Origin of the sequence: Streptomyces uncialis (genome assembly GCF_036250755.1) — a bacterium.
In the GTDB taxonomy this organism is placed as follows: Bacteria; Actinomycetota; Actinomycetes; order Streptomycetales; family Streptomycetaceae; genus Streptomyces; species Streptomyces uncialis.
Map to the genome: position 1 here is coordinate 691149 of NZ_CP109583.1, position 57671 is coordinate 748819.

The window sequence follows — 57671 nt, forward strand, 5'->3', positions numbered from 1 at the left end:
AGCACCCCCGGTGAGGTAACCCGTTCCACCAGTGCCCGAATAGACGTACAGATTCCCGTTACCGTTGTTACGGGCGACCACATCAGGGTGACCATCACCCGTGTAATCGGCGACACCGACGAAGGTGAAGTTCTGCCAGCCGATGCCGATCGGGGCACGTGTCCGAGTGCTGTGGCCGGCGCCCGCGCCGGGGAAGAGGTAGAGGATTCCGGTGGCATCGTCTCGCGCGATGGTGTCGAAGTGGCTGTCGCCGTCGTAGTCGGCGGTCCCCGCGAAGGTCCATCCGGTACCGGGGGTGTAGGGAGGTACCGCCCTGCCGACGTCGAGACGCGGCGTGCTCGCCCCGGTGTAGACGATCGGGGTGCCGCTGGTGGCGAGGCGCGAGACCAGGCCGTCGATGCCCTCGGTGGGGTAGGCGTGCTTCAGCACGGCGAGGGCGCCGGCCACGTGCGGGGCGGCCATCGAGGTGCCGTTCTTGCCGGCGTAGGTGTTGCCGGGCACGGACGAGACGATGGAGGTGCCCGGTGCCAGCAGGTCGAGCAGCGGGCCGCGGTTGCTGAATGTGGAGAGCTGGTCGTCGTCGGTACTGGACCCCACCGTGACGGCCGAGGAAACGCACCCGGGGGCGTTGACCGCGTCGGGATAACCGTTGTTCCCCGCCGCGACGACCGTGGCGACGCCTGCGGTGAGCAGGCTGTCAATGATCATCTTGCGGGGGTCCGCAGCACAGGCGGTGGTCCAACGTCCGCTGCCGAGGGACATGTTCGCGGCGATGACGTCGGTTCCGGCCTGTTTCAGCGCCAAGACCTTCTCCAGTGCCTTGATCTGCGAGCTGGTGAAGCTCAGCACGCACGGGCCGGCCCCGGGTCCGCAGTACTCGTCGGAGTTGAACTTGGAGAACACCTGGATGGCGATGATGTCCGCCCCGGGGGCGACGCCGCGCGCGGGGGCTCCACTGATGCCGGTTCCGTTGCCCGCGGCGATGCCGGCGACATGGGTTCCGTGGGAGCAGGCGCCGTTCAGTGTGGCGCATGTGCCTGTGTCGGCGTCGGCGCTGCCGGGGCCGTCCTGCTGGGCGGTGCCGTTGGGGCAGAGGCTGGTGGAACCGTACGTGTTGTCGTTGACGGAGAAGCACGACTCGGTCTTGACGCGGTTGGTGAGGAACGGGTGGTTGGTGGCGACGCCGGTGTCGAGGATGGCGATCGCGGTACCGGCGCCGGTCTTCCCTGCCGCGGCAGCCCTGCTGCTGCCGATCTTGACGGTGGATTCGTCCAGCGTCGCCGGGACCGGGATGTCTTCGCTGACACCGATCACCCCCGGCTTGGAGTTCAGCTGCTGCAAGCCCGCGTGGTTCGTGCGGAGGGTGACCATCGGCACGGTGTCGTAGGAGACGAGGGTCTCGCCTGCTGCGGAGGCGGAGGCCAGGTCCGCGCGCCGGTTGGTGACGACGTTGACGCGGACGGTGCCCCCGCCTTGGGTCTTGTCGAACAGCGGCGGGTCGACCGGACCGTTCACCGCGGCGAAGGCCGGGCCGACGCCGAGCAGGGGGTCGGTATCCAGCGGTATCGCGGTGAACAGCATGGCCGCTGCCATGGCGGCGATCATGACCCGTACAGGTCTCTTCACGTATTGCTCCATCGAAAGGTATTGCGCGGGAGGTCGGCACAGGTGTTTCGGGTGGGAAAGGGGATCGGCAGCGGACGACCCAGTGGCCGGTGGGCAGTTTCTTCCAGCTCGGGGCGCGCGCCGGGAGTGGCGGCGAATGCCCCTGTCGGCTGCAAGGGGAGCAGCGCAATGGTCAAGTCGGCGGCGATGGGGATCGTCCCTCTACGTAAGACTCTCCAATGGGGTAACGGGAGTTGGATCACGTGGACGATAGATCAATGGGCCTTGCTCCACAAGAGAGATTTTCGGCGTCGCCTCGCCCATCAGAATCGGAACCCGGCTATCCGCTTGCGGGGTGAGCGCGAATGGACGTCCGCCTTTGATTCAAACATTTCTGACGGCCCATCCGGCTTCCGCCGTGAGAAATCACGGTGAGTGGTGCGCGGCAGGGTGTTTCCGCACAACTATTGATCAGGAACTCCAAAGGCTCTCGTTGATCATCGAGGTGGAAATCACCGCCGCTGCCGGAAGCATCGCCTGAGACTCCAGCTCGCGGAGCCGGCAGTCGGATGCCCGCCCCTGCGACACGCCTGCCTCAGCTCTCGCCGAGCCCTGCGTACCGGCTCAGCGGGGGTTCGTCCTACCCGAAGCAGCTACGCCACACGGCTGAGCGGAGGAGCGCCGAGCAGGAGGGTTGCGGCTACGGTTCACGCGTCGGCGTGGTGATGCGGTGAGGCGCCGACGAGTGTCGGGAAGGCACACGCAGCACGGCGGCCTCAGCGCTGACGCCGCAGCACATTCATCGCCCCAGCGGTATGGAGGAGAACACATGCGGTCGGTCATTCCCGACTATCTGACCGAGGCTCTCGGAGATGTCGAGCCGGACACTGCTGGACAGCTGGCGGACTACATCCCTGAGCTTGCGGCAGCGGACCCTGAGCGCCTCGGCGCGGTCTTCGCCACGCCTGACGGGGAGGTCTACGGTGCCGGCGACATCGATACCGAGTTCACGATCCAATCGATCTCCAAGCCGTTCGCGTACGCGCTGGCACTGGCTGATCGCGACTTCGGCCCTGTGCTCGCCAAAGTCGGTGTCGAGCCGTCGGGAGAGGCGTTCAACCAGATCTCCCTCGAAAGTGATACCGGGCGCCCTTTCAATCCGATGATCAACGCCGGTGCGATCACCACCCACTCGCTGGCCGGTTCGGAGGGCATGAATCCGGCGGAGCGCGTGGAGCGCGTGGTCCGCGGCCTTTCGGCATTCGCCGGTCGTCCGCTGAGGATCGATGAGGCGGTGTGCGTGTCGGAGATGGAGCACGCGCACCGCAACCTCGCCATCGCGTACATGCTCCGTGGCTACGGCATCCTCACCGAGGACCCCAGGGCCGTTGTCGAGGGCTACATCCGTCAGTGCTCCGTGCTGGTCACCGCGCGAGATCTGGCCATGATGGCCGCCACTTTGGCCAATCGCGGCGTCAATCCCCTCTCGGGTGAGCGAGTGGTACGCGAACCGGTGGTGCGTCAGGTGCTGAGTGTCATGTCCACCTGTGGGATGTATGACGCGGCCGGTGACTGGGCGACCCAGGTCGGCATTCCGGCGAAGAGTGGCGTGGCCGGGGGCCTGATCGGGGCGCTCCCCGGCCAGATCGGCATCGCCACGTTCTCACCACGACTGGACGCCCACGGGAACAGCGTTCGCGGGGTTTCGCTGTTCGAGCGGTTCTCCTCCGACATGGGTCTGCATGTGATGGAGGTGCCGGCCGCCGCGCGTGCCATCGTGCGGTCCAACCACGTCACCGGCATCGGACCGAATGCGGTCCGGGTCCTCCAACTGCAAGGCGGGATCGGCTTCGCCGGAGCCGAGAGAGTCGTCCGGGAAGCCGTGAGCACCGCCCCCGCGGAAGTCAGGGTGGTTCTGGACCTCACGATGGTCTATTCGATCGATGACGTGGCACGGCGCATGTTGCTGGAGGTCGTGCGTCGGCTCACGCTGGACGGTCACGAGGTCTACCTCGTCGACCCGGAATCGATCATGCCCGATCCCGACCCCGGCGACGGCGGCAAGGTCACCGTCGTAGGAGATATGGGGCAAGCCATGATCTGACCGCACCAGGCGGTCCGGCGCGGGAGCCGTCCGTCGAACCGTCCAGCCCCGTCCGGACAGACCCTGAGGGCCCTACCGCTTGGTCAAGTTCCCGCGATCCGTCGTGTCCCCCAGCGGAGACGAGGTCATCGGCTCCTGGGGGGTGAAGGTGACCGGGAGGGCCTGGGGGCCGCGGAAGGTCGGGGCGTAGCCCCAGTCGACCTCGTCGCCCGGGATGTCCAGGGTCAGGTCCGGCAGGCGGTCGAAGAGCGTGGTGATCGCGATCTCCGTCTCCAGCTTCACCAGATGGCTGCCCAGGCAGGTGTGCACGCCGTGGCCGAACGCCAGGTGCGGGCGGGCATCGCGGGTGAGGTCCAGGGCGTCGGGGTCGGGGAACCGGTCCGGGTCGCGGTTCGCCGCCGCCAGCGACAGCAGCACCACGTCGCCCTCTCCCACGCGGGCGTCCGCGATCGTCATGTCCTCGCCCGCGTACCGGTACTCCGCCACGTGCGACGGCGAGTCCAGGCGCAGCAGCTCGTTGATCGCCTGGGACCAGTCGATGTCGCCGCCGAGCAGGGCGGCTCGCCGGCCGGGGTGGCCGAGCAGGCGCAGGACGGTGGTGCCGAGGAACTGGATCGTGGTGATGTGACCGGCGCCGATCAGCGTCATGACCATCACCTCCAGCTCGTCCCCGGTCAGCGCGCCCGACTCGATCAACCGGGTCGGCAGGTCGTCCCCCGGGTGCGCTCGTTTGTAGGCCACCAGCTTCCGGACGTAGCCGAGCAGCTCGGCCAGCTTCGCCTCGTCACGCGGCTGCTGGAACTTCGCGCGGTACCACATGTCGAGCACGTCGGCGGCGGGCGCGCGCTCGGCTTCCGGGACGCCGAGCAGGTCGTGCATGACGGCGACCGGGATCTGCCGGGTGTACTCGGCGACGAGGTCCGCGTGCCCCCGCCCGGCGAACGACTCGACGGCGTGCGCGCAGGTCCGGGCGGTGCGATCACGCAGGCGGGACACCGCGGCGGGGGTGAACGCCGCGGCGATGAGCCGGCGCAGCCTGGCGTGTCCGGGTTCGTCCAGATTGGACAGACCGGGCGGGTGCGGGTCGGGGTTGACCGGGGCGCCGCTGCCCAGGCGGCGGTCCGCCAGGCAGGCGCGGACGTCGTCGTACCGGGTCACCAGCCACATCCGGCCCTGGACGTGCGGGCCGTCGACGGGGCAGACCGGGTCGTGCTCGCGCAACCAGTCGTAGCCCGGGTACGGGTCGGCGGTCACGACGGCCGACCGGCGATCAGCAGTTTCTCCAGCGGGGACGCGGCGAGCGGCACGACCCGCGACTCGGTGAGCCCTGCCTCGCCCAGCCATGCCGCGAGGTCGGTGTAGCGGTGCACGCCGCCGCCGTGGCCCTGCCACAGGGTCAGGTCGAACATGGCGAGGAACCCGGCCGCGGCCGGACCCAGCCCGGCCGGTGGTTCCCGGTCGTGGTCGAGGATGACGATGCTTCCCGTGGGGGACAACGATTTCGCCGCGCGCTGGAACAGCTCGCGGCATTCCTCGGGGCGGTGGCCGTGCAGGACGTTGAACAGCAGCACCAGGTCGTGCCCGGAACCCAGGTCGTCGGTGAGGTAGTCCCCTGCCTGCGCCGTCACCCGGTCCCGCGGGGCGTCTTCGCGCAGGGCGGTGATCGTCTCGGGCAGGTCGAACACGGTGACCCGGACGTCCGGACGACGGCGGCACAGTTCGACGGTGTGGTCGCCGTGGCCGCCCCCGATGTCCAGGACGGTCGCCGCGGGAGGCAGCGCGGCGGCGATGTCATCGGCAAGGGCCACGGCGGCGCCGGCGAGCATCCGGCGCAGGCGGCCCGCGAGGGCGGGGCGCTCGCTCAGCCAGGTGTAGAAGCCGCGGCGGGGTGTGCCGGTGCGGATGGTGTCCTCGATGTCGGCCCACTGCTCGAACAGGGTCTCGTACCAGAACAGTTCGGCGTCCTCCGAGCCGGGCTTCGCGGCGGTCGTGACCCCGGCCTCGTCGTGGCGCAGGTAGCCGAAGGCCACCAGGATGTTCACCAGGCTGCGCGTCCCGGCCGGGGTCCCGCCGATCCTGGTGGCCAGCTCCTCGACGGACAGCGGGCCGGTTTCCAGCGCGGTGAACACCCCGAGCCGGACACCGGCGATCATGGCCCGGTACCCGGCCGCGCCGAGCCGGTCCAGTACCGGAGCCGGGACACCAGAGGATTGTTCGGGCAATGGCATGATCATCCACTTCCGGAAAGCGCGCCGGCACCGGTGAGGAAGTCCAGGTGCCTGCGCAGCATTCGCTCGTTGGCCGGGGGGAACCCCACCCCCGCCCCGGCCGCGGCGGCCCAGGTGCGGGAGCAGTCGAACCGCGGGTGCGGGCGGGGGCGTTCGGGCAGGGAGAAGGCGAGCGGGGCGAAGGGCCCGGCCGGGTCGGCGAGCATCCGCTCCCGCCATCGGTGGTACGGCACCACCTCGGTCGGGTGACCGGCCGAGGTGAGGGTGGCGGCGAGGGCGGCACGGGTGAGGCCGCCGTCGCCGTGGTAGTGGTGGTCCCGACCGAGGTGGTCCGGGACCTGTGAGAGCGCGACGACCGCCGCGGCCACCGTGTCCACGGGGACCATGTCCAGCACCTCGGCGGTGTCCGGGACGGCGCCCGCGGCGACGCATCCGGTGATCCAGCGGCTGAACGCGGAGCGCGGGTCGGCGGCGCCGGTGGCGGTGTCGCCGACGATGGCCGCGATGCGGTGGATCGAGACGGACAGGCCGTGGCCGCGGGCGGCGGCGGCCATGGCGTCGGCCACCCATTTGCTGAGGTCGTAGCCGCTGGTGAGACCGCTCGGGTCGGTGGGGGCGTCGTCCTCGGTGACGACACGGCCGTCGTAGGCGTCCCCGAGGAAGACACCGAGGGTGGAGATCAGGTGCAGCGGGGCGCCGCTGTCACCGGCCAGGCGCAGGATCGCGGCGGTGGCGTCGACGTGGGCGGGTTTGAGGGCGTTGTAGGGCGCGGCGAAGTGCGGCACGGCGGCGTTGTGGTAGATCGCGTCCACGGTCGTGAGGGTGTCGTGGTCCTCCGTGGACAGGCCGAGGCCGGGTTCGGACAGGTCGCCGGGGACCGGGATCACGCGGTCGGTGACCGGCAGCCGGCCGATCGAGCCCTGGCGGACGAGGCAGTGGATCCGGGCGTCGGTCCGGGCCAGGAGCTGGCCGAGGAGGTGGCGGCCGAGGAAGCCGGTGGCGCCGGTGAGCAGGATCCGGCGCGGCGTGCCGGCCGAGGGGGCGCCGGGTGGTTGGACGGCGCGGAGACGGATCTCGGGTGGGGGGACGGCGTCGGCGCGCAACCGGTCGAGCGTGGGCAGGTCCGCCGAGGCACCGTCGTCGATGGCTGCCGCGAACGCCGCCACGGTGGGGGCGGTGAACAGTGTGCGCATCGGCACCGTGACGCCGAGGCGTTCGCGGACGGCGGCGAGGACGTGGGCGGCGATGAGCGAGTGCCCGCCGATGGCGAAGAAATCCGCGGTGCGGTCCACGTCGGGCCGGTCGAGGACGGTGGCCCAGATGGCGGCGACGGCCCGCTCGGTGGCGGTCCGGGGCGGATCCGCCGGGGCGGAGGGGGTGGTGGGGGGGTCGGGGAGGGCGGTGTTGTCGACCTTGCCGGTGCTTGTGGTGGGCAGGGCGTCGAGGACGACGACGGTGTCCGGCACGAGATGCGCGGGCAGGCGGTCGGCGCAGAAGGCGCGCAGGCCGGAAGCGTCCGGGACGGCGACCCGCGCGTCGGGGGTGGTCGGATCGGGTGCGTTCCGGGTGGGTGCGGTCGAGGCCGGGGCGCCGACGTAGCCGATGAGGCGGTCGCCCCTGGCCACCACCACGGCCTCCGCGACGGCCGGGTGCGCGGCGAGCACGGCCGCCACCTCCCCCGGCTCCACCCGGTTGCCGCGGATCTTGACCTGGTCGTCGGCCCGGCCGACGAACTCGAACGTGCCGTGCGGGTTCAGCCTCGCGAGGTCGCCGGTCCGGTACATGCGGGCGCCGGGGTGGGCGCCGTACGGGTCGGCGAAGAACGCCGCGGCGGTCGCGGCCGGGCTTCCCCGGTACCCCCGGGCGGGCGCCAGCCCTCCGATGTAGACCTCACCGACCACGCCGACGGGCACCCGGCGCAGAGCCCGGTCGAGAAGGTGGACGCGGACGTGTCGCAGCGGGCGGCCGATCGGCAGCCGGGTAGGGTGCTCGCTGCCGTCGACGGTGCGGTGGCTGGTCGCGCAGACGGTGGCTTCCGTCGGGCCGTAGTGGTTGTGGAGGGGAATGCCGTGCTTCGCCCACGCGCGGACGGTCGCCGCCGGGACGATGTCGCCGCCGACCATCATGAGCTCCAACGGGAGGCGTTTCCCGGCGAGATCGGCCACCCAGCGCTGCCAGAGGGGAGCCGCCGTGTCCACCGCGGTCAGTCGGTGCTCGACGCAGAGGCCGAGGAGGTCCGGTCCGGTGAGGCTCCCTGGGTCGGGGTGGATGACCAGGGTGGCCCCGGCCGCGAGGACCGGGAAGATGTCGCCGAACGCGGCGTCGAAGTGCGGGGGCGGGACCATGAGGAGGCGGTGCGCGGCGGTGAGGCCGTGTTCGGCGATGAACGCGGTGGTGAGGTTGAGGAGGGTGTCGTGCTGTACTTCGACGCCCTTGGGTTCGCCGGTGGAGCCGGAGGTGTGGACGACGTAGGCGAGTTGGGACGGGTGGATGGGCGTGGGTTCGTGGTGGCCGGTGGCGGGGAGCGCGTCGCGGGTCAGCACGGTCCTCGCGCCGCTGGCGGTGATCAGGGCCTGTCGGCGGGAGAGCGGCTGGGCGGGGTCGACGGGGACGAAGCATCCGCCCGCCTTGAGCACGCCGAGGATCGCGACGATCGCGTCGGCGCTGGACGGGATGGCGACCGCGACCGGGTCCTCGCTCCGGATGCCTGCCTCGCGCAGGTGGCGGGCGACGGCTGAGGATCGGCGGTCCAGGTCGCGGTAGGTGAGGGGCGCGGCGGCGAGGTCGAGGACGGCGGTGGCGTCAGGGGTCCGGGCGGTGCGGGCCGCGATCAGGTCCACCACGGTCGTGGCGGCCGGTCGGGTGCGGACGGCCGGGCCGGTGGACGGTGTGTCCGGTCCGCCGGGGGAGGCGGGATCGGACCGGGTGTCGAGGGCGGTGTGGACGGCGTTGTCAGCCGGGGACAACAGGTCCAGCTGCGCCAGCGGAAGGCCGGGGTGGCGGACCACGGCCTCCATGACCGCCAGCAGCTGGTCGGCGATCCTGGTGATCGTGTCCGCCTCGTACCGGTCGGTGCGGTAGTCGATGAGGGCGGGCCAGTCGTCCTCGCGTTCCCTGATGTGCAGGGTGAGGTCGAAACGGCTGGTGGCGCGGTCGATCGGCACCGGGGTGGCGGTCAGACCGGTGAAGGTGACGGGCGCCGTCTCGCGGTTGAGGACCAGCATCGTCCGGAACAGGGGGTGGTCCTGCCGTGGGGTGGGGACCGTGGTGAGGATGTCGGCCAGCGAGATGTCGGCGTGGTCCATCGCGTCGGCCACCACCCCGGTGGCGTCGGCGAGCAGGTCGCGGGGGGTGGCTCCACGGTTCGTGCGGAGCCGGAGCGGGAGGGTCGTGACGAACATGCCGATCACGTCGTCCCACCCGGGCGGACGGGTGCTGACCGGAGCCCCGACGACGAGGTCGTCACCACCGTCCCGGGTGGAGGAGACGAGGGCGAGGACGGCGAGGAGACCGGCGAAGGTGGTGGCCCGCTCGCCCCGGCACCAGGTGGCGAAGCGGCGGGCGAGCCCGGCCGGGACGGTGAACCGGTGGGTGGCACCGGGGGCGGCGCCCGCGTGGCGGGGGTGCGCCGGGGCCGGGCCGGATTCCGGGTGCGGCGAACTGTCCGACGCGGGGGTCCGGGCCGCGCCGTACGGGTGGTCCGGCGAGGGTCCGGAGACAGCCGGGGCGTCGCGGAGTGTCTCGGCCCAGAACGCGGTGGTGCGCTGCCGTGGACCCACGGCCGCCGGCGTGGGGATCAGTGGTCCCGGTGCGCCGGGCCTCGTGCTGGGCGCCGTCTTCGTCCCCTGGACGTCCGTGGCACCGGACAGGGGCGCGGAGTTCGGATCCACGGTGGTCAGGGTCTTCAGCAGGATCGACATCGAGGTGTCGTCGCAGATGAGGTGGTGAGCGGTGATCGTCAAGAGATGGGTCGTGGGAGAGGTTCTGATCAGGTGGGCCCGCACCAACGGACGCCGGGTCAGGTCGAAGGGGTGGTCGGCGTCCTGGGCGGCCAGGCGTTCGGCCTCCGGCCACGGGTCCGCGTGAGCGCTCAGGTCGGTGGTGCGCCAGGCCCTCGCCGCCAACTCGTCCGCGTAAGGCGCCGCGTTCAGCCAAGGGGTGTCGTCATGGACGACGATCGCCGATCGCAGGACGGGTTGGGTGGCCAGGGTGCGGGCGAACCTGGCGCGCAGGTCCGCCTCGTCGAGCGCACCCTCCAACCGGAGCGCGGCGTGCACGACGTAGGCGCCGTCGTCCTGGCCCGCCTGGTGGATGATCCACAGTCCGCGCTGCGGGCCGGACAGCTGCCCTGGTGGAGCGGGCGCCGACGCGGGGATGTGCGGGATCTCCGGAGTACCGAGGTCGGCCTGGCCCGGATCGATCGCGGCGGCCAGGGTGGCGACGGTGGGGTGGGCGAACAGGGTTCTGATCGTCACCTCCACGCCGAGGGACGCCCGGATCTTGGCGACGGCCTTCACCGCCGCCAGGGAATGGCCGCCGGACAGGAAGAAGTCGTCGTCGCGGTTGACCGGGCGGGCCAGCAGGCCCGCGAAGATCTCCGCGATCGTGGTCTCCGGACCCGGGTGGGGGGCAGCGGCGACGGCGTCCTCCGACGGCGGGGGCAGGGCGCGTACGTTCAGCTTTCCGGAGCTGGTCAGCGGGAACGCGTCCACGGACACCATCGCCGAGGGCACCAGGTAGGCGGGAAGGACACGGCTCAGCCGCTCCCGCACCCTCGGCCAGCGGGGCCGCCCGGCGGCCGGGATCACATAGGCCACCAGGCGGTCACCGTCACCGGCCACGCGGGCGTCGGCGACCTCCGGGTCCGCCCGCAGCGCGGCCTCCACCTCGGCCGGTTCCACCCGGTGGCCGCGCACCTTGAGCTGCGCGTCCACCCGCCCGACGAACTCCACGACGCCGTCCGGGCGGCGCCGCGCCAGGTCGCCCGTCGCGTACATACGCGCGCCGGGGACCGGCGAGAAGGGGTCGGCGACGAACCTCGTGGCCGTCCGGCCGGGCGCCCCGAGATAGCCGCGCGCCAGCGGGAATCCGCCCAGGTACACCTCGCCGACCACGTCGTCGTCGACCGGTCGCAGGCCCGCGTTCAGCAGACGCAGGGCCACGCCGTCGAGGGGGTCGCCGATGCCGAACCGGCTGTCTTGGCGCACCCGCTCGGCGGTCGACCAGATCGTCGTCTCGGTCGGGCCGTACGTGTTCCACAGCTCGGCCCCGCCCAGCGACCCGGCCAGCTCCGGCGTCAGCACCTCCCCGATCGACACCCGGACGCGCACGCACTCCGGCACGCCTCCGGCCGCCACCAGCACCGCCCACACCGACGGGGTGACCTGGACGACCGTGACCCCCTCGGCCGTCAGACGCCGCGCCAGCGCGGGCCCGTCCACCACGATCTCCGGCGGTACCGGCGCCACCCGGGCGCCCACCGTCAGCGGCGCCACCAGTTCCCACACCGAGATGTCGAACGCCGGGGAGATCATGGCCGCCACCACGTCCCCGGCGCCCAGCCCCACCAGCGCCGTCGACCGGGCCAGCATCCCGGCCACCGCGCGGTGCGGCACGCCCACGGCCTTCGGGCGGCCGGTCGACCCGGACGTGTGGAACACATACGCCAGTGACTCGGGGCCGATTCCGGGATCGACGCGCTCGAACTCCTCCGGCAGGTCAGGGATCTCGGTCAGCACGACACGGGCGGCCCCGGTGACGGCCCGGCGCCTCGGCTCGGGCCACGACGGTTCCACCGGCACGTACACCGCGCCCGCCCGCCAGATCCCGAGGACGGCCACCACCAGGTCCGTGCCGCGCGGCAGGTCCACCGCGACCCACGCCTCCGGCCCGGCGCCCTTCGCCCGCAGCACCGAGGCCAGCGCCGCCGAACGGCGCTCCAGCTCGGCGTAGGACAACTCACCCACCGCGAGGCCGTCCGCGCCGAACCGGATCAGCTCCAGCACGGTCGACGGCGCCGGAGCACCGGCGGGCCCGGCCACCGGCGCGGCCATCACCGAGGACCCCGCCGTCAACGCCGACAACCGGCGGTCGGGGTCGGCGCACGCGCGGTCCAGCAAGGCCAGCAGCCGCCCGGCGACACCGTCGACCGTCGCACCGTCGAACAGGTCCGTGTCGTGCTCGGTGACCACCGCCATCTCCGCGCCGCCGGACTCCACCATCACGGTGAGGTCGACGTCGGCCGTGCCCGTGTCCGGCGGCATCCGGTCGGCCCGCACTCCGGGGAACACCACCTCGGGTGGGTCCTGCATCACGAGGTGTGCCTGGCACAGCGGCGCGTGGCTCGGGTCGCGGGAGGCGCCGACCGCCTCGACGATCCGGTCGAACGGGACCGCCGCACCGCCCAGTCCCGCCGCGACCGCGCGGCGGGCCCTGGCCACCAGCTCACGGAACGTCGGATCGCCGCCGATCCCCATCCGCAACGGCACCGGGTTCACGAACATTCCGACGACGCCGGCGAACTCCGGTCCCGGCCGCCCGGACACCAGGGTGGCGACCACCACGTCGTCCTGACCGGCCGTCGTGCCCAATGTGGCGGCGTACGCGGCCTGCAACACGACGAACCGGGTGGCGCGCGTGGCGCGGGCGAGCGCGTCGACCCGCGCGGTGAGACCCTCCGGGACGGTGTGGCGGCGCAGCTCCCCCCGGAAGGCGCGCATCCTCGGGCGGGGCCGGTCGGTGGGCAGGGTGAGCAGGTCCGGCACACCGTCGAGCTCGGACACCCGGCGGGACGGGTCGTGGTCGACGGTGTCCGGCGGCGCCCCGGGATCCGGCAGTGGCCGGGCCGGGTCGGCGTACAGGGCGCTGATCTCCTCGCACAGCACCGACAGTGACCTACCGTCGACGGCCGCGTGATGCGTGTTGATCACCAGTACGTGGTCGGTCGGTGTGATCCGGCCCAGCCGGATCCGGAACAACGGCCCGGTGCGCAGGTCGAACGGCTCCCGTGCGGCCTGCGCCGCGAACGCCTCCGCGTCCGGCACCGTCCGCACCACGACGTCCGCGGCGCCCACCGGACCCACCCGTCCGACCGGCTCGCCGTCGACCTCGTCGAAGGTGGTGCGCAGCACCGGGTGCCGGGCCACCACCAGATCCGCCGCGCGCTGGAGCGCGTCCACCGACACGGGGCCGGCCAGCCGGAACACCGCCGGGTTGTTGTGCAGGGGTGCCCCTTCGGCGAACGCCTCAAGGAACCACAGTCGTCTGGCCCCGGGCGGGAGCGGGACCGTCATCGGTACGCTCCCCGGTCCCCGAACCGGCGCCGGTACGCCGCCAGATGCTCCGGGTCCGCCCGCAGGAACGGCGCGTCGGCGGCCACCATGTGCCGCACCGCCAGCAGCGGCAGCGGGCTGCGCAGCGGCCGGAAGTCCGGGTTCCACAGACCGGGCGCGGACGGCGGTCCCGGGTGGAACTCACCGATCATCAGACCGCGTTCCACGAATCCGGGCTTCAGCTCTCGCTGTATGCGGTCGATCTCGCCGGGCGTGATGTCCGGCAGCACCACCAGGACCGTCCGGTATCTGGCCTGCGGCCCGTCACGCGGCGGCAGGTCCGGGAACCAGTCGCGGTAGGCGGTCATCACCGCCCGCAGGTCCGGCCGTCCGGGGTGTTCGGCGAGGAAGAGCCCGCCCCGTTCCAGCGAGACGGCCGTGTACGGGCAGACGTCGCCGCTCCGCCCCAGATCGGGGTGCGGCCGGCACAGGTAGGACCGTGCCCAGGCCAGCACCACCTCGGCGGCGGCAGGCAGGTCCGGGTGGTCCGGCTCGAACAGCGCGACGTCACCCGACGGGTGGCTCAGCATCTCCCGCTCCGCTTCCGCCGTGCCGCAGCGAGCAACGTGACCGCGCCGAGCCCGGCGAGTCCGCCGAGGAGGCGGTCCTGGCGGCGGGCCCGGGCGAGCGCGTCGCCGTACGGGAGGCTGCTGTGGCTGATCATCGCGTACAGCGTCCGCCACCCCGGTAACAGGCGGCCGAGCGTGAAGTCGATCCGTTTGCGGGCCAGGAACACCGGTGACCGCACCCGGTCGCGCAGCTCCACGAAGTTGCGGGCGGACAGCTCGGCGAGCACATCGGTGTGCGGACGGCGGCGGGCCTCGAACGCGGCGAGCGCGTCGCCCGGGGCGTGCTCGGCGAGACAGGCGTCGAGCACCGCGCAGTCCTCGAACGCGGCGTTCATCCCCTGGCCGTAGAACGGGTACACGGCGTGCGCGGCGTCGCCGACGAGGACGACACGGTCGTGCTGCCACGGCGCGGTGCGCACCGTCACCAGGCTGCCCGGCTCGTGCGCGAGGAACTGGGTGACCAGGTCCGGCACCAGTTCGGTCAGGTCGCCGAACTCCTCGGCCAGGAACGCCCCGGCCCGCGCCTTGTCGCGCAGCCCCGCGAATCCGGTGTCGCCGTCGAACGGCAGGAACACGGTGCCGGTCAGCGATCCGTCCGGGTTGGGGTGTGCCACCACCAGTCCCCGCCTGCCCGGCCACACGTGCAGCGCCTCCGGCCGGTCGACGGCCGGGATGGTGAACTCCCGGTAGCCCCAGTCCAGATGCGTCTGGTGGAACTCGGCGCGCACCTGGCGGTGCAGGTGCGCGCGCACGGTCGAGTACGCGCCGTCCGCGCCGACGACGAGATCCGCCGGGAACGTCCGGGCCGCGGTCCGCACCTCGGTTCCGGCCAGGCCGGTGACGCGGTGCCCGAACCACAGCCGCACCCGGGGGACCGCTTCGGCGGCGTCGAGCAGGGCGATGTTGAGGTCGTGGCGGCGGACCGAGTGCAGCACCTCGGTGTCGTCAGAGCCGTAGGGCTGGTAGGTGGTCCGGCCGCTGTGGTGGACGATCCGCCCGCGCATGGGAACCGCTTTGGCCAGGGCCTCCTCCAGGAGGCCGATGTCGCGCAACGCCGCCCGCCCGCGTTCGGACAGCCCGACGCTGATCGACGCGGCGTCCGGGCCGTTGGTGCCGCGCGGGTCGCCGCGCCGCTCCACCACGTCCACCCGGTGGCCGCGGCGGGCCAGCCGGATCGCCAGCATGGTTCCGGCCATCCCCGCCCCGACGATGACGACGTTCATGTCCGGCCCCCGGCCGGGTCGACCGGGTCCATCGCGACCAGGGCTTCGACGAGATCTGCGGGTGTGGAGGCGTCGAACACGGTGGCCACGGACGCGTCCACGGCCAGTTCGACCCGGATCCGGCTGACCAGCGCGGTGGCCATGAGCGAGGTGCCACCGAGGGCGAAGAAGTCGTCGTCCGGCGCGACCGCGTCCACCGACAGCACCTCGGCGAACAATCGGGCGAGGTCGTCGGCGAGCGAGCCCGACGCCCGCGGCGCGGGCTCGGCGAACGCGGCCCGGTCCAGTTTTCCGTTGGGGGTCAACGGGAAGTGCCCGACCACCTCGATCATGTCCGGGACGAGGTGGGCCGGCAGCCGCTCGGCGAGGTGCGCGCGCAGGTCCGGCACGCTCGCGCCGCGCGGCAGCACGTAGCCCACCAGGTAGGCGCCGAGCGGTCCGGAGCGGGCGACGACGGCGGCCCGCGCCACCGCCGGGTGAGCGCCGAGCGCGGCCTCCACCTCGGCCGGTTCGACCCGGTGACCGCGGATCTTCACCTGATCGTCGGCCCGGCCGAGGAACAGCAGGTCACCGTTCGGCAGCACGCGGACCAGGTCGCCGGTGCGGAACATGCGCGACCCGGGCGGACCCCACGGATCGGCGACGAACCGCTGCGCGGTCGTCCCGGGGCAGCCCAGATAGCCGCGCGCGACCCCGGCGCCGCCGATGTACAGTTCGCCCTCGTCGACCGGGGCGCACTTCTCGTCCAGCACCCGCAGTTCGGTGCCGGGGATCGCCGCCCCGATAGGCACCACCGGGCCGCCGGTGAGCGGCGCGCTCATGGTGGCGCACGCGGTCGTCTCGGTCGGGCCGTAGGCATTGATCATCCGGCGGCCGGCGGACCACCGGGCGACGAGGTCCGGGCCCAGCGCCTCCCCCGCGACGATCAGGCAGGCGACCGAGGGCAGCGCCATGTCCGGCTGGGTGGCGAGCGCGCTCGGTGGCATGCACACATGGGTGACGCCGTGCTCGGCGACGAACCGGGCGAACGGTTCGCCGGGCGGAAGTCCCTCGGGCGGCGCGAGAACGAGCGCGGCCCCGGTGAGCAGCGCCATGCACAGGTCGGCGACGGCCACGTCGAAGCCGACCGACGCGTACTGCAACACCCGGGCACCCGGTCCGGCACCGAAGCGTTCCCGTTGCGCCGCGACGAGTCGAGCGATCCCCGTATGGGGAACGACCACGCCCTTGGGCCGTCCGGTCGAGCCGGAGGTGTAGATGACGTAGGCGGCGCTCGCCGGATCGGGATCCGTCACCGGGGCGGCGGACACCGGCGCGGCCTCCAGCGCCCGCAGCTCCCCCGGCGTCAACACCAGGGCGGGACGGGCGTCGGCGAGCACGGCGGCCACCCGGTCCGGCGGTTGGGCGGGGTCGACCGGCAGATACGCGGCTCCCGCGGCGAGGACGGCGACGACGGCGACGACCATGTCCGCGCCGCGTGGGATCGCGACGGCGACGATGTCGTCCGGCCCGACTCCGCGGTCCCGCAGCCCGCCCGCCACCGCGAAGGCGCGGGCGTCGAGCTCACCGTAGGAGAGCGTGCCGCCGGCGGCGACAACCGCGATCGACTCCGGGCTCCGGGCGACCTGGCGCCGGAACATCCCCAGCATCGTCTCGGCCGGTATGGAATTCACCGTATCTATTCGCGCGTCCACTGCGGTTTCACACTCCGTGTTCCACGGAAATCCATTAGGGGAACGAGGGGAACTCTGTCTTATGACGCGGATCGGTGTCAACGAGGTCGACGAGGTGCTTAGTTCGGCGCTCACCCGATGCGCTGACCACGATGGCAATGATGAGAACTTGCTCATGGAAAGCTTGTCCCGCCGGTCTGTTCGGCGCCATAACCTGGCCAGTATCTTGTAGCCGCTTCCCCGAGACCTGATCAGTTGCGCGCTGCCGAGCGTGACCGAGTCGTACTCGGAAATGGGTTGGCCCATCTGGAGGGGTTCGGATGAGCGGGACATCGCTGGATACGCAACCAAGGGACACGCCGCCTACGTCCGTGCCGGTCGACCAGTTGACGGAAACGGGTCTCGTGCGGGTCGCCGGCTCCAGTCCGGACCACGTCAGCGCGCTCGCGCAGTGTCCGGACGACCTCCCGCCGATCCTCGTGCACCGGCCGACCATGCGGGTGATCGACGGCGTGCACCGCTTGCGCGCGGCCAAGCTGCGCGGGGACGCCACCATCGGCGTGCGGTTCGTCGACGGCACCGAGGAGGACGCGTTCGTCCTGGCCGTGAGCGCCAACGTGAACCAGGGTTTACCGCTGACGCTGGCCGACCGAACCGCCGCCGCCTCCCGGATCCTCTCGTCGCATCCGCACCTGTCGGACCGGCTGATCGCGTCGACAGCCGGTTTGTCCACCAAGACGGTGGCCGCGATCCGGCAGCGTGCAACCGGCGAAATGACTCAGTTGCACACCCGCCTCGGCCGCGACGGGAAAGTGCGGCCACTCGACGCCTCCCGTGGACGCACGATTGCGAGTCAGGCAATTTCGAACAATCCAGATCTTTCGTTGCGGGCGATCGCCCGAATCGCCGGAATATCGGTCGGCACCGCCCGGGATGTCCGGGAAAGAATGCGGCGCGGCGAGAATCCTATTCCGCCGCGGCATCGCCTTTCCGCCGAAAACTGTACGGATAACGACGCACCGGAGAACAACGCACCGGGCAACAGCACCGGCGGTGGCAACGGCACGCCGCGCGCCGAGCGGGACCGGTTGCTGCGCTCGCTGCGCACCGATCCGTCGTTGCGGTTCTGCGAGACCGGCCGCGCGCTCCTGCGGCTGCTCGACGCCAACACCCTCGACGCCGCGCAGTGGGACCGCCTCGCGGCGGCCGTCCCCCCGCACTGGTCACCGGTGGTCGCCGACCTCGCCTTGGACTGCGCGGCCGACTGGTCGGCGTTCGCCTGCCGGATCCGCGGCCAGGTCCGCGTCAGCGCGTGAGTCCGGCGCGCACGCCACGGCGATCGCCGCCGCGAGCTGGACCACCGCGAACAGCGCGACCACCGGGAGCAGCGCCGACGCGTCGCCGACGATCGCGACCGCGACCAGCGGCCAGAAGCTGGAGATCGTGACGCCCACCTGGTAGGTCACGGCGATCGCGGAGAACCGCACCATCGTCGGGAACAGGTCCACCAGGAACGCGGCCAGGCCACCGTAGATGGCGCCGTGCGCGAGGGTCAGCGCGGGGATGAACACCAGGGCGACCAGTGTCGGATCGCCGGAGGACAGCCAGGCGCCCGCCGGGATCAGCGCCGCCACCGAGACCACGTAGCCGAAGATCATGACCGGCCGGCGGCCGAACCGGTCGGACAGCGCGCCGAACAGCGGCAGTGTCACGCACTCCCCGAGGGCCGCGATCATCAGCCAGGTCAGCACGGTCGACCGCACCTCCGGCCCGGACTTCGCCGCGTGCGCCACCAGGAACACGGTGAACATCGCGATCACCGACCCGGTGCCGAGCGAGGCGAGGATGCCGATCACCACGCGGCGCGGCCACCGCCGCAGCACCATGATCACCGGTACCCGGGCGGGGCGGCTCTCCGCCCGGCCACGCACGAACTCCGGTGTCTCCTCGATCCCCAGCCGGACCCAGATACCGATGCCGACCAGGACGATCGACGCCAGGAACGGCAGCCGCCACCCCCAGGTCAGGAAGTCCTCCTCGGGCAGCTGGGAGAGCAGTACGAAGGTCAGGTTGCTGGCGAACAACGCCAGCGCGAAGCCCATCGCGGGCCAGCTGCTGAAGAAGCCCCGGCGTCCGGGCGGGCCGTGTTCGGTGCTGAGCAGCACCGCGCTTCCCCATTCGCCGCCGATGCCGATGCCCTGCGCGACACGCAACGTCACCAGCAGGACCGGCGCGAGGACACCGGCCGTGTCATAGGTGGGCAGCAGGCCGACGCCGAACGTGGCGATGCCCATGACGAGCAACGTCCACACCATCATCGACTTGCGGCCCACCCGGTCGCCGAAGTGGCCGAACAGCAGGCCGCCCAGCGGGCGCGCGACGAACCCGGCCGCGTAGGTGGCGAACGACGCGAGCACACCGCCGGCGGTCGACGACCCCGGGAAGAACAGCGGGCCGAACACCAGCGCGGACGCCGTCGCGTACAGATAGAAGTCGTACCACTCGATGGCGGTGCCGATCGTGCTCGCGATCAGCACCCGGCGGACCGAACGAGGATCCGAGGTCGCCCCGGGTTTCACGCGTCCTCATCGGACACGAGGGCCCGCCCGCCGAGCTCGTGGGGATCGGCGGCGAGGTCGTAGGCCCACACCTGCTGCCCGTCCGCCTCCCAGATCACCTTCCGCCCGTCCGCCCGCACCGAGTGCAGCGCCTTCAGGTCCGGGTAGTCGTCCGAGGCGGCGGCCCGCTCCTGCGGGAAGTAGGTCTCCGAGTAGGCCTCGCGGGACGCCCCGGTGCCGGCCGCGAAGAACTCGGTCAGCGAGGCACCGTCCGACGACCGCGGGTCCAGACCGAGCTGGTCGAGCACCGTCGGCATGATGTCGACCAGCCGCACCTGACTGTCCACGCTCATCCCCGCCGGCACCCCGGGGCCGCTGATGATCAGCGGCACGTGCTGGGTCGCGTCGAACAGCAGGCAGCCGTGGCCCTCCTCGTACGGGTGACCGAGGTCGCCGGCGTGGTCGTTGGGGTACCACCCGGCCAGGTCCTCGCCGTGATCGGAGAAGCACACCACCAGCATCGATTCGATGTCGTGGCCCATCTCGGCGATGCGGCGCAGCAGGAGCTGGACGTAGTGGTCGGTGTAGGCGACCTCGCCTTCGTACGGGTTCGCCACCTCGACGCCGACATCCTCCGGCGGCTCGTACGGCCAGTGCGCGTCGAAGAAGTGCGCGAACAGGAAGAACGGGCCGTCGCCTTCCAGCGACTCAAGCCAGCGGGTGGCGCGGTCGACCACCACCGGGGCGCGCTTGAGCGCCAGCCCACGCAGCTTCACGTCGCCGACCGACAGCGGGTCCCGGCCGTCCGGCAGCAGCGGGATCTCGTCGTCGTAGAAGTCGAACCCGCGGTCGATCCCGTACCACTTGTTCAGGCCGGGGCAGGACACCACCGCGCCGCTCGTGTACCCGGCCGCCGACAGGCATTCCGCGAGCGTCGGCACCCGCTTGTCGAGCGATTCGCGGAACAGATGCCTGACCCCGTGGCGGGGCGGCTGGAGCCCGGTGAACACCGTGGCGTGGCTGACCGGCGTGAGGGGGCACGACGAGATCGCCTGCGTGAAGCTGACCCCGTTCGCGCGCAGCCGTTCCACGCCGGGGTACTTCCCCGAATAGGCCACGTCGGCGCGCACGGTGTCCAAGGAGATGAACAGGATGTTCGGCTGTGTGGTCACCGGGGTTCCTCTGTATTCCTCTGTCGACGGCCAGCGGCCCCGAAGGCTAGCAACGGGCTCCCCGCGTACGACAACGGCGAACAGCGCGGCATGAACACCTGTGCCGAACAGCACATCCCGCCCCTACAGTTGGCCAGCGGAGCGTCCACGACATCGACGCGAGGGAGAATTCATATGGCGCGCAAGTTGTCCCTGGCCCTGGAGCTGTATGCCGACGCGAACGGCAGCGTCGACCAGCGCTATATCGATCAGATGCGCAACCAGGACGCCGAACCGGTGCCTGTCGATCCCACGCTGCCGAGGTTCACCCTCGTCGTGGGGCCCTCGCCCTTCACCATGCCGCGCGGGTGGGAGTTCTTCCTCACCTCACCCTACGAGGGTGCGACGTACATCTCGACCGTGCTGCACAACGCCGGGTACCCGGTGCGCATCATCGACGTCCGCTACACCCCGAACCCCCTCCAGGCGGCGTACGACCAGATCGTCGAAGGCACCGACGTGCTCGGTGTGTGCACGTTCGAGGACAACTTCCCGTTCTGTCGCGAGCTGATGGCGATGGTCCGTGAGTCGCACCCGGAGATACCGATCATCTGCGGCGGCTCGCTGGTCACTTCCGTTCCGGCAATATTCATGTCGGACACCGACTGCGACGTCGCGGTGATCAGCGAGGGCGAGATCACCATCCTGGAGCTGATGGAGAGTTACTCCCGCGGCGCGTGGAAGCAGGATCTCCCGACCATCAAGGGCATCTGCTACCGGGACGAGAAGGGCAAGGCGCGCCGCACGCCACCGCGCGGCCAGATGATGGATCTCGACGCGCTGCCCAGGATGCGGCTCGACCTGTGGCCTCAGGCGCGCTCGCCGCTCGGCATGCAGCCGCAGGTCATCTCGTCCTACAGCCGCGGCTGCAAGATGGACTGCTCGTTCTGCTATCGCACCACCCCGCAGGTGCGGGCGAAGTCGCCGGAGAAGATGGACCGGGACCTCGACTGGCTGAAAACCCAGTACGGCGTGGACTTCTGCTTCTTCGTCGACCTCACGTTCAGCTCGCACCGCGGCCAGACCATCGAGATGTGCGACGTGATCTCCCAGCACGATCTGCGGTGGACCTGTCTGACCCGGTGCGCCGACATGGACGTACCGCGCATCGACGCGATGCGGGAGGCGGGCGCGGACATCATCCTGTACGGCGTCGAGTCGCTGGGCCGCGAGGTGTTGCGCGAGGCCCGCAAGGGCAGCAGCGAGAACCTGACCGTCCGCGCGATGCGCACCACGTTCGACGGCGGCGTGCGGTTCGGCTCGCTGCTCATCGTCGGTCTGCCGAACGAGACCGAGGAGTCACTGTCGGACATGGTGCAGTTCGCCGAGCAGTACAACCATGTGACCCGGGTGAAGTATCTGTCGGCCATGCCCGGTACGACGGTGTACCAGAACGCGCGGCAGAACAAGATGATTCGCTCCGAGATCGACCACCTGAACTGGCTGTCGGTCGAACAGGCGCTGCACGAGGACGAGTTCCTCAACGTGAGCGGGCTGCCCGAGCAGGTCTGCCGGGACGCGTACAAGCGTGTGTACGACGCCTATCAGCCCGGCCCGGTGATGGACTTCCAGCACTGGCCGGAGCACTTCCAGTACTTCCACCCGCAGCCGGCCGACGGCACCGAGCGGTCGACGTCGTATGCCGGGAACGGCTGGCGCACGGAGTGGAGTTCCGCCGCCGCGCCACTGGTCCCCGGTTCCGAGCTGTACACATTGGACAAGGTGGCCGACCCGGAGGTGGCCGCGGTCGGGAGCACCCTGATGGACTGCGGCGCGAAGAAGCTCGCGGTCGGGGGCTGACGGGTGCCCACTCAGGACGGCCCGATCCTGATCATCGGGACCGAGCGCTCCGGGTCGAACCTGCTGCGGCTGGTGCTCGACGCGCACTCGCGGATCGCGGTACCGCATCCTCCGCACTTCATGCGGTACCTGTCCGGCATCCCGTACCACGGTGATGTCGACGCGATGGTGGGCGACGCGATGTGGTTGCTGCGCGACCACATCCACCCGTGGCCGCACGTGATCGACCGGGGCGCGGTGGCCGGGGCGGCCGGCCCGTCGCTGTTCGGGGTGGTGTCGGCGATCTACGACCAGTACCGCGTCGCGGAGGGCGCGGCCCGGTGGGGGTGCAAGAGCACGTTCATGGTCGAGCACGTCGACGAGGTGCTCGCCGAACTCCCGGACGCGCGGTTCCTGTGGCTGGTGCGCGATCCCCGCGATGTGGCCGCGTCCGCGAAGCGGGCCGTGTTCGGCTACTGCCACCCGTACCGGATGGCGCAGCGGTGGGCGGCCGAGCAGGAGCTCGCCCGCGCGGCCCTGGAGCGGTGGGGGCCGGCCGTGGTGCACCTGGTGCGGTACGAGGACCTGGTGTCCGCGCCCGACCGGGAGATCCGGGCGATCTGCGACTTCATCGGTGAGGCGTTCGAGCCCGCGATGCTGGCGCACCACCTCGGTGGCAACGCCCGGGTGACCGCGTCGCTGTCGGCGTCCTGGCGCACGGCGGGCGACCCGATCACCACGGCCCGGATCGGCGCCCACCGGCGGGAGCTGTCCGACCGGGAGCGGCGTCAGGTGGAGAGCGTGGCCGCGCGGGCGATGGAGACGCTTCGCTACCCGTTCGACGGGGCCTCGCTGGGCGAACCGGCTCCCGGGCCCTTCGGCGTCGCGCTGCGCGGCTTCGCGGTGCGGCTGGCGGTGGAGGCGCGATCGCTGCGCACCGACCGCAACCACTTCCGGCGCTGGCGGCGCGACGCCACCGTCCGCCGGCTGCGCCGCCGCGCGAGGCCGGGCCGTCCCCTGGTTCCGGCAGGAGAGAGCAGATGAACGAGACAGGAAGCGTCCGCACGCACTTCGCGGACCGCGCGAGCACCTACGACCGGTCCAGTTCGTGGTGCACCGACGACACGCTCGGCGAGCTGATGCTGTCCACGGCGGCGCCCCGGCCGGGCGACGCGGTCCTGGACGTGGCGTGCGGCACCGGCCTGGTGTCAAGGCTGTTCGCCGGGCGGGTACGGCGGCTGGTCGGCGTGGACATCACGCCGGAGATGGCCGAGCAGACGGGCGACGTGCTCGACGAACTGGTCATCGCCCCGGCCGAGGAACTGCCGTTCGAGGACGGCACGTTCGACATCGTGGTGTGCCGTCAGGGGATCCAGTTCATGAGCCTGCCGGACGCGGTGCGGGAGATGGTGCGGGTGACCCGGCCGGGCGGGCGGGTCGTGCTGACCCACCTGTGCGCCTACGGGGACGACGACCGCGACGAGTACTTCGAGATCCTGCGGCTGCGCAACCCGGCCCGGCGGCACTTCTTCCGGCCCGGCGATGTCGAGGCCCTGCTCACCGGCGCCGGGTGCGATCCGGTGAGCTCGCAGCGGTACGTGTCGGTGGAGGACGTGGACGTGTGGTCGGACAACGGCGCGATCGGCGAAGACGCGCGGGAGGCCATCCGGGACCGCTACCGGAAGGCGTCACCCGCGTTCCGCGCACGGCACGCGGTGGCCGAGGCGGACGGGCGGATCACCGATCACATGCTGTTCGTCGTCGCCTCGGGAACGAGGGTCTGATCATGGAACCGGACCAGTCCCTTGCCGACGGCGTGCGGGCCGCGTTCCTCGCCGAGGCGGCCACCGCGGCGCGGTACACCTACTTCGCACAGGTCGCCGGGATCGAGGGCCACACCGAGGCGGCCCGGGTGTTCGGCGAGCTCGCCGAGAGTGTGGCCTGCGCCGCCCACGGGCACCTGGACGTGCTGCGCGACCTGTTGGGCGGCGGCGATCCGGGCACCGGCCTCGCCCTCGGCGACACCCGCCGCAACCTCGCCGCGGCGATCAGCGGCGACCTCGGGGAGGCCACCGAACGCTACCCCGGCCTGGCGGCGCGGGCGCACACGGAGGGCGTGGCCGATCTGGCGAGCTGGCTGGAGACACTGTGCACATTGAAGAAGTCGCACGTGGACCGGCTGGAGCAGGCCCTCACCGGGCTGACCGAGCCGCGGTTCGCCGGGAACGGAGCGCCATGACCACCGACTACAACGCCGAGGCGATCACCGTCTACTCCGGGCTGGAGGCGGTGCGCCGCAACCCGTCGATGTACGTCGGGTCGACCGGCTCGGACGGCGCCCACCACCTGGTGCTCGAACTGGTCGACAACGCCGTGGACGAGGCCGCCGCCGGGCACTGCGGCGCGATCTCGGTGGAGCTGCACGACGACGGCTCCTGCTCGGTCACCGACGACGGCCGGGGCATCCCCACCGACCCGCACCCGGAGGCCGGGATCCCGGCGTGCGAGCTCGTGCTCACCACGCTGCACTCGGGGGGCAAGTTCGACCACTCCTCGTACGCGACCTCGGCCGGGCTGCACGGCGTCGGCCTGGCCTGCGTGAACGCGTTGTCGCAGTGGTTGCGGCTGGATGTATGGCGCGACGGCGCGCACCACAGCGAGTCGTTCGCCCGAGGCTCCATCGAGACCCCGCTCAAGCGGGTCGGCGACAGCGACCGCCGCGGCACCCGGGTGTGGTTCCGCCCGGACCCGGAGATCTTCTCCTCGTGCGAGCTCGACGCGGAGCTGCTGCACGCCCGGCTGCTCGACATCGCGTATCTGCACCCGGGCCTGCGGGTCGATCTCATCGACCACCGCACCGGGCGGCACGAGTCGCTGTGCGAGATGACCGGGGTGCGGGGCCTGCTCGCGTACCGCGCCCGCGACGCCGAGAAGGTGCACGCCGAGCCGACGACCATCACCTGGGCCGGGGACGGGTGCGTGATCGACGCCGCCGTCCAGTGGACCGAGGGGTACGCGGAGCAGATCTTCAGCTACGTCAACACCATCCGCACCGACCTGGGCGGGTCGCACGTGGACGCGCTGCGCGGCGCGCTGGCCGGGGTGGTGGCCGAGCACCTCGGCCCGGCCGCGGACAAGATGACCGTGGTCGACATCCTGGAGGGGCTGACCGCGGTGATCGCGATCCGGATCCCGGACGCGCGGTTCGACGGCCAGACCAAACGCACCCTGCGCAACGACGACGCGGGCGCCCGCGTGTTCGACGTCGTCACCGAGCAGGCGCGGCGCGCGCTGGCGGCCGACCCGGAGCTGGCCCGCCGCATCGCCGAACGGGCCGTCGACGCGAGCCGGGCGCGGCTCGCCGCGCGGCTGGCCGGGCGGACGGCCCGTTCCCGGACCAAGGCCGTCGAGGTCGACTACGCGGTCTACCAGCGGCAGTTCGGGATCCGTTCGAAGGACTGGCACGACTCGTGCGCCTGGCTCACCGACGACGACCTGCTCGGCAAGCACGCGGAGCTGTGCGCGGTTCCGCAGGACGCCCGGATGCTGGACGTGTGCTGCGGCAGCGGCGTCGTCGGCGGCGCGTTCCGCGGCCGGGTCGGCGAGATGGTCGGGCTGGACCTCACCCCGGAGATGGCCGCGCTCGCCGCCACCCGGCTGGACGTCGTGCACCAGGGCACCGTCTACGACCTGCCCTTCCCTGACGCCAGTTTCGACCTGGTGGTCACCCGGGAGGTACTGCATCTGCTGCCCCAGCCGGAGCGCCCGGTGTCGGAGATCTTCCGTGTGCTGCGGCCGGGCGGGCAGTTCATCGTCGGGCAGATCGTGCCGTACTCGGACGTGGACGCGTTCTGGATGTTCCGCGTGTTCAAGAAGAAGCAGCCACTGCTGTACCAGATGTTCCGCGAGGAGGACTTCCGGGGGTTGCTCACCGGCGGCGGGTTCACCGACGTGCGGATGGAGGAGTACTTCCTGTGGGAGTCGATCGACCGGTGGATCGACACCCACGAGACGACACCGGCGAGCCGGCAGGAGATCTACCGCCTCTACTACGACGCGCCGCGCGAGGTACGCGCCGTACACCCGTTCGAGGTACTGCCGGACGGCTCGGTGCGTGACCGGTGGCGGTGGTGTGTGTACTCGGTGCGGAAACCCGACCATGCCTAGCCGCACCGTGGTTCGCCCGGTCGCCGAGGTCGTGCGCGGGCTGGAGGCGCTGCGGCCGCTGCGGGGCACGCCGGTGCCGCACTTCCGCGCGAAGGTGCGCGATCTCGTCGTCGTCGCGTCGAGTTCGCGGGGCGGGTCGAGCATGCTCGCCGAACTGCTCCGGTCCTCGCCGCACCTGCTGCACCTGCGCGCCGAACTGAATCCGCTGCTGCGGCTGGTCGGCCTCGACCACCCGCACAACGGCACCGGATCCGACGTGCTGGACGCGGCGCACTGGCACGGGCTCCCGCCGCGGTCCCGGGCGTTGTTCGAGGCGGAACTGGCACTGGACGCGGGTTCTCCCGGCACCGGCGTGGAGAACCTGGCGGTGGACGCGGCGTGGCGCCTGGTCATGCAGTGGCCGGGGCTGGACCTCGATCCCGTCGACCTGGTGCGGACCGCCGAGGGGGTACTGGACCGTGATCTCCCCCGGTTCGCGCGGGCGCTGATCGACATGGCCGGCGTGAACCCCTGGTACTACGACCTTCCCGGGCGGTCACCGGGACCACGGCCGGCCGGGCCGCCCGGTGACGTGCTGCTCGAAGAGCCGCCCTTCGTCCTCCCCCGCCCGTGGCGGCCCGCGGACGAACACGAGGTCGCCACGAAGCCACTGGTGATCAAGACGCCCGGCAACGCCTACCGGCTCGGCTTCCTGCGGGCGGCGTTCCCCAACGCCCGCCTGCGGGTGCTGCACCTGACCAGGAACCCGGCCGCGTCGGTCAACGGCCTGGTCGACGGATGGCTGCACCACGGATTCCACGCGTACCGGCTGGACGAGCCGCTGCGCATCACCGGATACGCAGACGTGCGGCCGGCCGACCGGCACTGGTGGAAGTTCGACCTGCCACCCAGCTGGCCCGAGTACACCGCCGCCCCCCTGCCCCGGGTCTGCGCCCACCAGTGGCTGTCGAGCCACCGTGCGGTGCTCGCGCACGGGGCGGATCACACGGTGCGGTTCGAGGACATGATCAGCGGTCCGCACGCCCGCACGGACGCCGTCGAACGGATCGCGGACTGGCTGGGGATCCCGTTCGACGGGCCGCTGAAACGGGCCGCGACCGACGGCATCGCCGCCACTGTGGCCACCGCCGCACCACGCCCCGGCCGGTGGCGGGCGCGGGAGGAGGAGATCCGGTCCGCGCTCGGTCCCGACGTACTCGCGATGGCGGAAAGGCTTGGCTATGCCCGTGACGACCACTGGATCTGAGCTGAGCACCCACGGCGGCCAGGGGTGGGTCCCCCGGACGGCGTCGCACATGGACGAGGTCGCGGCCGGGGAGGTGTGGGCGCCGTGCGGGTACCGGTCGGAGACGGCCGCGCTGCGGTCGGTGCTGCTGGTCCGCCCGCCGGACAGCCTCGCCGAGGTGCGACGGCCCGGGGCCTCGCTCATGCTCGGGCCGGTGGACCTCCCGGCGATGCGGGCGCAGTGCGACGCGCTGGCGGACCGCCTGCGGGAGCACGGCGTCGAGGTACACCTGACGTCCCCCGCGGCGACGCCGAACGTGGTGTTCGCGCGGGACCTGTTCTGGATGACCCCGGCCGGGGCGGTGCTGGCGCGGATGGCGTCGGCGCAGCGGGCCGGCGAGGAACGGCATGCCGCGCTCGCCCTGGCCGAGGCCGGGTTCCCGATCCTGCGCACGGTGTCCGGCACCGCCGTGTTCGAGGGCGCCGACGCGCTGTGGATCGACCCGTCGACGGTGCTCGTCGGTACCGGGTTCCGCACGAACGCGGCCGGCGCGGCCGAGGTCGCCTCGGCGGTCGCGGGACTGGGGGCGCGGGTGGTGACGGTACCGCTGGCGCCGGGCGTACAGCACCTGCTGGGGACGGTGGTGTTCCTCGACCCGTCCACCGCCGTCGTCCACCGGGCGGCGAGCCCACCGGAGTTGACGGCGCTGCTCGCCGAGTACGGCTACCGGGTGATCGCGCTGCCGCCGGACGAGGAACTGCTGGTGCGGCGCGGGATGAACCTGCTGGTGCTCGCGCCGGGGCGGGTGCTGATGCCCGCGGGCTGCCCGGGAATCCGGCGGACGCTGGAGCGGGCGGGTGTGGCCGTCGACGAGATCGACATCGGCGAGTACCTGCGGGCGGCCGGCGGGATCGGCTGTGTGACCGGGGTGGTGCGCCGTGAGCACTGAGAGCCGGGCACGTGGCCGATCACTGGGGCGGGTACACCGTGGGGTCGTCCAGCGGCACCTTCAGCCAGGAGATCATCTGCCGGAGCTGGTGGTACGCCGCGAGCCGCTGCTCGTCGGAATCGGCCTCCTCCGCGGCCGCGATCGGCTCCCACATGCGCGGCACCATCACCGGCCCGAGTTCGAGCAGGCCGCCGCTGCCGCCGGTGGCCCACTTGGCCAGCACGTACCGGACGATCGCACCGACCGGGATGTCCAGGTTCCGGGACATGCCGCGCACGGTCTCCAGCGGATCGAGGAGCCCGTAGTCGACCACCTCGGCCTTGAAGTTGGCATGCGGGTCGTCCGGTGGCCAGCACCGCTCCCACTGGCGCAGCCGAACCGCCGGCGTACCGGTCGCGTCGTAGGCCAGGTCGTCCATGTCACCATCCATGCCGCCACCCTAAGGGCGGCACCGAGCTTGTCCGACCGGACAGGATGAACACCGAAGCAGGGGAAGGAGAACCAGTGAACGAGAACCTTCGTGAGGAGCAAGTCGCCCTCGTGCGGACCGACTCGGGCGCCGCGATCAGCGGCACCGCCACGGCCGACGACGAGGCGATCCGTCAGCAGCTGCGCAGCCTCGGCTACCGCATCTGACCCAACCGCCCCGGCCCGCCCGCTCGGGCGGGCCGGGGCAACCCCGCGAAGGAGACCGAGCAGGCCCGCCGCGCACTCACCGAGGCCGTGGCGGCCGTACGCAGCCGCAGCCGCAGCCGGGGTGCCTCGGCCGGCTCGTACGGGTCGTCCTCCGCCCCAGCCTTCCCGGCCGTCCCGGCCCTTCCGGTCGTCCCGGTTGTCCCGGTGCTCCGACGGGCGTTCGCGTTGGCGTCCGGTCCACCGGGTGTCCCGGTGCTCCGACCGGCGTTCGCCTTGGCCTGCGGTCCCTTCGCGCCGCGCCGCACGCACACCTCCAGCGGCGGCCCACCCAGACTTCCCGGGAGCCGATCCCGGCCGCCGCGCGGGCGGCGCACCACTCGTCGCGGGCTGCCCGGTACGGCCGCGATCACCGGTACCGGCACGAGGATTGCCGTGCCGGGCCGCATCATCTCCGACGCCCCGGCCCGCCGGACGTTCCCGCTCCGGTCGTGTGCGCCGGAACACGGGGCCGGGAACAGATCGCGTCGCGGAGCATCCCCGTCCAGGCAGTGTCCGACCATTCACTCCCGGTCGGCCCGCGGCGTCCGGTGCCTGCCGCGGACCTACCCGGGCTGGGCAGACCGGTGAACCGGACGGTCCTCCCCCACGCGGATGGCCCGGCACCCGGACCCCTTTCGTCGGGGGTCAACGTGCTGAGAGGGCGGGAGTGTTGACCACCCGGCGGCGCGTTGTAGGGTGCGGCGACCGGGAGGCGAAATGGCTGAGACGACCAACCCGTTCGACGACGAGAACGGGGTGTTCTGGGTGCTGCGCAACGACGAGGAACAGCACTCGCTGTGGCCGGAGTTCGCTCCGGTGCCCGCCGGGTGGCAAGTGGCGCACGGCCCGGACGGCCGGGCGGCGTGCCTGGCCTACGTCGAGGAGAACTGGACCGACCTGCGTCCGGCCTCCCTGCGCCGCGCCATGGACAACTCGACCGGTTGAGCCACCGGATCGACGCACGGTCCTCACACTGGCGCGGCGGTGGACCGCTTCGTCACCTTCATCGCACTCCACGTCCGCCCGCCGTCGAGGGACGACTCGACGGTGAGCGCGCGCCGCGCTGATCCCCGCGGTGGAACGTCGGAGCCGGTCGGACAACCACAACGCACACGATGCACGGCGTGAATCGCCCGCGGGAACCTGGCGGCCTGGCGGCATAGGGGCAGAACAGTGAGTCGGTCCACACTTCCGTTCCCACGACCACGACCACGTTCACGGGAAAAGCGCGGGTGCGCGCTGATCGTGCAACAGGGCGCCTGGGACATGCCCAAGGAGTCGATGCCGCTCGCCGCCGGCTACCTCACAGCCGCGGCACAGGCCGATCCCGTGGTGGGACCCGAGTTCGACGTGGGAATACAGAACTTCCGCGGTGGAGAATCGCTCGGCTCGATGGCGCGCACGATCTTCTCCGGGGTCGTGCCGGACGTGCTGGCGTTCTCGGTCCTCGGCTGGAACCTCAACCAGTTCGGCGCACTCGCCGAGACCTACAAGTCGGTGCGCCCGGACGGCTGGGTCGTCTTCGGCGGAACGCACGTCGCCCACCAAGCGGAACGCGTCTTCCGACGCTTCCCCGAGGTCGACGTGGTCGCCAACGGCGAGGGCGAGTTCACCTTCCGCGATCTGCTGCTCGCCGTTCTTGAGGAGAAGTCGCCGCACGACCTCGCGCAGGTGCCGGGAATCTCCTACCGCGACGAGGAAGGCACGATCCACACCACAGCCGAGGCACCGCGCATCGACGACCTGGACATCATTCCGTCGCCGTTCCTCACCGGGGCCATCCCGCTGCTCGACCACAACGGCCGGTTCCCCTACGACGTCGCGCTGATGGAGACCAACCGCGGCTGTCCGTACAAGTGCTCGTTCTGCTACTGGGGTGGCGCGGTCGGCCAGCGGATGCGCGACTTCTCCCGTGAGCGGCTGCGCGCGGAACTCGACCTCTTCGGCTATCACCAGATTCCGACGGTGGTGTTGTGCGACTCGAACTTCGGCATGCGGCAGCCGGACGCGGAGTTCGTCGAGGACCTCGTCAGAACGCGCGAGAAATACGGGTTCCCGCGATCGTTGGAGACGTCGTGGGCGAAGAACAAGTCCAAGACGTTCCACAACATCATCCGCCGGATGAAGGCCGAGGGGTTCCAGAGCTCGTTCACCGTGGCGCTTCAGACCCTGGACGACACGGCGTTGCGTGACATGGGCAGAAGCAATATGCGGCTGAACCAGTGGAAGGATCTGGCGGCATGGCTCGCGGCGGAGGGGCTCGACGCCTATGCCGAGCTGATCTGGGGCGCGCCGGGTGAGACGGTCGACTCGTTCCTGACGGGCTACGACCGGCTGTCCGAACATGTGTCCCGTATCGCCGTCTACCCCCTGTTGCTGCTGCCCAACACGAACTACACGGAGAACCGCGAGGAGCACGGCTTCGTCACCGTGCGCGGCGACAACGACGACTTCGAGTACGTTCTCGCCAACCGCACCGTCACGGTCGCGGAGAACACGATGATGCAGCGGTTCATGTTCTGGGCCCGGATGATGAGCGAGAACATGTACTTCCGGCACATCTGGGTGCCGCTGCGGGAGCTCGCCGGGCTCACCCAGAGCGCCGCACTGCTGATGCTGTCGGACTGGTTCCAGGACTCGGCCGATCCGGCCGTCGCCGAGTTACTGGGCCACGGCCGCGAGTTCACCGACTCCGGCCTGGTCGTCGAGTCGCTGCACAAGCTCTACGCCGACCCGCGGTTCGCGCCGATCTTCCAGCGGTGGTGGGACGAGGCGATCCTGCCGAAGGTTCCCGAGCGGCACAGACCGCTGCTGAACGAGATCTTCCGCTACGACAACACGACCCGTCCGATCTACGCCGGAGCGGGTGCCGAGGACGCCGAGGTGCGCAGCATCGACGGCCTGCCGCACTACGTCCGCAGCGGCCTGCGGTTCCAGTACGCGATGCCGCAGGTCCTCGACGCCATCCGCGCGAGCCGGCCGTTCGACGACAAACCCTCGCCGGTCGAACTGACGCTCGCGTACCGCATCGGGTTCGACGACTACCTCGACAACCACGAACTCGCGACCTACTACGCCGGTCGTTGCCTCGATATCCGGTAGCTGACAGCACGGCGGGCGAACACTCCGTATCGACACCGGGCCCCGTGGTCCGGGAGGAGTCGCCGCTGGACGGGTCGGCCCACGGCGGAGCGCGGTTCGCACGCGGGAGCCGTCCGGCACAGGAGCGGCAGGCTCCGGGAACCGTCCGGCAGGCGGGCCGCGGGCTCAGTCCCGCGGGCCGCCGGTGCCGGTCCGCGAGTCGATCCGGTGGGCCAGTCCGTCGAGATAGATGCCGAGCTTGTCGGTGAACCAGCCGCGCCCGTGCCAGGTGTCCTCGGCGGTGAACACCTCCAGGAACGGGGTGTCGACCGACCAGCTGCTGCGGTACTCCTCCCGTACGGTCCGGCCGCCTCCGGCCGCCGTCTCCCCGTCGAGATGGCGCATCGCGATCCAGGAGGTGAGGGTCAGTTCGGCGACGAAGTCCACCGACACCACCGCGTCACGGTCACTGAGCCCGGCCGCCACCAGCGAACGGCCGTAGCGCACCAGTCGCTCGATGATGGCCGGCGGGGTGCCCGGGGTGGTGAGCACGGCCTGGGCGATACCCGGATGGGTGTCGCAGAGCTCCCAGAGCCGGTCGGCGAGCCGCCCCAGCAGCTCGCGCCAGGGCAGCTCCTCGGACGGCCACTCGACCCGGTCCACGGCCACCCCGATCGCGGTGCGCAGCAGATCGTCGCGGTCCTGCACATAGCGGTAGAGCGTGGAGTGGCTGACGCCGAGCCGGGCCGCGACGCTGGGCATGCTGAACGTCGCCAGCCCCTCGGCGAGCGCGGCCTCGGCGACGGCCCGGGTGGTGAGCGACCGCGACGGGCCGGGGCGGCGGCCCGGCCGGACCCCGCGGGGGGTCCGGCCGGGAGTGCCGTCGGTCATGAGCCCGCCGCGGTGATCCGCCACCCGGCCGCCCGGCTCCGCTCGTGCCAGAACCGTGCGTAATGCCCGTCGAGGGCGAGGAGCTCGGTATGGGTGCCGCGTTCCGCCACCCGTCCTTCGTGGAGCACCACGATCTGGTCCGCTGTTGTCACGGTGCTCAGCCTATGGGCGATGACCAGCAGGGTGCTGTTTCTGCGCAGTTCCTCCATGGAGCGCCGCACCGCCGCCTCGTTCTCCGGGTCGAGTGCGGCGGTGGCCTCGTCGAGCAGCACCACGGGCGCGTTCTTGAGCAGGGCGCGGGCGACCGACACCCGCTGGCGCTCGCCGCCCGAGAGCGCACTGCCGCCCTCGCCGACCCGGGCCTCCCAGCCGTCCGGGAGCCGGGCGACGATCTCGTCCACCCCGGCGAGCGAGGCCGCGCGGCGGATCTCGTCGTCGCCGGCGTCCGGACGGCCGATCCGGATGTTGCCGATCAGCGTGTCGTCGAAGAGATACACATCCTGGAAGACCAGGGCCAGCTGAGCCATCAGATCCTCGGTGCGCTGTTCCCGGACGTCCACCCCGCCGACCCGTACGGTGCCCTCGCGGACGTCGAAGAAACGGGCGATCAGCCGGGTCAGGGTGGTCTTGCCGGAGCCGGAGGCCCCGACCAGGGCGGTCATGGTGCGCGGCGGCACGGTGAAGCCGACTCCGTCGAGCACGGCCGGGCCGTCCCCGTACCTGAACCGCACCCCGGTCAGCTCGATCTCGCCCGGGGCGCGCACCGGGGCGGAGCGCTCGGGGGCGGGCAGCGACCGTTCGTCCAGCACCGCGCGTACCCGGCGCAGGTCGTTGCCGGCCATCCGCAGCACCCCGGCGAGCTCGCCCACCTCCGCCAGCGGTCCGGTGAAGCGGGCCACCAGGGCGAGCAGTGTGACGAGTTCGACCGGGTCGACGCTGTCCCGGAGCGCGAGCAGGGCGCCCACCGCGATCAGCGCGGAGAAGCAGAACTGTACGGCGAAACCGCTCAGCAGCATGCCGGGCATCGAGAGCAGCACCTGCCTGCGGGAGGCGGTCCGCTGCTCCTCCAAGGCGTCCTCCAGCGGCCGGTAGTTGCCGGTGGTGCGCCCGAAGGCGCGCAGCACGGCCTGGTTGCGGGCGAATTCGAGGACCCGGTTGGCGGCCTCCACCCCGGCCCGGTCGTTCTCCTCGTCGGCCCGCCCGAGCAGCCGTATCGAGAGCCGCGCGGCCAGCAGGATCAGTGGCGAGCAGACCAGCACGGCGAGTCCGAGCCGCCACTCGTGCCAGAACATCACCACGACCACGGTGGCCGGGGCGAGGACTCCGGTGACCAGCGGCTGGAGCAGATGGGCGCAGCTGCCCGCGATCGACAGCACCGACTTGGTGCCGATGCGGCTCAGCCGTCCCACCGTGGTGCTGTCGAACCAGCCCAGCGGCAGGGTCACCGCATGGTCGCCGAGCCGGTGGTGGAGCGTGGTCAGGATGACCAGGGCGAGCCGGAATCCCAGCATGGCCTGGGCGTAGTGGGTGACGAGCGAGAGCGCCACCGCTCCCGCCATCCAGGGGAGCCAGGCGGCGGCGCCGTCGGTGTCGCCCGCCAGCAGCCGTCCCACCACGGGCACGAGGAAGGCGACCGCCGCGCCCTGCGCGACGCCGTTGAGGGTGAGGGTGCCCAGATAGCGGCCGAGGTCCCGGCGGTGGTCCGGGCCGAGGGTGGCCGCGAGGTCGCGGATCATGCGCTGGTCCTCTCATGGGTCGCCCACAGCCGGGCGTAGCGGCCGTCGGCGGCCAGCAGTGCGTCATGGGTCCCGCTCTCCACCAGCCGCCCGTGATCGAGTACGGCGATGGTGTCGGCGGTGACGGTGGTGGAGAGCCGGTGGGCGATGACCAGTACGGTCCGGCCCGCGACCAGGGGCGCTATCGCGTCCTGGATCTCGGCCTCCGACCCGGGGTCGGCGAAGGCGGTGGCCTCGTCGAGGACGAGTACGGGGGTGTCCGCGAGGAGCGCGCGGGCGATGGAGATCCGCTGTGCCTCGCCGCCGGAGAGGGCGAGCCCCTCGCCGACCACCGTGTCGTAGCCGTCCGGCAGCGCCAGTATCCGCTCATGGACCCGGGCCGCCTCGGCCGCCGCCCGGACCTCGTCGTCACCGGCCTCCGGTCTGCCGAGCCGGATGTTGTCGCGGAGCGTGCCGCGGACCAGTTGGACGTCCTGGAGCACGAAGCCGACATTGCGGTAGAGCTCGGCGGTGCTCAGCTCGCGGACGTCCACCCCGCCCACGGTGACCCGGCCGGCCGTCACGTCGTGGAAGCGGGTGACGAGGGAGGCGAGGGTGGATTTCCCGGCGCCGGACGGGCCGACCAGCGCGGTCAGGGTGCCGGGGGCCAGCCGCAGGCTCACCCCGTCCAGGATCCGCCGTTCGCCGTCATAGCTGAAGGCGACGTCCTCCAGCGCGACCTCGTGCCCCTCGGGGACACGCGGGTGTTCGGGTTCGGGCAGTACGGGGAGGGTGAGCACGGAGTCGATGCGCAGCGCCGCCGCTTCCGCCTCCCGCCGGGCCTGCGCGCCGAAGCCGAGGGTGACCAGGAAGGAGGGGAGGATCATCGCGACCAGCGAGGCGGTCAGGACATCGACCGGCGCCACCCAGCCGTGCGAGACGAACCAGACGCCGCCGCCGAGATTGATGAGCAGTACCACCGGCGGCGAGATCGCCATCGAGGCCAGTGCCTCCAGCTTGAGCATCGGCCGCACCCAGTCGCTGTAGTTCCGGCCGAAGCCGGTCGCCGCCTCCCGGTAGCTCGTATGGGCCCGGCCGGTGCGGCCGAAGGTCTTGACCACCGCGATGCCCTGGACGAACTCCACGATGCTGCGGTTGACCGCCGCGATCCCGGCGTCCATCGCGGCCATCTGCGGGCCGAAGTCCCGCATCATCCAGCCGTATGCGCCGGCGTAGACGGGGATCGTGGCGACGGCGAGCAGCGCGAGCCGCCAGTCCAGCCAGAGCAGATAGCCGAAACCGGCGACCGGGACGGTGATCGCGCCGACCGTCTCGACCGCGCTGTGCGCGACGAGATGGTGCAGATCGTGGACGTCGTTCTGGGCCGCCTTCCGCACCGAGGCGGAGGAGTTGGTGTCGAACCAGCCGAGCGGGGCCCGGCCCAGCCTGGCCACGATCCGGCGCCGCAGTGACGCCTGGAGTCCGACATCGGCGAAGTGGGTGACGGCCAGGGCCGCCGCGCCGAAGAGGCCGCGCGCGGACAGTCCGATCAGGGCGATCATCACGGCCCGGCGCACCGAGTCCTCGTCCGTCGGGCCTGCCGCGAGCAGGGTGCGGGCGAGTTCGGCGAGGGCGATGAAGGGGACGACCGCGGCGGCGGCACCGATCATCTGGAGCGCCATGCCGATCCGGATGCGGACGCGGACGGGGGCGAGCAGTCCCTTCAGGACGGCACGGGCCCGTTCCGCGCCGTTCTCCGGCGTGATCCGTCCGGCGGGAGCGGGCGGGTCGCCGGTCTCCTGTCGGGGTGCCGCCGGGGTATCGGTCAGGGCCATGCCGCCTCCTTCACAGACAGACTGTCTGAATTAAGTGAGGCTAACCTAAGTAAGGAGGTGGGTAAAGGCTCAGGGTGGGACGGAGGCGATCAGCCTCGGCGGGCTCCAGCGCGGCTTCGTGCCGTACGCGGGTGCGTCGGGCGCGACATCCAGGCGGCCGTTGTCCGCGTCGAAACCCACGGCCGTCACATGCCCGGCGAGTGCGCGCGGCCGCAGCGAGGATGTCGTCGAACCGGGCGAGGGTGCCGCCGACGGCCGCCGGGACGGCCATTGCCACGCTCGGGCATCATCCGGCTGATCGCCGCGCCGGACAGTCAGAAGCTGCTCAGCCCACTGCTCAGGGCCGGGATGTCGGCGTCGCCCACCATGACGCGCGGTCCGGCTCGGCCGACGGTTGGGTAGGTCGACACGGATATACGTGGGGGCATCGGCGATCCGCCCGCGCGGGCGAGGCCGACGTCGGCCCCACCCGCGCGACCAGGGCTGACGCCGCGATTCCCCCACCGGCGGGCGGAGCCGAGGAGCTACCCCGGCGCGGGCGGGGACGGCGAAGCGCTCGATCGCGCCGTGCGGCCGATGAGCTTCCCCGGGCTCCGCTCCGGACAGGTGGGTCAGCGCAGTCCGGCGAAGAGATCGTTCTCGGGTACGGCCGTGCCGGTGGCGTCCTGGACGCGTACGAAGGTCTCCATGCCCATCAACTCGCCGAACCTCTCCTTGCCCATCTTGAGGAAGAAGATGTTCTCGCCCTGACTGGCGTGCGCGGCCAGCGCGTCGAACTTCTGGCCGCTGAACGCGGTGGTGTCCACCCACGTGGTGATCTCATCGTCGGGCAGGCCGATCTCGGCCATCGCGGCGGCCTCGGCGGGATCCGGCTCCGGCATGTCCGGATGGAACTCGCGCATGAGCTCCCCGAACCGCCGCATCCCCGAGCGGGGCATCGTGGTCCAGTACACCTTCGGCGCCTGCTCGGTCATCTTCAGCGCCGCCATCGTGATGCGGTGGGCCTGGATGTGATCGGGGTGGCCGTAGAAGCCGTTCTCGTCGTAGGTGACGACCACGTCAGGCCGGTAGTGCCGCATGAGTTCCGCGAGCCGGGCCGCGCCTTCCTCCACGGGGGTCCGCCAGAAGGATCCCGGGGCGTCGTTGGTCGGCCAGCCCATCATCCCGGAGTCGGCGTAGTCCAGCATCTCCAGATCGCTGACCTTCAGCACCTCACAGCTCGCCTCAAGTTCTTCACGGCGCATCAAGGCGACCGCCGCCGGATCGTGCCCGGGATCGCCCGGCTTGACACCCCCCGGTCCGTCACCGCAACCGCCGTCGGTACATGTCACGAGAACCGTGCGGATGCCTTCCGCCGCGTACCGCGCGAGGACCCCTCCGGTTCCGGTGGCCTCGTCGTCGGGATGGGCGTGCACTGCCATCAGCGTCAAAGGTCGGTCAGTCGTCATGAAAAGTCCTCCTGCGAAATCAACGTCTTGGTCCGACCGCGCGACGGGCGTACCGCGATCCTGGGGCCCGGACCCTGGTGAGGCGGACAACCCCTCTGGCCTCCGTGTTCCCCGCCCGTGCGGCACCGGTCCCCCGGTCGGTACAACCGTGCCGGCCGGACCCCCTGTTCCCAGCGCGGCCGTCTGGCCTTCCGAACGTCGGCGTTCCCACGCGAACGAGGTACCAGCGCGACCCGCACCATCCTGTCGCACCAGGTAAGGGGAGTGTGGTCGGTACTCCGGAGAGCGATGCGCCCACCTCCGCGGTGGTGATGCCGGAGGAGCGGGCGCTTGTGCCGGGGGCTCAGCCCTGAAGCTTCATGCCCTTGGGCGAGGTGAGGCCCTTCTCCGGGTGGGCTCGGAACGTCGCCGTCCAAGCACTGGGCGAGCAGGACGCGCCGTTGGGGTGCTGCTCTGTCAGCCTGGCCCGGACGCTGTCCTTGACGATCATGTCCCCGCTCCTGGCTGACGTGACGGTGAGCCGGACTGGCACGGTGGACGCACCGATGCCGTCGGGGAGCCGGACCGAGATCGTGGCGAACGGGTCGTCGGCACCTCCCGATGTCCGCTCCTTGCAGGCGCCATCCACGCACAGCCGGATCCGCGCCGCGTCACGGCCGCCGAAGTCGGCGGGCCGCCACATGGCGGAGACCTGCGAGTCCGCGTCGGCCTGGGTGCACAAGGTTTCCTGACCGAGGAGCGAGCATCCGGTCAGGGCAGCCATCAGCAAGGGGGTGAGAAGGATGTATCGCATGCCAGTACCTCGCCACTGTCCGGGGCAAGGCGCTGTTGACCAGCCCGATGTCAGCAAAATACAGCCAGCAGGGGTCCAGCTCGGCCGCGGCCAGGGACCGTCGGGTCCGCTGATAGGTTCGCAACGGTGAGCGAGCAACTGCCGAGCGGTGGCGTCGAGCTGTCACCCGACGAGATCGAAGCCCTCCACGGCAGATGGGCGTCCTGCTGGACCCCGAGTGAGGTCGCGCGGCGGCTGGCCGGGATCGGCTCGCCCTGGTACGTGGCCGCGGGCTGGGCGCTGGACTTGTTCCTCGGCAGACAGACGCGCTCCCATGGGGACATCGAGATCGCCATTCCGGCCGCGAGCTTTCCCGAGATCCGCCACCGCTTTCCCGGTCATGTCTTCGACGCGGCGGGCAGCGGCCGGATCTGGGAGGACGCCACACCGGAGGTGCTGGCCGCCGTACATCAGACATGGCTCCGCGATCCGGCCACCGGGGACTACCTGCTCGACGTGTTCCGCGAACCGCACGACGGTGACACCTGGATCTGCCGACGCGACGAGGGAATCCGGCTTCCCTACAGCGACATCGTCCATCGCACCCAGGACGGCATCCCGTATCTGGCACCCGAACTGGTGCTGCTGTTCAAGGCCAAGCACACCCGCCGCAAGGACCGGAGGGACTTCGACGTGACCGTCCCGCACATGACCCGGGCCCAGCGCGAGACCCTGGCCGGGCTGCTCGTCCGCGTACACCCGGGACATCCCTGGCTCGCGGACCTGTAGTCGGTGCCTCAGGACCACACGTGGGATCGGCGGTTCCGATCCGCGAGGAGCGCGCCCGGTGACCGCCGTCCCGCCGGCCTGCCGTCCGCCCGTACCCCCACCGGTCTGCCGCCGGTCCGGCGGCCGACCGGATCACGGGGTGTCGGTCTGTGTGACGGCTCAGTCCTCCCGCTTCCGTGCGGCATCGGCGCGGTGTGCTGCCCCGCCGGGGTGCGTGGGCGGCGGTGCGGTGAACTTGGCGGGTGTGTAGCCGCGGTGGTGCCGGCGGAACGAGTCGGCGAGGTGGTGCTGGAGTCGGCTGTGGCGGAACTGGTAGACGGCGCCGGTCTGGCGCAGGACTCCTCGCCGGTAGGCGTCGTCGAGGAAGGCGGCGGTGTTCCAGGGGAGTTCGCCGGTCAGCGGTAGCCAGACGCGGGTGAGGACGATCCACTGGCCCCAGGCGGTGAACGCGAGGGCGTAGGAGAACGCGCCGCCGAGTCCGCCCACGGCTCCGATGAAGAGCCCTGCGGACGGGGTCCAGTTCAGCGGTCCGAGAATGTTCCGCAGCAGACCGGTGACGACGTGCCCGCCGAGCGCGATCGTGAGAGTGAGCGCCGGTACGAGTACAAGGACCTGTCGGCCCACCGCCTCGCGGTTGACGGCGAGCAGACCGGCCGGTGTGGCCGCGGTGGCGATGTCCAGGGGCGTCTCAAGCGCGGCGATGAGTCCGAAGACGAGTGCGGTGGCCGAGCCGAAGATCAGCCCGAAGGCCAGCATGTTGACGAGCGTGCCTTCGATCACCGTACCGCTGGTGAGCGGGGTCCCTTTGACCAGTGCGTGTTCCAGTGCGACGGCGAGCGCGAATCCGGCGCCCATCACGGATCCGCCCAGCAGCACGGGCCCGAACCGGGAGGTGAAGGTGCGCATCGGTCGGCCGCCGACGCGGGCGCGGGTGCGGCGGACACCGGGCAGTCGCAGCCGTACGTGGGCCGGGGTGAAGGCCGTTGTGCCGAATCTCGACATGAGCCAGTACACGGACCCGAAGGCGAGGCCGGCGGCCGGTCCGAACAGTGCCCCTTCCAGGATGACCGTGCCGATTCCCGCCGCGCTGTCGCCCGACCCGAGTCCGAGGGCGATCACGGCGATGAGCCAGAGGGGCACCGTGACGGACAGCGTGCAGGTCAGCACGACGGCGATGATGCGGGTCGAGCGCCGCAGCGCGTCGCCGATCCGCCACCAGGCGAGGTCCCGCTGATCGAGGTCCTCCAGCCGGGCCATGTGGTGGGCCAGGTAGCCGAGCCAGTACTGGACCCGGTCGGGGTCGTGATCGTCCCGTCGGCCACGGCCGCCGCTGACGGCCCGTACGGGGGTGCGGCGGTAGACCGTCGGCACGAAGGATGCCAGCAGGTGTTCCTCAAGGGCGTGTTCGGTGGGGAAGCGGGTGGTGTTCAGCAGTTCTTTCGGACTTGTGCCGGATGTCTCGCTGTAGATCGTCCGCGCGAGGACGACCATCAGGGGGGTGTTCAGGACTCTGGTGAGGTTCCTGCTCGCCACGGTGTCCTGGGTGCGCAGCGTCTCCAGAACAAGGTCCCATACGTTGGCGTTCCGGTCCCGGCTGCTCCCCCGGGCGGTGACGGGCCGGGAGGTGCGGGGCAGGTAGTCGGTGAGGTCGCCGGGGGTGAGGTCGGCGAGTTCGACACCGGCGGCCCAGGTCAGGGGGGTACCTGCCGCCCGGACCGCTTCGGCGTACTCCCGGCGGCGGCTGGTCAGCACGAGCGGCAGCGAGGTGGTGTTGAGCGCCGCGAGTGCGGTGGGCCGCAGGGCTTCCGCGATCTCGTCGAATCCGTCCAGTACGGGCAGGATGAGGCCGGCGTCGAGGAGCGCGGCGGCCAGTGTCGCTCCGCTCGGGACCCGCTGGACCAGGTGGGGGTGGTCGCGCAGCAGCCGGTCGGTCAGCCAGTCGTGCAGCACGGTGGCCGTCGGGTCCCAGGAGCCGAGGCTGAAGATCACGGGGACCCGCTTGAGGGCGGCGGGGTCGGCCAGGAGGTCGAGGACGAACCTGATCGTCAGGATCGACTTGCCCGAACCGGCCCGGCCGAGGAAGACCATCCGGCCGGACGGGACGCGTCCGTAGACCTCGGCGACGTGCGGCAGATCGCTGTCCAGATCCATGGGGCTCGGCGCGGTCCCCGGTGGAAGGCGCTGAATGTTCTCGGGATGGTCCATCAGATCGGTCGGTGCCTGATGCCATCGCACCGGGAGCGGATAGGGATCGTGGACCCGGCGCCGCTCTTCTTCGAGTTGCCAGCGGCTTCTGATCTCCGCCGCCAATTCTCCGGCCGCACCGGCGAATTGGCTCGATAACCGAGACGGTAAGGGGCTGGAAGTCGAGGGTGATTCGGAAATTGATTCGAGAGCTGGTTCGGTTTCCTCTTTTGCGAGGACGGCCGCCAGCCGCCGACGGTCCTCCGGCCCGGCCTTCAGAGCGTCCGCCAGCAGATTGACCGTTCCCACGCGGTGGTCGGCGGATCTGCCGGTCTCCAGTCTGCGGATGGTGCTGACGCTCACTCCCGACCGCTCCGCCAGCTGTTCCTGTGTCAGACCCGACTGTTTGCGCAGCCGGCGTAAGAGCGTGCCGAGTCGATCCGCCACTACGTGCGTCCTCTCCACCTGCGTCTACAGCCTGCGGGGAGCCTACCGTGACGACCGGTCATGGATGACCGGTGCGGTGACCTGTCCATCCGAGCGGCACGAAGGCCAGCATCGGAGGTGCACAGCCACAAGCCGCCCCCAGGGGCTGCGCCCGCTCGGGTCGTGGTCGTACTTACCGGCACCGCGGCACACCGGGGGAGTCGGCGGCGCCCGATCCGTCCGAGTGCCCGAGCATCCGGCGGCGGTGAAGGCGCATCGACCGAACCGTCCGGCACAGGTACGTGTGAGGAGTTGATATGGCGTACCGGCACTGGTGCGGAGAATGCGGTTACAGGACCGGCTGGCTCAGTGAGTCGCAGGGCGAGTACCAGCAGATCCAGCACTACGCCAGGCAGCACCCCGGAATTCCCCCGGGCGGCAGCGTGGAGATCAACCGGAAGAATCCGAACAGTCTCGGCTGCCTTCCGGTCCTGGGAATTCTCTTCCTGCTGCTGATCCTCGCGGCGTCATGCCGGCGATAGCGCGCGCCGGGACGCGCCGAGGGCACTCGTCCACTCGGACACGCGGCCGGAAGGAACAGCCGTCCTGACGGGCGTGGCCCCGCGGGGGACGACGGCGAGCGGTGGTCACGGCTGCGCAACTCAGGCCCTCACGTACCGCGTTCCGCGCTCGGAGGCGGCGTTCGCTCGCACCTGACCCCCGTCCGGACGCGTGCTCCTGGTACTACCCACCCATATGAACCGAACAAGACCGACACACAGATGAAAGAGGAAGTGACCCGCCCATGTCGTTACTTTTCGTCCCGAGGCGCTTGTCTCCCGGTGGGCGTGTGCTCGCCGCCGCTCTGGTGACCTGTTTGATGGTCCTGGGCATCGTGGCATCCCCGTTCCGGACGGCCGAGGCCCACGCGGAAACGGCCGGGGACCGCACCACGGAGAACTGCGGATCCCCGCTCCAGTGCCTGGACTTCACCTCGCTCAGCAATGGCCGCCTGCTCGACGTGCAGAACGGCTCACTCGGTGACGGGGCTTTCCTCGTCACCAACACGGCACCCGGCCACCACCAGTCCTGGCGTCTGAACGTCGATCCGTCCGACTCGTCCTTCGCCATCGTGAACAACACGACAGGCAAGTGCGTCGACATCGCGTGGCCCGCCCTGCGCCAGCAGACCTGCCGGGGCCAGAAGACCCAGCAGTGGTACTTCCAGCCGGTACGGGGGACCGCCAACGCGTTCATGATCCGCAACGAGGACAACAACGCGTGTCTCGACCTCACCGCCGACGCCCAGTACGACGACGCGTGGACGGGACAGTCAAGCTGCCACGGCCGGGCCAACCAGCGGTGGTCCACCGTCCCCGAAGCACGGAAACTGGCGGTGGAGTACGCCGCCAAGCAGTGCCAGAAGGACACCTCCACCTGCTCCTGGGCAGCGCGGAGTGAAACCGCCGCGGCTCCGCTCCCGACCGTCTGCGCGTCGTCGGTGTGGCTCAACAACACCAGCGGACCCATCACGCAGACCTTCGCGGTGAACAAGACCACCGGCTGGCAGAACACCGTCTCGACCAAGATGTCGACCGGCTTCACCACCGGCGACCTCCCGAACCTGGCGGTGAAGGTCACCGCGACCCTCGAAAACCAGTTCTCCCATGTCTGGAGCGGCTCGGAGACCGTCGGCAACCAGGTCGCGGTGCCCGTGCCCGCCGGACAGTACGGCTGGGTGACCCTGTCCGTGCTGGCCACGAAGGTGACCGGGACCTGGACCTTCGACGCGCGCGGACTGCCCTGGACCGCTGAGGACACCGTCACCGTCCCCCTCAAGGACGACCCGGCCGGCGGCGCGACCCACTACATCGCGAACACCAACCCGGTCTTCACCTCCTGCGCCTGAGCCCGGTCCTGTGCCGCCCTCGCGCATGCCAGGGCGGCACAGGAGCGCACGAGCCCGGCCCCGCACCCACCGCGGCCACGCGCTCCGGCGAAGGCCGGCAGCCGGACAGAGCCGTCACACCCCCTGCCCCCCACGTCCCCACGTCCCCACGTCCCCACGATCGGCGTGTTCGTACTGGCGTTCCGGCGGAGGGCCGGGCCGCCGAGGTGTGGAACACCGGTCAGCCCAGGTCCGCAGGCCGGAGCTCAGGGCCGGCTCCGGGTCCGTCGTCGGAGCAGGTCAGCTCGTACGCCTGCCCCGGAGCCCCGGGTGCACCGCCGTTGTCCACGATCGGACGGACGGTGAGCCGCTCCCCCGGAAGGAGGGCGAACAGGGCGACTCCGCAGGTGGGCGTCTTGCGGAACCGGGACGGCTCGGCGTCGGGTCCCGAGGACGCGCGTTCCACGTCCAGACGGCCGACCTCCTGGCCCACGAGTACCTCGTGGAAGCACAGTCGCTCGTACCCTTCGTCGGCCTGGGGCCGTCCGGTGAACAGCTCGGTCTCCGACTCCCCGAACGGCGCCAGCGGTCTGCCGCGCAATACGCCCGCGACATCCCGGCCGTCGGTCGGGTCGATCCCGAGGACACCTCCGGACAGGTGATCGGCCGCCGTCCAGGACCCGTCGTCCCGCCGTGTCGAGAAATAGAGCTCCTCGGCGGCCTGGCCGTCACGGCGCCGGTGCAGGAGCAGCACGAAACCGAGGTCGCCGCGTACACAGATGTCGGCGACGACGGGTCCGGCCCCGATGCCGGGCCGGACCGCGGCGGCCTGGGTCACGGCGGTGTCCCGCTCGGCTTCGGCCGTCAGGGCGGCGTGGGCGAGCTCTGCCAGGTTCTTGGGCATGTGTGGGTCCTTCGGGCACGGAGGCGGTGTCCTCGCGGGATTCCTGACGAGCCGGGGTGGCCCACCGAGGCTTCGGTGGGCCACCCCGGGAGTGCGCCGCGTACGCACCGATGTGATCACCGTACGGGCATCACCGTACGCGGCTGTGGACCGGCTAGGAGCTGGCGTTGCAGATGGACGAGACCGCGGTCACGAAGCCGTTCCAGCCGATCACCACGCCGTTGCCGTGGGTCACGATCCTCGTACCGGGCTTGACCTGGATGTTGTAGTGGACCTCCCACTGCTTCTTCCAGGGCGTGTACCAACTGGCCTTGCCCTGGAGCTTGGTCATCCTCCTCTTGCCGGGCCGGGTGCCCCAGGTCTCCGCGTAGACGGCGTTCCTGGACAGGTAGCGGTTCGCGAAGCCCTTGATCTGGGTCTCCACGTAGTACCCGATGTAGCGGTGGCCGTCCCGGGTCACACCGCCGCCGCGGCGCCTGGTGATGATCTGGAGGCTGTAGCCGTTGGTCTTGTGGACCTTCCCGCACTTGGGTGCGAGCCCTGTGGTGTCGGAGCTGTTGCACGGGTCGGCGTTGGCGTAGTCGTAGGCGTTCGCCGACCCGCCGGGAACGGGGTCGGCCTGGAGGAACCGGCCGAGCTTCGGGTCGTAGAGACGGACGCCCATGAGGACGAGTCCGGACAGGGTGTCCGCGGAACGCTGTCTGCCGCCGAGCCAGGCGTAGCGGGCGGCCGGGCGGCTGTCGCGCGGACCGCCGTACTCGTCGTGGTCGAACGCCGTCGGCGCCTCGGCGCTGTTCAGCGGGAGTCGCAGGGCGACGTCCCCGTGCAGGTTGGTGAGTTGGAGCACCACGTCACCGGTCCTGGTGCTGGTCGCGGTGAGGGCTCCGGCGGCGGAGACGATGTTGCGGGTGATCGCGCCGGTCGCGGTGTCCTCCACGACCCATCGGGGGCTGTCGGAGTCGCTGTCGTAGTGGTTGCGCTTGGACGCGGTCTGCGTCCAGGTGCTGCCGGAGCCGGTCTCCGTGGTCCAGGACCGTACGCGCAGCTCCGGGTCGCGCTGCCAGGTCTGGCGGCTGGAGCCCACCGTCTGGCGGTGGACGAGATCGCCCGCGTAGTAGGAGAGCGTGCCGTGGCCCGGGGCGGTCGTCGTCCGGCCGAAGGCGTCGTGGACGTAGCCGGTGCCGGTGAGGCGGTCACCGCTGTCGTAGGTGTGGGTGGTGGTGGTGCCCGCGGAGGTCGGGCAGTCCAGGCCCGGGGCCGCGGTGGCCGTGGTCAGGGCGGTGCGGGTGCTGCGTTCCCCGAAGGTGTAGGAGCGACGGGTGCAGACGGTGGCCGCGGTGTCGTCGACCCCGGCCAGCCGTCCGACGGCGTCGTACCGGTACTGCTGGTTCGACCAGCCCGAGTGGGCCGTCCGCTGGCTGTGGACGGATGTCTCGATCGAGTCGCTGAGGACGACCGCGCTGTCGGAGTTCCTGGTGTAGGTCCGGGACCGGGCCGAGCCGGTCGGGTCGATCTCCTGGGACAGGGTGTGGCCGCCGGGGAGCGTCTCCTTGGTCACGGCGCCGTCGGCGTTGTACACGGTGCCGATCTCACCGGCGACGGAGTCGGTGGTGCTGGTGGCCAGGCCGCGGGGTTCGGCCTGGTGGTCGTAGGTGTAGGTGACGGTCGAGGGGACGGAGTCGGAGGTCTGGGTGATCCGGTCGAGCAGGTCGTAGCGGATCTGGGTGACTCCACCGTCCGCGTCAGTGTAGGAGATCTGACGTCCCAGCTTGTCGAACACCTTGGTGATGGCGGCACCGCCGTCCGCGGTGTTCCGGACGGCTTCGCCGGTGGTGTCGTCGTACGTGGTGGTCGTCGTGGGCTGGGCCTGACCGATGCCTCCGGTCATGGCCACGGACACCGGGCGGCCCGCGTCGTCGTACGTCGTCACGGTGTCGCGGGTGATGCCCCCGGCGGTCTCGGAGACCTTGGCGGGGCTGCCCCACCGGTCGTACTCGGTGACGGTGACCGGCAGCTCGGCGGGGTTGGTGCCCCCGCCGACGACGGCTCCGCCGGGTGAGGTCCGGCACGGCAGGTCGGCCCATTCGGGGCGTCCGGAGCAGGTGCCTGTGCCGGTGGCCGACCAGTAGTCGGTCACCCGGGTGGTGGCCGATGTCGCGGTACCGCCGGGGCGGATCTCCTTGACCACCCGGCCCTGCGCGTCATGTTCGGTGACCGTGGTGACGGAGAGGCCGCCGGGGTCCTGGACGGTCCGGGTCGCCAGGCCGCGCTGCCAGTCGTAGACGGTCCGTGTCTCACGGGTGTCGGCGTGCAGGGTGGGCTGGTCGCGGAGCTGCGCCCCGGTGACGGTGCCGGTGATCTGGTCCTTGACGGTGGCGGTGCCGTCGGTCGGCCGCCCGGTGTCGTAGGTGTTGACGGTCCAGGCCCGCGCCACCACGGAGGAGCCCGCGGAGTTGAGGGTGGTGGTGCCGGACGTGAGGTCCCGTGTCAGGTCGATCCGGGACAGCGGTCCCAGTTCCTGGAGTTCGCGGGTCCCGGTGGCGTCGTGGACGGAGCGGGTCGAGAGCAGCTCGGCCCGTTCGGCGCTGGGCAGGTCCCCGATGCCCAGGTCCGCGAGCGTGGCGCGGTCGGCGGCGGTGGTGCCGAGTGCGAGGGCACGGTTGGCCGGAGTGAGCTCGCGGACGGTGTTGCCGAACCGGTCGGTCTCGGAGGCGGAGATCCGGCCGCCGGGCGCGGCGACGTTGACCTGGTGGCCCGAGGCGCCCAGGTACTGGACGGTGGCCCGTGCGTAGTCCCCGGCTCCGAGGGCGCCGCCCGTGTGGGAGGCGGGTGCGGAGTCGGCCGGGAAGACCGCTGTCGCGTCGGTGGGCGCGTCCGACTGTCCCCATGCCTTCACGTCGGCGGAGCCCATGCCGTAGGGGGCGGACGGGCCGGTGAGGGGTACGTCGTAGACGACGCTGGTGACGGCTTCGCCCTGCACGGTCCCGGCGCTGCCCGGCTGGAGGCCCGGACGCGTCACGCGCAGCAGCATGCCCGGTCCGGCGGCGGCGGAGTTCCCCGCCTGACCGTAGGCGAAGGTCCAGGGCAGTTGGCCCGGCCTTGTCTGCTGCGTGACCCGGCCCGCGCTGTCGTACGTGTACTCGGTGAGCAACCGCGGGATGATCTGCGGGTTCCAGGTGTGGCGCAGGCGCCCGGTGGTGTCGTACGCGTAGCTCTGGACGGACTTCGCGGTCGCCGCCGTCGCTCCGGGCGCGGTGGCCCAGACCTGGATCTCCTTGACCTGGCCGGTGAAGTCCCCGGGGGTGGTCGCGGTGGCCGTGGTGGCGGTGGCGTAGACGAACTCCAGCACCCGGCAACCGCGGGTGGCGGGGGTCTGTGCGCAGGTGCCGGCGGCGACGGCGGAGGTCGCGGCCACCATGCGCTTGGGCCGTGCCTTGATCCCGCCCGCCGTCGACACGTTCTCGGAGACGACCGTGGTGGTGGAGTTGCCGCGCCCGTCCAGTCGCACCGAGGAGACCTGCCAGGTGGTCGCGGCGGCGTCGAGCTTCTCGAAGTCGGTGACCGTGCCCTCGGCGTCGGTCAGGGTGAACGAGCCGGCCGTGCTGCCGCGCAGGGTCAGCTTCTCCGCGCCCGGTTCCGCGATCCACGCGGTCCTGGCGGCGTTGGCGGTGAAGTGGACGGCGTCGCCCTGGCTGCCGACCACGTTCACGGCGGTGTCGGAGATCCTGGTGATGTGGGAGTAGTCCGCACCTGCGGACTCCGCGACCACCCCGGAGGCCCATTCGTCCCCGAAGATGGCTACCTGGCCTTCCTGGTCACCGGCGGACGGGGTCCGTGAGGAAGCGGTACGGGTCACGGACAGCCCGAAGTGCGGAGCCTCGACCTCGGAGAGGGTGAAGTCCCCGGTGAGCAGGTTCAGCGCCCCCGGTCCGACGAGTCGGGGTGCGGCGCCGGGTGCGTGCCGGTCGACGACCACCGTGTGCGGTTCGGTGCTGCCCGAGGCGCTGCCCGGTCCGGTGAAGTCGGCCTTGATCTGCACGGAGCCGTCGACGGCGACGGTATTGACGGCGTTCCACGCCAGCGGCGCGTTCTTGCCGTTCGTCAGCGGGACGGGCCACGCGGCGACCGGGCTGCTCCCCGAGGTGACGTCACCGGCCGGGATCTGCTGCCAGTTGTCCGCCGCGGAGCGGCGCCAGGAGAAGGAGACCTTGTCGTACTTGCTCGCGTCACCCTCGGCGACCAGCGGCAGACGTCGTGCGGTGCGTTCACCGTCGGACGGCTGGAGGAAGCCACCGGGGCCGGCGTGGAACCGGTACTCGGCCGCCTCGGACTTGTTGTCCGCGTTGTCCACGGCGCGCACCTGGAGGACATGGGTGCCGTCCAGCGGCGGGGTGACGGAGAGGGCCTTGGCGGCGTTGGAGCCGCCGGTGACGACCTTCGTCCAGGTCACACCGTCCAGGGACCATTCGAGCCAGTGGTGGTCGGCGGCGGGCGGGGTGACGGTGAAGGTACCGGCCTGGCCCGCGCCCTTGACCCATGCGGTGGACGGGTAGTCCGTCGAGGTGACGGAGGTGGGGGCGGAGGGAGCGGCGGTGTCCACGGTGAACGTCTTCCACGCCGACCAGCCGTTGTTGTAGTGGCTGCCGTCGTAGGGGGAGGTGCGGAACTTGTACGTCCTGCCGTTGGTCAGCACACCCGTGGGCACGGTGACGGAGGCGACCTGTCCTGACGGTACGTACTTGGAGACGAGGACATCGCCGGCCTGGGTGTTGGTGGCGTTGTCGAAGATCTGGAAGGTGCCGGTGACCTTGTCACCGTCGGCGTCCACGAAGGTGTCGCGCAGGGTCGGCGTCACCGTGTTGACGGCGTAGGTACCGCCGTTGGAGAAGTACGGCGGTCCGGCCTCCTGCTTGGTGCCGGTACGGGGCCGGTAGTTGTAGGTGACCACGAGCTTGGGCGGATTGGACGCGGCGTTGGCCGAGTTGAGCCGCTTCCACTGCGCGGTGACCGACTCGCTGGAGGCGCGCAGACCCATATGGCCACGGGTGGCCTTGGCCGACGCCCACTCCTGGACCAGGGTGGACACATCGGCGTCGACCCAGCCGTCGGGCTGGGCAGCGCAGCCCGGGTTTCCCCTGGTCTCGGTGGAGGTGGCCCGCTTCGCCGTCCAGGCCGGCTGGGCGGACCAACGCGAGGAGGTCGTGGCAGCGCCGGTCGCCCACACCTCCCATGGGTATGCCTTGCAGTCGGTGTTGCCGGAGTGGAAGTTCCACAGCGACAGCTTGGCGTTCACGACCAGCGCGTCCTGGATCGGCGTGGTGTTCCAGGAGATGAACGAGCGGGCGGTCCGCGGGGTGCCGTCGGGGTTCGTGGTACCGGGGTTGCCCAGGTCCAGCTCGGTGTCGGCGGACCAGTCGACGGTCTCGCCCTGCTGCACATAGGTGTCGAACACGTTCGAGAGGGCGGACGTCGACGGATCGACCGTCACCGGGTACTTCGTGGCCGGGTCGGCCAGGAACTCGGCGTCCGGGGTCACCACCAGTTCGAAGGACGAGCCCTTGGCGGCGACCTTCATCCCCACCGGCACGCGCCGGGTGTGTTCGCCGGAGACGGGGTCGACGGTGGCGTCCCACATCACCGGCGCGGGCATCAGGGCCGTCTTCTTGTTCTTCCTGTCGGTGAAGAGCACGCTGCCGTCGGCCTGTTGCCGGACCTTGAGGCCCTGTGCCTTCAGGGGCAGGGTGTAGCTGTAGCCGTCGGCGGCCGGTCTCCGCTTGATCTCGACGAACTGCTCGAAGCCGGTCCGGGTCGCTTCGACCACGACGTCGGCACCGGGGACGGCGTTGACGTACTCGGCGCGCGTACCCTCCAGCTTCGGAGCGGGCAGGCCGCCCTTCCACTGGAGCGTGATCCGCTGATCGCCCTCGCCGAGCGTCACCAGATCGGTGGCCTTCGCCGTTCGCGCCGCCTTGAGCGACGTGGCCGGGCTGCCGGTCCGGCCAGCCAGCGTCAGCCCCTCGGGGTGGGCCACCGGCGCCACCGAGCCGTCGGCGCGCGCGGTGAGTTCGAGGTCGACGTTCCGCCAGTCGTCGGTGGCCCCGTCCCGGAAGCGCACCGGACCGGCGGTCAGTTCCGAGGTGAGTGAACCGTCCTTGTTCACCCAGGTCGTGGAGGTCTCCGTGCGCTCCGACAGCGCCTCGACCCGCTTGCCGGACAGCCGGGCCGCCACCCGCGCGGAGGTGATGTCCGCCGCCTGGGTCGCCGACGCCTTCCGGGGTTCCGCGGCCGGTTCGGCCGGGAGCGCCCTCGCGGGTGATCCGTCGAGCAGGGTGATGGACAGCGTCAGGACGAGACTGCCTGCTATGAAGCCCGAAATCCCTCCGGACCAAACCCGTCCGCGCTCTTCCGGCGCGGGCAGATGAACCGTCATATTCCCTCGTTTTCCGAATACTTGACCTTCACATCTATGAGTCGCCTGTGAACGTAGCAAGGAGGAAATGCGCTTGAAAGCGTGCCTAAACCGGCGAAAGAAGTTGCATCCGCTCATGGCGGGCGCGTGATCATGATCACCGAGAATTCGGGATTACGGCGCCCGAGGGAACAACTGCTCCGCTTCGACACGGAGATCTTCGAGGAGAACCTGCGCACCATCGTGTTGGGCCTCGCCCAGGAGGCACTCTCCGAGCAGCAAGCCGCCCGTATCGCGCTCGCGCTCATGATCGCCGCGCCCGGAAGCCTGCAACAGGGACGGGAGATCCTGCGCAACCTCGCGGACCAACGCACCCCGCCGACCACGGCGAACGGAGCCGCGTCGGACCGCAGTCGGAACCCGGCCCACACGCACCACACCGCGCGGCACTCGTTCTGGCCGCCGCCGTCGTCTGGAGCAGACGGGGAAGACAGCCGAGACCGGCCGCACCGGACACCCCGGGACAGCCCGTGTCCTGTCCTGCATCCCGCCGGGTACGGGACGACCGCTGATACCGAACGCCCGCTGATACCCCAGGAGGCGTGAACCAGGTCGGGCCGTCGGGGCACCTGCCCGAATCCAGGCAGCCACGACGCGGCCGTGGGGGCACCGCCCCGGATTCCGGTCCTGCCCAGCCGGGGTGCGGGCCGGACTGCTGCGGTTTCTGGCTGGCGTCGCCGGGCTTGTGGTGGCCCGCGGCAGCGGAGCGGGGTGGTTATCCGTAGGCGCGGATGATCCGGCCGGTGTCGGTGCCTTCGACGCAGTCCAGGTAGTGGGTGACGAGTTCGTCCATGGGTACGGGTCGCATGCCCGGGAAGCGTGGGGAGAAGGCTTCTGTGGAGTCGCCGACCATCGTGGGGCTGACCACGTTGATCCGCATGTCTCTTGGTAGTTCGATCGCTGCTGAGAGGGTGAAGCTGTGGAGGGCGCCGCTGATGACGCCGCCGCCGGTGGCGTGGGGCCATGCCTGGTCCGCGAAGATGCCGGAGGTGAGGGTGAAGGAGGCGCCATCGGCGCAGTGGTGCTGGCCGGTGAGGACCAGGTCCGCCTGTCCGAAGAACTTGGCCCGCGTGTTCTCGTGCAGCGCGTCCGCGGTGAGTGCGGCGAATTCGTCGAGGAGTCCGTGTGCGGCGACGCTCACGACGCTGTCGACGGCGCCGGCTTCGCGGTACATGGCTTCGATGGAGGTGTGCGAGAGGAGGTCGACGTGGAGGTCGCCGGAGGTGCGTCCGGCGACGACGACATCGTGGCCGTGGGACTGGAGTGCGGGTACCAGGCGTTTGCCGATGGTGCCGCCACCGCCGACCACGATGATCTTCATCGGGTGTTCTCCTTCTGGGACGTGGTTCGTGGTGCGGGCTCTCGGTCGAGGCTCTGTGCGAGCAGGGTGAGGGCGTCGGCGTCCGGGGTACCGGGGCGGGCGTGGAAGAGGCCGATCTGCTGGTCGTCGTCCGGCAGGGTGAGCGTCTCGTTTGCCAGGGTCACCCGGCCGATGAGGGGATGTCGCAGTTCGCGTACGTGGTAGGAGCAGATCCGCACGGGGCGCCTCGCCCACATCCGGGCGAACTCGGGGCTTCTGGAGGCGAGTTCGCCGATGCGTCGTTCGAGTGCGGTGTCGGCGGGGTGCCGTGCCGACGCGTGGTGCAGGGCCGCGACCGTGACCTGTGCCTTGGCGGCCCAGTCGTGGTGGAGGGCGCGGTGGTGCGGATCGAGGAAGAGCATGCGGGCGATGTTCGGCCGGATCTGTGCGTCCGGGGCGTCGGCGTCGAGATGGCCGGCCAGCAGGGCGTGGCCGAGGCGGTTCCAGCCCAGGACGTCGGCGCGGTGGTCGATCACGATCGCCGGTGTTCCCGGGATCGCGGCGAGCAGGTCACGCACCGAGGGCCGCAGCCTGCTCCTGCGGGAACGGGAAGGGCTCGGGCGTCCGGGGGCCGCGAGGATCCGCAGGTGTTCGTGTTCGGCCCGGTCCAGTCGCAGCGCGGCGGCCAGCGCGTCGATGACCGCGGGCGAGGCACCGCTGCTCGCGCCCTGTTCGAGGCGGGTGTAGTAGCCGACGCTGACCCCGGCGAGTTCGGCGAGTTCCTCCCTGCGCAGGCCCGGGACCCGACGGTGGGAGAGGCCGGGCGCGATCCCTGCCGCATCCGGCGTCAGGCGTTCACGCCGGGTACGCAGGAATCCGCCGAGATCGTTCGTTCCTGTGGTGGTCACCGGCCCATCGTCGCGTGATCCGTCGGCGTCTACCTGCCCCGGACAGGGATACCCTCACGCCCCGCCGACCACCCGGAGGAACCGGTCCCAGCGCCTCGTACCGCTGGAGCGGTGTTCCGCGGCCAGTCGGATCGCCCGTCCGGTCACGACGCCACGGCGGGTCAACCCGGCCCGGAGGGTCCCGCCACTACCGTCGGCTGCATCGCATCGCGGACCTCACGCTGCCGCCGCAGGGCCGGAGAGCCGCACCACCCACCCCTCAGTAGTCAAGCTTGACTAATAGGGGTCGGCGGGCATACCTTGACCAGGTAATCGCTTGTGATCAGCTCGTTGGAGGAATACGCGTGACCCAGCTTCCGGACGCCGGATACACCCCGACCCCCGCCGACCACGCCGGTGTCCAGGCGTGGTTCGCGGAGTACGACGCAGCCGCCGCGCGACGGGACATCGAAGGGATGGCGGACCTCGCCGTCTTCCCCCTGAACCTCGTCAGCGACGACCCTGCGGGCGAGGGCGCCTCGGCCCAGTGGGACCGCAAGCAGTTCATCGACACCATGACGCACGTGATGGGTGAGGGTTCCGAAGACATCACCTTCGAATCCGTTCGCACCCCGGTCTTCCTGAGCCCCGCGATGGCCGTGGTCTTCACCGACTCGACGATGACGTCGGGCGGCACCACCCAGCAGTTGCGGTACGCCGACATCCTGATCAAACGGGACGGGCGGTGGGCCTTCCAGACCATGGTCCAGGGAGGGTGGGGCGACAACCTCCGCTGACGGGGCGGCACGTGCCTCGTACATCGCCAGACGCGAACGGCTGTCTCGTGAATGACCCTCGGACGTACCCCCGCCGCCCTGCGCGAGACATACGAAGCATCACACTGAGCCCGGGACCGGCCTCCCGGCCGATGTCCCTGAGCCCATGCTGCCGACTGGTCACGGAAATTCGCTGACTGCGACAACGAGGACGGCCGCCTCGAAGCCGACGCAGCCGCTCCCCGGGGTCGCGGATCACGGTGACGGGAGTTCCCGCCACGGCCCCGGGGGTGCGGCGAGGCGGGGCGGTCCGGGTCATCCGGCCAGGTGGGGCAGGTATGGGCGAGGGTCCGCCCGTTCAGCCGGCCGGTGAGGTGCGTGCCGGTCACGGCTGCGTCCGTGGCCCACTCGGCAGTAAGCGCAGGGCCTGGGAACTCGCCGGACACCCGCCCGTCACCGGGACGGATCTCGCGCGGGAGCGTGGACCGGCCGCCTCTCACAGCCTCTACGGCACCGAGGTGGCGCCCGCCGAACTCCGCACCCGGATGCTCGCCCGCCACCGGATCATCGCCGTTGGCTCCCCGCCCGGCGGCGCGGTGGAGAACGACCCGATGGCCCAGGTGAAGCGGGACACGCTCGCCAACCACTTCGAGGCATGCGGCGAGCGCCGGGCCGGGGGCGCGATGATCACGGTGTACGCACGCCGCGACCACTGCTGAGTCGAACGGGACGGAGTCAACAGGGGGGACGATCCGCCCGTGGGCGAGGCGGATCGCACCGGGACGGTGGTTCAGGCTGTCCTCGCGTGGGCGGGGCGAATACTGCGTGACCTGCGGCGTTGTTACGTGATCATGCTGTTCGTCGTCACATCCTGCCTGTCGTCCTCTCCACTGAGGACTTCGTCCTGCTCGGCCAGGAGGGCGCGGCCGGACTGGGATCCGACCGGTTGTCCGGCCACCGTCGCCCCACCTAGCCCGGAATGGAGACGTCCGGTACGGGCTCCGCAGCCGACCCCGATGGGCGGCATCCCCTGACGGTCCGTCGGGTCGAGGCCGTCGCCTCGGTCGGTGGGAACGGCGCGGGCGGGTCCGTCCTCGTCCAGCACCTCACCTGCCCGGTCCTGCCCGACGCGGGCGCCGTCGGGTGGGGACGGCCTCGACCGACCGGGCGGGTTCCGTCGCCCCGGCCCGCGGTGCGGCGAGGATCTCCCGCCCGCGCTCCGGGGTGATCAGCGGGCCCAGGACCGGATCGGCGAGCAGGCCGATCGGAGCGATCAGCGAGGGCCCGGGAGCCTCCCACAGCGGAAGCGCGTCCCGCAGGGTCCGCCACGCGGCGTCACTCGCCCCCGCGCGGGCCGATTCCCGGGCCTGGGCGACGGCCCGGCCCCAGGGGCCGGGAGGCGTGTAACGGTGGGTGCCGTACTTCACCGCGTCCAGTACGGACCCGGCGGCCTCCCGGACGGCCCCGCAGGCGGTCATCGCCTCCAGCCAGCGGCCGTCACCGTCCAACCGCCGGTCGTCGTGTGCCCGCGTCATGGCCTCCACGGGCAGGATCTCCGGCAGGTAGCGCGGGTCGGCGACCAGGGCGCCATAGCTCCGCCGGAAGCCGTGCGGCTCCAGCAGATGCCGTATCTGGGTCAGCAGAACGGCGCTGTGCGGCCGTCCGAAGGACAGTGCCTCCTCAAGCAGGGGCACGGCCTCCTCGTACCGTCCCCGCAGGGACAGCAGGCGGGACTCCTCCACCCGGGCGTCATGGAATCGCGTGGTCGCGTTCACGAAGTCGGCTCTCTCCGCCCGGTCGGAGTGGAAGCCGCGGTACATGGCTTCCATGTACGCGCGGAACGACGGGTACCGGTCCGGCAGTTCACCGCTCCAGCCCCTGAAGACGTAGAGGGCCCACTCGCCGTCCTGGTCCTGGTCGCCCGGGTCCAGCAGGGCGTGCGAGATGTCGGAGTCCGTCTCCAGCCGTAGCGCCCGTCGCCACATCCCGGCGAGCAGGACGTCCTCCCTGCGCGGGTCGTCGCCCAGATTCTGCTCGAACACCGGGGTCACGTCGTACGGGTCCTGGAACCAGTCGATATCCGTGGCGCCGCCGAGCTGGTAGACCCCGGCCGTCTCGTCCACATGCCAACCGTCGCTCACGGCGAGGAACTGCCGGTACGAAGGCGGCAGCCTCCGGCCCAGCCGCTCTTCGGCCGCGACGATCACCGCCTCGTCCGCCCCGGGCCTGCCCAGGCGCACCGCTGCCCGCTCTCCGTCACCCTCCTCGCGCGGAACCCACTCGTCTTGCCAACGTCCTAAAAACTCACGCCAGTCGCGGGACTCGTGACTCATGGCCGGATGCTGTCATGCGGCACCGACAACGGTCCGCGACGACGGGCCGGGCCCAGGTCAGGTTTCCGGGCGCCGGATCTCTGCGGACAGGATGGTGTCGGCGGCGGCCGCGGTTGGGAGTGCAGATGGTCCATGACCCTGGGGCCGATCAGGGCTTCACCGCGTACTCGCTCCTGCGCGGCGTCGGCAATCCGTGCGTCGGCGCCGATTCCCGCTACGTACGACGCGCGCCGCCTTGTCGATCTGCTGGTCATGGGATTGAGGATTGAGGCAGCAAGACGCCACCTGAAGTGACCGAGGGCCGTCATCGGCCACACCACCTCGCCCCGAAGTCCCAACTCGACTCCCCCGCCGTTGAACGAGGCCACTCCCCACCGGGGTCCACGGGACCGACACAGCCCCACGCACTCACCGGTCCACAGCGACGGTGATCTTGCCGCGAGGACGTCCGCGGCCCTCGCCGGGAGGGCCGCCTTCCAGCAGGGTGTGCGCCTGCGCTATGTCGGCCAGCGGTAGTACAGCGCCGATCACCGGCCGGAGTTCGCCCTGGTCGACCAGTCGGCCGAGGGCCGCGAGCTTCGCCCGGCCGGGGCTGACGAAGAGGAAGTGGTAGGTCGCGTTCACGCCCCACGCGGCGAGCAGGTTCTGAGGTTCGGGGATGTCCACGATGGACACC

At 71.1% G+C, this 57671-nt stretch carries 38 protein-coding genes and 1 pseudogene (2 of these 39 cut by a window edge); 17 read left to right on the forward strand and 22 right to left on the reverse strand.

What is annotated here, in order from left to right; translation table 11 throughout:
• Positions 1–1626, reverse strand: partial view of a S8 family serine peptidase gene (locus OG711_RS02535; RefSeq protein ID WP_329558238.1) — the 5' portion only. It extends 480 nt beyond the left edge of the window; only the first 1626 of its 2106 coding nucleotides appear in the window; its start codon is at positions 1624–1626; its stop codon lies off the left edge, out of view.
• A gap of 808 nt (positions 1627–2434) precedes the next feature.
• Here OG711_RS02535 and OG711_RS02540 point away from each other — a divergent pair.
• Positions 2435–3709, forward strand: a complete 1275-nt coding sequence (locus OG711_RS02540) for a glutaminase (protein ID WP_329558239.1) — start codon at positions 2435–2437, stop codon at positions 3707–3709.
• 72 nt (positions 3710–3781) lie between these two features.
• Here the strand turns inward: OG711_RS02540 and OG711_RS02545 are convergent, their stop codons facing one another.
• From OG711_RS02545 to OG711_RS02570, 6 genes are read right to left on the reverse strand one after another with little or no spacing between them, the layout of a single operon-like run.
• Positions 3782–4963, reverse strand: a complete 1182-nt coding sequence (locus tag OG711_RS02545; RefSeq protein WP_073786013.1) for a cytochrome P450 family protein — start codon at positions 4961–4963, stop codon at positions 3782–3784.
• On the reverse strand, positions 4960–5937 hold the full coding sequence (locus OG711_RS02550) for a methyltransferase (RefSeq protein WP_329563570.1): 978 nt from the start codon (positions 5935–5937) through the stop codon (positions 4960–4962). Before OG711_RS02550 ends, OG711_RS02545 begins: the two co-directional genes overlap by 4 nt.
• A 2-nt stretch (positions 5938–5939) precedes the next feature.
• On the reverse strand, positions 5940–13229 hold the full coding sequence (locus tag OG711_RS02555; protein ID WP_329558240.1) for a non-ribosomal peptide synthetase: 7290 nt from the start codon (positions 13227–13229) through the stop codon (positions 5940–5942).
• Positions 13226–13798, reverse strand: coding sequence for a DUF6875 domain-containing protein (locus OG711_RS02560; protein ID WP_178390975.1), 573 nt, complete (start codon positions 13796–13798; stop codon positions 13226–13228). Before OG711_RS02560 ends, OG711_RS02555 begins: the two co-directional genes overlap by 4 nt.
• Complete coding sequence (locus tag OG711_RS02565; RefSeq protein ID WP_329558241.1) at positions 13792–15060, reverse strand: FAD-dependent oxidoreductase; 1269 nt, start codon at positions 15058–15060, stop codon at positions 13792–13794. The genes OG711_RS02560 and OG711_RS02565 overlap by 7 nt, the downstream gene beginning before the upstream one ends.
• Positions 15057–16709, reverse strand: coding sequence for a non-ribosomal peptide synthetase (locus OG711_RS02570; protein WP_329563573.1), 1653 nt, complete (start codon positions 16707–16709; stop codon positions 15057–15059). Before OG711_RS02570 ends, OG711_RS02565 begins: the two co-directional genes overlap by 4 nt.
• 395 nt (positions 16710–17104) lie before the next feature.
• On the opposite strand from OG711_RS02570, the gene OG711_RS02575 reads away from it, so the two are divergent.
• Positions 17105–18049 carry a ParB/RepB/Spo0J family partition protein gene (locus tag OG711_RS02575; protein WP_329558242.1) on the forward strand — a complete coding sequence of 315 codons (945 nt, stop codon included), beginning with the start codon at positions 17105–17107 and terminating at the stop codon, positions 18047–18049.
• Here OG711_RS02575 and OG711_RS02580 read toward each other — a convergent pair.
• Together OG711_RS02580 and OG711_RS02585 are read right to left on the reverse strand one after the other, a co-directional pair.
• Complete coding sequence (locus tag OG711_RS02580; protein WP_329558243.1) at positions 17957–19312, reverse strand: MFS transporter; 1356 nt, start codon at positions 19310–19312, stop codon at positions 17957–17959. The two genes, OG711_RS02575 and OG711_RS02580, sit on opposite strands and share 93 nt — an antisense overlap.
• The gene (locus tag OG711_RS02585) at positions 19309–20463 is read right to left on the reverse strand and encodes a sulfatase (RefSeq protein WP_329558244.1); all 1155 of its coding nucleotides are present in this window, start codon (positions 20461–20463) and stop codon (positions 19309–19311) included. The genes OG711_RS02580 and OG711_RS02585 overlap by 4 nt, the downstream gene beginning before the upstream one ends.
• A gap of 174 nt (positions 20464–20637) precedes the next feature.
• Here OG711_RS02585 and OG711_RS02590 point away from each other — a divergent pair, with 174 nt between their 5' ends.
• Genes OG711_RS02590 through OG711_RS02620 form a run of 7 tightly spaced genes read left to right on the forward strand, consistent with a single transcriptional unit; the run spans position 20638 to position 28622 of the window.
• Positions 20638–22302 (forward strand): B12-binding domain-containing radical SAM protein, encoded by a 1665-nt coding sequence (locus OG711_RS02590; RefSeq protein WP_266504824.1) that lies wholly within the window; start codon positions 20638–20640, stop codon positions 22300–22302.
• Positions 22303–22305: 3 nt separating this feature from the next.
• Entirely contained in the window at positions 22306–23325 is a 1020-nt protein-coding gene (locus OG711_RS02595) for a sulfotransferase family protein (RefSeq protein ID WP_073786032.1), read from the forward strand.
• Positions 23322–24065, forward strand: coding sequence for a class I SAM-dependent methyltransferase (locus tag OG711_RS02600; RefSeq protein ID WP_266504829.1), 744 nt, complete (start codon positions 23322–23324; stop codon positions 24063–24065). The genes OG711_RS02595 and OG711_RS02600 overlap by 4 nt, the downstream gene beginning before the upstream one ends.
• Positions 24066–24067: 2 nt before the next feature.
• Positions 24068–24520, forward strand: a complete 453-nt coding sequence (locus OG711_RS02605; RefSeq protein WP_099281533.1) for a rubrerythrin family protein — start codon at positions 24068–24070, stop codon at positions 24518–24520.
• Positions 24517–26448 carry a methyltransferase domain-containing protein gene (locus OG711_RS02610; RefSeq protein WP_073786038.1) on the forward strand — a complete coding sequence of 644 codons (1932 nt, stop codon included), beginning with the start codon at positions 24517–24519 and terminating at the stop codon, positions 26446–26448. Before OG711_RS02605 ends, OG711_RS02610 begins: the two co-directional genes overlap by 4 nt.
• Positions 26441–27694 (forward strand): sulfotransferase family protein, encoded by a 1254-nt coding sequence (locus tag OG711_RS02615; RefSeq protein WP_073786040.1) that lies wholly within the window; start codon positions 26441–26443, stop codon positions 27692–27694. The genes OG711_RS02610 and OG711_RS02615 overlap by 8 nt, the downstream gene beginning before the upstream one ends.
• A complete protein-coding gene (locus OG711_RS02620; RefSeq protein ID WP_329558245.1) occupies positions 27669–28622 on the forward strand; it encodes a dimethylarginine dimethylaminohydrolase family protein in 954 nt (317 codons plus the stop codon). Before OG711_RS02615 ends, OG711_RS02620 begins: the two co-directional genes overlap by 26 nt.
• A gap of 19 nt (positions 28623–28641) precedes the next feature.
• Here OG711_RS02620 and OG711_RS02625 read toward each other — a convergent pair whose 3' ends face one another.
• Positions 28642–29052, reverse strand: a complete 411-nt coding sequence (locus tag OG711_RS02625) for a DUF6027 family protein (protein ID WP_073786043.1) — start codon at positions 29050–29052, stop codon at positions 28642–28644.
• A gap of 74 nt (positions 29053–29126) precedes the next feature.
• Here OG711_RS02625 and OG711_RS02630 point away from each other — a divergent pair, with 74 nt between their 5' ends.
• The 3 genes from OG711_RS02630 (at position 29127) to OG711_RS02640 (ending at position 32399) form a co-directional block, all read left to right on the forward strand.
• Positions 29127–29258, forward strand: a complete 132-nt coding sequence (locus tag OG711_RS02630) for a hypothetical protein (RefSeq protein ID WP_266504843.1) — start codon at positions 29127–29129, stop codon at positions 29256–29258.
• A 756-nt stretch (positions 29259–30014) separates the two neighbouring features.
• On the forward strand, positions 30015–30242 hold the full coding sequence (locus OG711_RS02635) for an MbtH family protein (protein ID WP_329558246.1): 228 nt from the start codon (positions 30015–30017) through the stop codon (positions 30240–30242).
• Positions 30243–30542: 300 nt separating this feature from the next.
• Positions 30543–32399: a KedN5 family methylcobalamin-dependent radical SAM C-methyltransferase gene (locus OG711_RS02640; protein WP_329558247.1), complete on the forward strand. Its 1857-nt coding sequence runs from the start codon at positions 30543–30545 to the stop codon at positions 32397–32399.
• 165 nt (positions 32400–32564) lie between these two features.
• Here the strand turns inward: OG711_RS02640 and OG711_RS02645 are convergent, their stop codons facing one another.
• The 5 genes from OG711_RS02645 to OG711_RS02665 all read right to left on the reverse strand — a co-directional run bounded on the left by OG711_RS02645 (position 32565) and on the right by OG711_RS02665 (position 39060).
• Entirely contained in the window at positions 32565–33269 is a 705-nt protein-coding gene (locus OG711_RS02645; RefSeq protein WP_329558248.1) for a TetR/AcrR family transcriptional regulator, read from the reverse strand.
• Positions 33266–35005: an ABC transporter ATP-binding protein gene (locus OG711_RS02650; protein WP_329558249.1), complete on the reverse strand. Its 1740-nt coding sequence runs from the start codon at positions 35003–35005 to the stop codon at positions 33266–33268. Before OG711_RS02650 ends, OG711_RS02645 begins: the two co-directional genes overlap by 4 nt.
• Positions 35002–36819, reverse strand: a complete 1818-nt coding sequence (locus OG711_RS02655; RefSeq protein ID WP_329558250.1) for an ABC transporter ATP-binding protein — start codon at positions 36817–36819, stop codon at positions 35002–35004. Before OG711_RS02655 ends, OG711_RS02650 begins: the two co-directional genes overlap by 4 nt.
• Before the next feature lie 611 nt (positions 36820–37430).
• The gene (locus OG711_RS02660) at positions 37431–38240 is read right to left on the reverse strand and encodes a PIG-L family deacetylase (RefSeq protein ID WP_073786053.1); all 810 of its coding nucleotides are present in this window, start codon (positions 38238–38240) and stop codon (positions 37431–37433) included.
• A gap of 370 nt (positions 38241–38610) precedes the next feature.
• A complete protein-coding gene (locus OG711_RS02665) occupies positions 38611–39060 on the reverse strand; it encodes a hypothetical protein (RefSeq protein WP_329558251.1) in 450 nt (149 codons plus the stop codon).
• A 126-nt stretch (positions 39061–39186) separates the two neighbouring features.
• Between OG711_RS02665 and OG711_RS02670 the strand changes: the two genes are divergently transcribed.
• Positions 39187–39828, forward strand: coding sequence for a nucleotidyltransferase domain-containing protein (locus tag OG711_RS02670; RefSeq protein ID WP_329558252.1), 642 nt, complete (start codon positions 39187–39189; stop codon positions 39826–39828).
• A 159-nt stretch (positions 39829–39987) separates the two neighbouring features.
• Here OG711_RS02670 and OG711_RS02675 read toward each other — a convergent pair whose 3' ends face one another.
• Positions 39988–42477 (reverse strand): XRE family transcriptional regulator, encoded by a 2490-nt coding sequence (locus OG711_RS02675; RefSeq protein WP_329558253.1) that lies wholly within the window; start codon positions 42475–42477, stop codon positions 39988–39990.
• Between the two features lie 811 nt (positions 42478–43288).
• Here OG711_RS02675 and OG711_RS02680 point away from each other — a divergent pair.
• On the forward strand, positions 43289–44347 hold the full coding sequence (locus OG711_RS02680) for a ricin-type beta-trefoil lectin domain protein (RefSeq protein WP_329558254.1): 1059 nt from the start codon (positions 43289–43291) through the stop codon (positions 44345–44347).
• 220 nt (positions 44348–44567) lie between these two features.
• Here the strand turns inward: OG711_RS02680 and OG711_RS02685 are convergent, their stop codons facing one another.
• The gene (locus OG711_RS02685; RefSeq protein ID WP_329558255.1) at positions 44568–45230 is read right to left on the reverse strand and encodes a hypothetical protein; all 663 of its coding nucleotides are present in this window, start codon (positions 45228–45230) and stop codon (positions 44568–44570) included.
• 154 nt (positions 45231–45384) lie between these two features.
• Positions 45385–51570 carry an RHS repeat-associated core domain-containing protein gene (locus OG711_RS02690; protein WP_405674742.1) on the reverse strand — a complete coding sequence of 2062 codons (6186 nt, stop codon included), beginning with the start codon at positions 51568–51570 and terminating at the stop codon, positions 45385–45387.
• A gap of 222 nt (positions 51571–51792) precedes the next feature.
• Between OG711_RS02690 and OG711_RS02695 the strand changes: the two genes are divergently transcribed.
• The gene (locus OG711_RS02695) at positions 51793–52245 is read left to right on the forward strand and encodes a hypothetical protein (RefSeq protein ID WP_329558257.1); all 453 of its coding nucleotides are present in this window, start codon (positions 51793–51795) and stop codon (positions 52243–52245) included.
• 169 nt (positions 52246–52414) lie between these two features.
• Here OG711_RS02695 and OG711_RS02700 read toward each other — a convergent pair whose 3' ends face one another.
• Together OG711_RS02700 and OG711_RS02705 are read right to left on the reverse strand one after the other, a co-directional pair.
• Positions 52415–53020, reverse strand: coding sequence for a short chain dehydrogenase (locus OG711_RS02700; protein WP_329558258.1), 606 nt, complete (start codon positions 53018–53020; stop codon positions 52415–52417).
• Positions 53017–53907, reverse strand: a complete 891-nt coding sequence (locus OG711_RS02705) for a helix-turn-helix transcriptional regulator (protein WP_329558259.1) — start codon at positions 53905–53907, stop codon at positions 53017–53019. Before OG711_RS02705 ends, OG711_RS02700 begins: the two co-directional genes overlap by 4 nt.
• A 344-nt stretch (positions 53908–54251) precedes the next feature.
• Here OG711_RS02705 and OG711_RS02710 point away from each other — a divergent pair, with 344 nt between their 5' ends.
• Positions 54252–54683 (forward strand): DUF4440 domain-containing protein, encoded by a 432-nt coding sequence (locus OG711_RS02710; protein ID WP_329558260.1) that lies wholly within the window; start codon positions 54252–54254, stop codon positions 54681–54683.
• A gap of 317 nt (positions 54684–55000) precedes the next feature.
• Positions 55001–55381 (forward strand): hypothetical protein, encoded by a 381-nt coding sequence (locus OG711_RS02715; protein ID WP_329558261.1) that lies wholly within the window; start codon positions 55001–55003, stop codon positions 55379–55381.
• Positions 55382–55828: 447 nt separating this feature from the next.
• On the opposite strand, the pseudogene OG711_RS02720 reads toward OG711_RS02715, so the two are convergent.
• Both OG711_RS02720 and OG711_RS02725 read right to left on the reverse strand, forming a co-directional pair.
• Positions 55829–56995, reverse strand: a pseudogene (locus OG711_RS02720) (SMI1/KNR4 family protein); the annotation flags it as partial.
• A gap of 408 nt (positions 56996–57403) precedes the next feature.
• Positions 57404–57671, reverse strand: the 3' end of a protein-coding gene (locus OG711_RS02725) for a zinc-binding dehydrogenase (RefSeq protein ID WP_329558262.1). Its footprint extends 716 nt past the window's final position; only the last 268 of its 984 coding nucleotides appear in the window; the start codon falls outside the window, past its right edge; it ends in the stop codon at positions 57404–57406.

What these genes read in the sequence shown, in the direction of transcription:
- OG711_RS02660 (WP_073786053.1), bottom strand. Translation starts at nt 38,240, where the DNA reads ATGGCAGTGCACGCCCATCCCGACGACGAGGCCACCGGAACCGGAGGG.
- OG711_RS02645 (WP_329558248.1), bottom strand. Translation starts at nt 33,269, where the DNA reads ATGACCGACGGCACTCCCGGCCGGACCCCCCGCGGGGTCCGGCCGGGC.
- OG711_RS02555 (WP_329558240.1), bottom strand. Translation starts at nt 13,229, where the DNA reads ATGACGGTCCCGCTCCCGCCCGGGGCCAGACGACTGTGGTTCCTTGAG.
- OG711_RS02620 (WP_329558245.1), top strand. Translation starts at nt 27,669, where the DNA reads ATGCCCGTGACGACCACTGGATCTGAGCTGAGCACCCACGGCGGCCAG.
- OG711_RS02715 (WP_329558261.1), top strand. Translation starts at nt 55,001, where the DNA reads ATGGGCGAGGGTCCGCCCGTTCAGCCGGCCGGTGAGGTGCGTGCCGGT.
- OG711_RS02600 (WP_266504829.1), top strand. Translation starts at nt 23,322, where the DNA reads ATGAACGAGACAGGAAGCGTCCGCACGCACTTCGCGGACCGCGCGAGC.
- OG711_RS02565 (WP_329558241.1), bottom strand. Translation starts at nt 15,060, where the DNA reads ATGAACGTCGTCATCGTCGGGGCGGGGATGGCCGGAACCATGCTGGCG.
- OG711_RS02550 (WP_329563570.1), bottom strand. Translation starts at nt 5,937, where the DNA reads ATGCCATTGCCCGAACAATCCTCTGGTGTCCCGGCTCCGGTACTGGAC.
- OG711_RS02570 (WP_329563573.1), bottom strand. Translation starts at nt 16,709, where the DNA reads ATGCTGGGGATGTTCCGGCGCCAGGTCGCCCGGAGCCCGGAGTCGATC.
- OG711_RS02635 (WP_329558246.1), top strand. Translation starts at nt 30,015, where the DNA reads ATGGCTGAGACGACCAACCCGTTCGACGACGAGAACGGGGTGTTCTGG.
- OG711_RS02610 (WP_073786038.1), top strand. Translation starts at nt 24,517, where the DNA reads ATGACCACCGACTACAACGCCGAGGCGATCACCGTCTACTCCGGGCTG.
- OG711_RS02540 (WP_329558239.1), top strand. Translation starts at nt 2,435, where the DNA reads ATGCGGTCGGTCATTCCCGACTATCTGACCGAGGCTCTCGGAGATGTC.
- OG711_RS02590 (WP_266504824.1), top strand. Translation starts at nt 20,638, where the DNA reads ATGGCGCGCAAGTTGTCCCTGGCCCTGGAGCTGTATGCCGACGCGAAC.
- OG711_RS02665 (WP_329558251.1), bottom strand. Translation starts at nt 39,060, where the DNA reads ATGCGATACATCCTTCTCACCCCCTTGCTGATGGCTGCCCTGACCGGA.
- OG711_RS02625 (WP_073786043.1), bottom strand. Translation starts at nt 29,052, where the DNA reads ATGGATGGTGACATGGACGACCTGGCCTACGACGCGACCGGTACGCCG.
- OG711_RS02605 (WP_099281533.1), top strand. Translation starts at nt 24,068, where the DNA reads ATGGAACCGGACCAGTCCCTTGCCGACGGCGTGCGGGCCGCGTTCCTC.
- OG711_RS02700 (WP_329558258.1), bottom strand. Translation starts at nt 53,020, where the DNA reads ATGAAGATCATCGTGGTCGGCGGTGGCGGCACCATCGGCAAACGCCTG.
- OG711_RS02685 (WP_329558255.1), bottom strand. Translation starts at nt 45,230, where the DNA reads ATGCCCAAGAACCTGGCAGAGCTCGCCCACGCCGCCCTGACGGCCGAA.
- OG711_RS02560 (WP_178390975.1), bottom strand. Translation starts at nt 13,798, where the DNA reads ATGCTGAGCCACCCGTCGGGTGACGTCGCGCTGTTCGAGCCGGACCAC.
- OG711_RS02615 (WP_073786040.1), top strand. Translation starts at nt 26,441, where the DNA reads ATGCCTAGCCGCACCGTGGTTCGCCCGGTCGCCGAGGTCGTGCGCGGG.
- OG711_RS02650 (WP_329558249.1), bottom strand. Translation starts at nt 35,005, where the DNA reads ATGATCCGCGACCTCGCGGCCACCCTCGGCCCGGACCACCGCCGGGAC.
- OG711_RS02655 (WP_329558250.1), bottom strand. Translation starts at nt 36,819, where the DNA reads ATGGCCCTGACCGATACCCCGGCGGCACCCCGACAGGAGACCGGCGAC.
- OG711_RS02695 (WP_329558257.1), top strand. Translation starts at nt 51,793, where the DNA reads ATGATCACCGAGAATTCGGGATTACGGCGCCCGAGGGAACAACTGCTC.